This window comes from Planococcus sp. TJ-201, from assembly GCF_058268495.1.
Window position 1 is genome coordinate 288,149 of the sequence record NZ_JBZDOG010000005.1, and the last position, 55,123, is coordinate 343,271.

Here is a 55,123-nt window from a genome sequence, read left to right on the forward strand (position 1 = left end):
TGTCATCAAACCATTATTCGGCTTTATCGATTTGCACGATATTCCGCGCGATAAAGGCGGCATTATCCAGTTTTTCAACCACAGCGGCGAGTTGTTGTTTGTCGGAAAAGCCCGCAAACTTCGCCAACGCGTGAAAAAACATTTCGAAGATTCGGTATCACCGTTGAAAAACCATCGTGAAGAAGTATACCGCATCACCGTTTCTATTGTGGAAGATCCAATGGAGCGCGACATTTACGAAACCTACTTGATCAACACCCAAAAAGCTAAATACAATGTTGATAAAGTGTTTTACCAAGAACAGCAATAAAAAAACGGAAGCTCTCGGGCTTCTGTTTTTTTATTTGCTTATTTATAAAGGCCAACTTATGTAGTCAGCTTTTTTTGATAATAATGGTGGCTATGGCCTTCCGGAAAATCAGCGAGGACCCCGAATTCTGTGAAGCCCTGTTTTTTATAAAATTCCGGAGCTTGAAAACTGAGGGTGTCGACAACCATCAGGCGATGGCCTTTGCTGCGTGCGTAAACTTCTGCTTGAGCCATCAGCTTTTCCGCAATCCGCTGGCCTCTCCATGCTGGGTCGACCCACAAAAAATCGATATGCAAATGTCGCCAAAAACCCGTAGCCGTTAATCCACCGATAATTTCTCCTCCATCATTGCGAACGATAAAGCTCATTTGTTCCATTGGAGAATCCGCTTCTCGAGGCAAATTTGCATTATTGTATTCAATCACTTTTTTTCGGATAAAATCGCGATCTTCTGTCACTTCTTGTTGCGTAATTTTCATTGGCTCTATCCTCTTTTCAACGTTTTTGCTGCACGCTTCCATTTTCTCACTGTTCTTTTATTTTGTGAATCTTCTCTTAATCCAATGTTTTAACTTGCTGCCCAAAAGGAATACAGGGTTAATAACTACGTTTTATTGGAGGAACCCATATGTCGTCATTTATCAGAGAAAGCACTTCTGCCCGTTGCCAAAGTGAATACGATCCGCTCCGGCGCGTGCTGCTTTGCCCGCCACGTTATATGGAAATTAAAGATGTCATCAACGACGTACAGAAAAGATATAAAGATGAAAATATCGATGTGGCCAAAGCGCTTCATCAGCACAACGCATTTATCCAGGCTTTGATTGACCAAGGTGTCCAAACCGATTTAATCGAGCCATCTGAAGAGTACCCGGAACAAGTTTTTACGCGTGACATTGGGTTCACCATTGGAGAAACAGTCTTCATCAGCGAAATGGCATCGGAAATTCGCCAAGGCGAAGAACAGGAACTTCGCAAGTGGATGGAAGTACATGATGTTAATTTTAAGCAGTTAACAGGACACCGCATTGAAGGCGGCGACGTTATTATCGATCGCGATACGGTATTTGTCGGCGTCAGCAGCCGCACTTCCAAGAAAGCCATCCGTGATTTGCAGCTCCAATTGCCGGATTTCGAGGTTATTCCTGTTTCTTTCAATGAAAAATATCTTCATCTCGACTGTGTGTTCAATATCTTGTCGCCAACAGAAGCACTCATTTTCCCGGAAGCGCTCGACATGGCAACCGTCCAGATGCTCGCCGAACGCTACACACTCATTCGGGTGAATGAAAAAGAACAGTTTGCACTTGGCACCAACGTGCTGTCCATCGGCGACCGAAAAGTATTCAGCCAGCCGCAGAACCAGCAAGTCAACAAACAATTGACCGCCCGTGGCTTTCATGTAATCGAAGTTGATTATTCGGAAATCATCAAATCAGGCGGAGCTTTCCGCTGCTGTACCATGCCGTTGATCCGTGCATAAGCATTTGATCCAATGCGAACTGTTCAATTGTCTTTTCAACCCATAATTAAAATCCCAAGCCGCAATGGCTTGGGATTTTCTGTGTATTCTATAGATGACTCACAGCTTTCTGACCTTGCTGAACCTGCTCAATAAATTCTTTCATTAGCTCTACCCCGTCTGGTGTCCCAATTGACTCGGGGTGAAATTGGATGCCGTAAACGGGATAGTCCCGGTGTTTGACAGCCATGATCGTCCCATCATCGAGTGCCCGCGATTGGACAACTAAACAGTCAGCCAATGTTTCGGGCTCTAAAACGAGCGAATGATACCGCATAACCGGCAGCGGCTGCGGCATGTTTCGAAACAGCCCCTGATGCTCATGGGACACTTCAGAGACCTTGCCGTGGCGGATAAAAGGAGCTTCAACCACATTGCCTCCAAATGCCGCGCCAATCAGCTGCTGGCCGAGGCAAATGCCCAATATTGGAACGGATTGGTGCAGTTCCTGAATCACCTCAATTGATTCCGGCAATTCCAATGGATGACCGGGGCCAGGTGACAGGATGATAGCTTGCGGATTTTTCGCTTTGATTTCATCCAGCGTTAAAACACCCGAACGGACCACTTCAACTTCTACCCCCATAGCCGCAACTGCCTGATACACATTATAAGTAAACGAATCGTAATGATCGATTAACAAAATCATCCGAACACCTCCGTGAGAGAACGTGCTTTGTGCAACGTTTCCTCGTATTCTGCTTGCGGATCTGAATCAAAGACGATGCCTGCACCTGCTTGAACATGGACCATTTCATCTTTGACCACAAAAGTACGGATTGCCAATGCAACATCCAAATTCCCATTGAATCCCAAGTAGCCAATAGCCCCTCCGTAGACCCCTCTGCGCTCTTCTTCAAATTCCTGTATCAATTGCATCGCCCGCACTTTCGGAGCGCCTGAGACCGTTCCAGCCGGCAAACAAGAGACCAATGCATCTAATGGATGCATTTTGTTGTCGAGTTCGCCTGTTACTTCTGATACTAAGTGCATTACGTGCTGGTATTTTTCAATAACCATGTACTTTGGTACTTCGACCGTACCAATCTGCGCGACCCGTCCCACGTCATTGCGGCTGAGATCTACCAGCATTTTGTGTTCAGCTTGTTCTTTTTCATCTCCCGCCAGCTCTTCCGCCAGTTGGTCATCTTCCCCTGCTGTCCTGCCGCGTTTGCGGGTTCCGGCAATCGGGTTGGTCACCATATGGCTTCCGCGGATCGTCAACAAACTTTCCGGAGAAGCTCCTACGACGGCGTAACCGTCAAAATCAATGAAAAATTGATAGGGAGACGGATTTTGCTTACGCAATTTCCGGTACAGTGCAAACGCATCCCCTTTATAGCTCGCAGACAAGCGCTGCGACAACACCAGCTGAAACACGTCGCCTTTGCGGATATGGTCTTTTGCCTGTTCCACTTGTTCGCGGAAAAGGGCATCGGTGGTTTTGGAACTGAATTGCAGGGACTCTTGATCTACTGCTGTGGAAGGTTCTGGTACAGACAGTTGCTGTTCCACTTCATCCAGCTTGTCTTCAAACGACAAAATGGTTACATCATTTTTTACATGGTCAAAAACCACGATGGTCTCGTAAACCTGCAAGTGAATATCCGGCATCTGCAGGCTGTCTTCTTTTGGTGCTTTGATCGGTTCGTAAACTTGAATGGCGTCGTAGCCTATATAACCGAGGGCGCCGCCTGTAAACGGCAAGCCTTCGACTTCTGCTTCATAACGAGGCATTAATGTTTTAATCAGCTCTAAAGGTTTGCCGTCATGCACTTTTTCAATGCCTGTGCGGAAATCGATCTCCCGCAATTGCTGGCCGTGGCCAATATAACCGATCGACGGGTTTGCTGCGATAAAAGAATAGCGGCCTGTCACACTGGTCTTCAACGAACTTTCCAGCAGGCATTTCCGTGCTCCTGCCAAGCGGTTAAACACCGCAATAGGCGTTAAGGAATCTCCATCAATTTTTCTCGTCTTCATTTCGTTGCTCATCTCGACTCATCTCCATTTCTTAAAAGCAGAGGCAATCATCAGGACTCAACAGGCATAAAGCCGTCCGAGAAGCGGCATTTTTTTGCTGCACAGCCGGGAGCTTATGGTCCCGAGAGTCTGGTCGCCAAAACTGGATCGCACTTAAAATGCAATTATCCAATCTACGCTCTTAATGCTTTTGCCTGTCTAAAAATAAAAAAGCCCCCTGCAGGAACAGAACTGTTCCTTGCAGAGGACGGAATGACCGCGGTACCACCTCTTGTTAAAGCCGACAAAGCTTTCACTTGATCCCTGATAACGTGGGGAAACGGATTCTTCTACTGCTCATTCAAAGAATCACTCATAAGCCCATTCACCCAGACACCCCGCCAGTTTCCACCTGCCACTGGCTCTCTTTGAGAGGCTGATCTGTGCTACTCTTCTTACTCATCGATTTAGCTCTGCTATGCTCTGCTCAACTGGAATTCGGCGGTGTCGCTTCCGACCCCTTCAACCGCAATCCGTACATAAAAGGTTGTGCCAATCTTATTCAATTCCAGCCCATTTGTCAACTAAAAAACATGACTTATTTAGATAATTCTGTATTTACGTTAGAGATTAAGGTATAAATAAAGTAAGGGGATTCAACTTTTAAAATAGAGGGAGGACAAGACGATGAAAAATCATTCATTTTTAACACCAGGGATTTTAGCCCTAGGTTTGTTGCTTACCGGGTGCGCTGGTGAAAGTGCGAGCGACACAAGCACTGAAGGCGGAGAAGACAGTACTCAGATCAGCTTTATTCATTGGAGAGGCGAAGACAAAGCTGTATTGGATGATATCATTGCCCAGTTCGAAGATGAAAATCCCGATATTTCAGTGGAAATGACCATTTATCCATCCGAGCAATATCAGTCTACGGGCCAACGGTTGCTGCAGGACGGTTCAACAGGTGATGTCTTTACATCTTTCCCTGGTGCACAATTCGAAGCGATTGCCAGCGCCGGTTTGTTTGAAGATTTGAGTGGGGAAGATTTTGTTTCGAATTTTGACGAAGAATTAATTAGCGTCGGACAAAAAGACGGTGCACAGTTAGCGCTTCCTTATCAACTGGTTTTCAATATGCCGGTTTATAACAAAGGCATGTTCGAAGAACTCGGCTTGGAAGTACCAAAAAGCTGGACTGAATTTCAGGCAATGGCCGACACACTTCTTGAAAACGGCATTACACCTATCGCCTTTCCTGGAGCAGATATCGGCCCCAACCAATTTATGAACAGCATGATGATGAACAACGCACCCGATGAAGACATTTTTGAAAAACTTCAAAACGGGGAAGAAACATTAACCAATGAGTGGTGGGTTAAAACATTAGAGGACTTCCAGCTGCTTGAACAAAAAGGCTATATTCAAGATGATGCGTTAGGAACTTCTCAGGACTCCGCAATGGCGATGGTCGCCAACGAAGAAGCAGCAATGATTGCAACAGGATCTTATCATATGTCTGCTCTGCTTGGTCTGAATCCAGATCTTCAACTTGATTTGATGGCCCCAATCACCGTTGAAGAAAGTGAAGCGGTCTATGAAGGCATCAACACGGCCACTTTCATGCTGGCTGTCAACAGCCAGTCGGAAAAGAAAGAACAGGCAAAAGAGTTTATCACATTCCTAAGCCAGCCTGAAATCGCTTCCCAATACGCCAACGAAACCGGTCAGCATTTGACGGTTAATGATGTGGAATACGAATCAGAAGTATTGCAGAACACGGCTTATTGGATCGATGAAAGAACAACTCGTTTCCAGCCGCGATTCCTGATTACCAATGCACAAATTGAGGCAGCAGTGCTGGGTTCTATTGAAAACGTACTGGGTGGAACAGATCCAATGACAGCAGCTGAAGAAGCACAGCAGCTCGTAGACGAAAATAGGGAATAATGAGATGAAAATTTCTAAATCCATCTACTTATTCTTTTTACCAGGGCTTCTCCTGTATGCGCTTTTCTTTATTTACCCGACACTCAGTGCCTTGTTTTATTCGTTTACCGATTGGGACGGCCTCAGCCAAAGTTTCCAATTTGTCGGAATCAGCAACTACGAACGTGCCTTTACAGGCGATACAATTTTCCGGAAAAGCATCGGCAACAACTTGAAATTCATGCTTGTTGTGGTGGTCTTCCAAACACTTGTTGCTTTGGCTTTTGCCTTGATTGTCCTGAAAAATAACAAAACCACAATCTTTTTGCGTGCGCTTTATTTTTTCCCAACTATTTTGTCATCTGTTTCAGTCGCCTTTATCTGGTCGTTCATTTACGATCCGTCACTCGGCATTTTGAACCAGGCACTGGAATTGGTTGGACTTGGATTTTTGGCTCAAAACTGGCTTGGCAATGCTGATATTGCGATCTATTCTCTGGCAGTGACACAAATCTGGTTCCATGCCGGACAGATGCTCATCATTTTCGTAGCCGGCCTGCAAGCGATTCCAGACGAGCTGTACGAAGTGGCTAAAATTGAAGGTGCCAACAAATGGCAGACCTTCCGTACAGTGACGTGGCCATTGCTGGCACCTTCTGCCACCATCGTTATTGCCTATACCACCATCCAGTCGTTCAAAGCATTCGATCTGGTCTTTGCCATGACAGGTGGCGGCCCAAACAACTCAACCGACATTGTCGCCACTTATATTTTCGATATTGCCTTTAGAAACTACCAATTTGGCTATGCGAGTGCCATCTCAGTTATTTTCATGATGATCATTGCCATCATCACCTTCCTGCAGTTTAAAGCTTTACGTTCTGACCGAATCTCTTACTAAGCCTAGGAAGGCTACTTGGCAATACAACTTTTAAAAACGAACAATTATATGTTCTTAAGCTTTAAGAAAGGAGGGCAAAAGCTTGTTCTTCAGAAGGTTTTCTCTACTCATCTATGCATTGCTGATTTTAGTTCCTTTACTGATTGTCGTTCTGACTTCTATGAAAACGATTCAGGAAACGTTTATAAATCCACTCGGCTTGCCCGAAGCTGGAATTCAGTTTGAGAACTATACAGCCATCTTCCAAGAACAGACCATGGCCGGTTATTTTATGAACAGCACAATCGTCACCTTGTTTTCGGTTTCGTTAACACTATTCTTTGCTTCGCTGATTGCCTACGGCATAATTCGGCTCAATAATTGGATTGGCAATATCATCTTCATCCTGTTCACGCTTGGCATGATGGTGCCAGCACAGGTTAGTATGATTCCGCTCTACTCGCTGATGCTCGACCTTAACTTGACCAACAGCCTAGTTGGATTGATTCTTGTCAATATCTCCACCACCATGCCCATTGCTGTCTTCATCTTGACCGGATTTATGAAGACTTTGCCAAGGGAATTGTTTGAAGCTTCGACAATAGATGGTGCCGGAAATTGGAAAATTTACTCCAAGGTGGCGATTCCGTTATCGCTGCCATCCTTATCGGCTACCGCAATCTTCCTGTTTGTGATGCATTGGAACGATTTGCTGTATCCCTTGCTGTTTATTACGGACAATGCTTACAAAACTTTGCCACTCGCTTTACTGGAGTTCCAAGGCGAATACTCCACCAACTACCCAATGCTCTTTACAGGCGTCATCATTGCTTCAGCGCCCATGGTCATCGCGTACGTCTTCCTGCAACGCTATTTCGTTGCAGGCATGACGGCTGGTGCAGTTAAAGGCTAAAAAAAGGACGGCATCGCTCATCAAAGAGCAATGCCGTCCTTTTTTCTGTCTATCTATCCACTCAAAAAAATCACCCTGAAATGGTCAGGGTGACGCGCGAACTTATTTTGCAAACACGTGCTTACCAATTTTAGTAATCGTCGTGCGTGAGAAAATCCATGCATCCGTAACACCGCTTGGGTTATAATAATACGTTGCACCCTGAGATGGGTCGGATCCTTTAACAGCTGCTTTAACTGCCTGATATGCTGAAGCATTCGGCTTCAAGTTGTATTGGCCGTCGTTTATAGCAGTAAACGCATTGCTTTGGAAAATGACATTGTATGTACTGTTTGGAAACGAAGAAGAGTCTATGCGGTTCAAGATGACAGCGGCTACCGCTACTTGTCCTGTGTAACTTTCTCCACGTGCTTCTCCGTGTACGACACGTGCCATCATATCGATTTCCGTAAGTTTCGCGCGCGTCAGTGGCCCTGTAAAGCCTGTGTCCGAAACATTAAAATCACGCTGAAACTGAATAACTGCATTTTTCGTGATAGAACCATAGTAGCCGGTAGGTGTTGTATTGAAGTATCCCAATTTTTTAAGCGTTGACTGAAGTTCGGTTACATCTTGTCCCGAAACGCCTTCATGCAAGTCTGGAGAATGTGCTTCTGCAGAGGGCTGAGAAAAACCTATGAATAGAACTGTGAATAAGGTAAACACCAATACTTTTAATTTCTTCATGCTTTCTCTCCCTTCTATTCCAAGAATCAACAAAAGATTCTTATTAACAGTATATAATTGTAATAGTTTGGGTTCAATCCCTCGGACTACTTAAATTTTGATGATGAAATGACCAAAAGTAATAGTTTGTTGATTTTAAGCAAAAATATTGTGCTATTTCTTTACTGGAATTAGGCATTTTCGCTTACAGAATTGCAAGCACTACAAAAGGCTGCCGAGCAATACTTGGCAGCCTTTGTGAAAACGAGTTTATTTTCTTTCGTAATGCAATTGTGCAAATTGTCCATATGACTTTACTGACTTGAGTTTTAAAGGGATTTCAACATCGTTTTCTTGGAACAACGGGATCCCTTTTCCGATTAATGTGGGTGCAATGGAGATGATCCATTCGTCAATCAGATTTTCTTGTATAAAACCATGCAGCAGGTTGCTGCCGCCAATCACCCAAATGTTCTTTCCCGGTTGTGCCTTGAGATCTTTCGCAAAGCTCGAAATGTCTTGATTTGTAAATGTTACAAACGGATCCTCTTTACCAGACTCAGATGTAAAAACATAACTGGCCAAGCCCTCGTATGGGTACTCACCGCTTTCCGCTTCGATTACCCAATCATAAGTTCTCCGTCCCATAACTACCGTGTCGATGGTCTCCAAAAATTCAGCATAACCGGCATCGCCTTCTCCGTCGACTTTGAAGAGCCATTCAAGCGAGTCATCTTTTGTTGCGATATAGCCGTCGAGACTGGCTGCAATATAACAAATAATTTTCCGTTCACCTTCCATGATTTTTCCTCCTTTATAAGCGTTTACTGACATTCCATCAAAAAAGGCCTCAGTATATAACTGAGACCACATTGCTATTTGCTTTCTAATTCTGCCAATTCTTTATGTGTTTGCGGAAATCCATTTGCCTGCCATTCAGAACGATAAGCAGAGTCCAGTTGAGTCAACCCAACTTCCGCTTCGTCCGTGTCGGCATTGACGCTTTCTTCATGGTCCACTTCCCCACTATTTCGCATATCATTGTCTTCATAAACCCAGATTTTGTTAGCTTGGTTTTTTTTATAAGCAGTTAACAGCAGCATGCTACCTGCCATTGCAGCTCCCATGTACATAAATTTTTTCGATGTGTTCTTTTTCATTGGTATCCCTCCGGTTATCTTCATGTTTCGTCATCTTCTTCAATTCCCCTTTTTCTGAAATTTAATCATCCATATCCTTTAAGGGAATCATTTCGACGGGAAGGGATTTATTTGGTAAAGTGAAAAGTAAGAACTTGACTGGAGGCGTTCAGATGAAGAAGATTGTTATTGTTTCAGACACACATATTCCATTCCGCGCCAAGAAGTTGCCGAAGCAATTGCTGGAGGCGTGCCAAGAGGCTGATTTTATCGTTCATGCAGGCGATTGGCAGACGATGGATGTCTATCATGAGCTGGCAGCCTATGCAGAAATTGATGGCGTCACCGGAAATGTTGACCCATGGGACATTCTCGAAAAATTCGGCCGCAAAAAGATTTTCACATTTGGAGAATTAAAAGTTGGGGTAGTGCACGGCGATAGCCCACAGAAACCCACTGAACAGCAGGCTTATGACACATTCGCTAATGACGATGTCGACATCATCGTTTTCGGCCATTCCCATACACCTGTGATGCGGGAGGTGGATGGGGTGACTTTGTTCAACCCTGGTTCTCCTACTGATAAGCGCAGACAAGCCCAATTTTCTTTTGGCCTGCTGGAGATTGGCGATTCTTGGGAATTAAAGCATGTTTTTTTCGATAAAGAAAGTTAATCAAGAATCACCTATTGTTTTCCTTTGGGATCAAGTTAAAACCAGACCTTCTCAGCGAAGGTCTGGTTTTTCTTTGCATTCTTTTATTAGCACAAACCCAAGTTGCTTTAATGCCGATTCCAAATTGGATTCAATCAACACATCTTTCAGTGCCGAAGCAAAATGGGGAACTTTTAACGCCATGAAAGGTTGAATTCCAGTGATGACCGGTGTTACACCGATTACTTTCAGGATATTTACGAGCTTCAACAAGTATTCCCCAACGACAGAGTTTATTTGCAAAACGCCAGAAACATCAATAATCAAATAATCCATTGATTCTTCACTGCATTTTTTAAGCACATGGTCAATAATAATTTGTGCCCGCGGCGCTGTAATATTGCCAATGACCGGAACGATTGCTACACCTTTAGTTACCGGAACGATGGGTGCAGTCAATGTTTGAATTTGTTCATTTGCCTTTTCTAGCTCCAGTACATAAGTCAATAGGGTCGACATCATTTCGAAAGTAGTAAGCTGCTCTTCAGAAAGCTTGTGGTATCGATCATCCAATCCGCAAATAGTGCCGTAAACTGTGCCATCGTTGTAGTAAACGGGAACTCCAACGAATGTTCCGTTTCCGTAATTTGCAGTGATCTCCATAGAACGGGTCAACTCATTTTCCGAAACATCCTCTATGACTAATGCAGAAGGTCCATGGTTGATGCTTAAACTGCAAAAAGACTGAGGAAGGGGCATTGAACTGCCTTCTTCGACTAGCTCTTTACTCGAGTTGTAGACTTTAATGATGTTATTTGTATGGCCATCATTTTTAGCAATGAATATTGAATTGATGCCAATTTGTTTGCTCAGCAATTGCAGTATATATGCGGCTGCTTCGTCAAAGTTACTGAAATTTCGTTTCTTTTGCATCTTTTCCACTTTCAGTCCCCACTCTCTTAGAGTAACTTCTACGATATCTATATGAAGTAATTGAATATTAATCTCAAAATTAGGAAGCCAATAAATTGTATCACTTGAAGACAAATATAAGAAATCGAGCCAAGTACGTCTATATTCCTATATTAATTATACAGTGAAATCCACTATTATCACATTTAATTTGTGTAACAAATATTGTACGAAGCAAAGGGTTCGTCATTGTTTAGAATAGGGTATATGAAGAGTAACAGTATTTGGAGGTGGCAAAATGACAAACGAACTGGATATTCTTGTATTGGAACAATCTGATACAATGATTTACTTTAGATGGACAGACTCAGAAGATGTTTGCCGAGTAAAACGCGATGAACAGGTCATTTATACCGGCACTCAGAATTTGCTTAAGGACACAGGTTTAAAAAAAGGTGAGCTGTATACCTACACAATCGAACGGCTGGATGCTTCTGGCAAATGGACAGATAAAATCAAGCTTCATACCGGTACGGAAAATCCGAAAACGGACAGTATCAATCGCTTGGAAGAAATCGTACTGACCGCCATTGTTTCCAAGGGAAGAATTTCTTTGGCTTGGGGAGAGATCGACGGCATTTCAGAATTCGATATTTATCGAAATGGCCAACTGATTGATACAGTTAAAGGCAATCAATATACGGACCGCCAAGTTCCCATGAATCAAGAGTTTACCTTCTGGATTCGCGGTAAACGACCTGTGGCGCGTTCTGAAGAAGATTTTAGTGTAGAAAAATTCAAAATGGCCAAGATATTTGGTGCTTTAAATTGGAATTCTTCGCAGGAAAAAGCCGCAATGGAAAAGTTTTGGATGACCAAAAAAATTGCTTCGTTAGACTCTCTCTTATCTGATGAGGAAAAACCCAAAATATATCCACTCTGGCATTTCCGCTATCAAACTTTCTTGCCCGATTTGGTGCTGAAAAACCCGAATCTCTTATCGCCCTTTCCTTATTTCCAAGGCGATGGCAGAAAGTTTGATCCCGAATCGTTGCATTACCGGACACAAGTTAATTTCACTGTGGACTTGAAAGATGAAGAATCCTCTTTCGTTTATGATAAAGATGTGGGTCCCACAATCGGCTATAATTGGCGAAAGAAATTCAGCAAAGCAGATGTGGCTTCTGCTGAAGGAATCGAGCTCGAGAAACTTGAAGAAACCGGCCACAAAGTTTCCATTACGCTAAAACATGCCGTTGGAAATCCAATTATTACTTCACCTGATATTGATTATAATGTATCAGCTGCCTTTTACCGCGACGGCACTTATGACATTATAGGAATTCATGACCAATCGCCGAACCATGAAGTGTACTTAAAATTTGGCGATGACGGCGAATGGATGGATCTTCATCAGACTGAAAGCGAAGGACTGGCTTTTATGGCAGACCCTATTGCCAGCCATTATTGGCGAATCTCCAACTTTTACTGATTCAACTTGATTTTTCTCTATCTATAAATAAAGCCCGAACCGGAGATCCGGATTCGGGCTTTATTTAATGGAAAGCGGGATAATCTTCCGCTCCTCAGTCTATTAACATTGCAACGAGACTGCCGCTTTTCTTATTTACTTGTCTAAAAATCGTTTGCGAATGTGAGGCGGCGGCAGCATGCAGCTGTCCAGCTTGCCAAACACTTTGTAGCGATTTTTGGCTACAACATCATACGCTCCATCACGGAGTGCACGCGGGAATGGTTTCAGGTAATACGCCAATTTCCACAGGCCAGTCAAATGATTCGAAATCATTAAAGCACCTTCGGATTTCACATATGCCTGCCCATCCTTTATCAATACAAGGCTATCGACATCATCCGGTACCTTATGTTTTTCAGAAAGTTCCTGACCAATATCACTTTGCAACGAAGCAAATTGATAATAGCCGGCCGGATCATGGTTTATGATAAACTGAACGCTTGAATCGCAAAAATTACAATCTCCATCAAATAAAACGATGGCATGTTCCATATCGGTTTCCTCCTTTGAAAAAAATGGTTCTCTCATCTTAATAGCCTCTTTTGCCTTTATTGAAACACCTCTTCAGTTGAAAGTGTTCCTTGATGGAAAAACAGTTTCCATCCGTTCGGTCTTTTTTTCCAAATAGAACTGCGGTTTGTCAGCTTTTCGGTCTTATGGTTATAAAGCTGATAGGTAGTCAGGACAGCCGCCGGGCCCAATTCATGCAAAGCAAAATGCGTTATTTCCATTGGATCTGGAGTTAGTGGATGATTTTCATCATAATCAGAGCGTTTAATGATCCCACCAGAGCTGCCAAACTCAAAAAACTCATTGTCCAGTACTTCCGACAACTTGTCCATCGAAGTTCGGACTTCTGGCTTTAAATGACTGAACTCGAGGGCGTAGATTGCTTTGGTTAGTTCTTCCATCTTTATTCTCCTCCCCTGTATTTCCCGGGAAATAGATTTTTCAAAAATAGCCCTCCCTGCCATAAGGCAGGAAGGGCATTCCGATTTATTTGTCGTCTTTAAAGAACTTTTGTGGGTCTTCTCCTGGCTGGTCTTGCGGAGTATCTGATGATCCAAAATCCTCAACGTCCTCAAAGCTGTCTTGGTCATCACGGAGCGCACCATCTTCTTTTTCAACCGGCTGGGATGTAGAGGCACGCAGCACATCTTCTTCCGGTGGGCGGCTTTCCAGATCCAGCTGTTGATCTGCATGGTCAATGCAAGTTAACGCAGTCGGTAGAGCTTCCAATCGTTCAAACGGAATTTCTTTGCCGCATACAGCACATGTTCCGTATGTCCCATCTTCAATTGCTGCTAGAGCAATTTTGGTATCTTCTAGTTCTTCTTGTTTAAACTGAGTCAGCGCCATGCCGCGTTCCTGATCGTAAAGATCGGTGGCGTTGTCTGCAGGATGATTATCGTAATTTGAAAGCTCAGTCGACTCGAGCTCTTCTGTATGTTCAACACGTACTTCAAGTGATTCCACCTGATCCTCTAATTGTTTTTTCAATTGCTTTAGTTGTTCGTTCTTCATCCAATTTCCTCCTCAAAAAACTCACTTACCTTCTATATTGCCTTTATTAAGGAAATCAAACCTGGAAATCTGTCAGGCGTTGCTGTCCTGCCGCTTAAAAGTCGTCAAATCGATCCAATAAGCTTAATAGATAATCATCCAGCCGATGACGCATCAACTCGTTGGACAGTCCTGTCATTCCGAAGACTTTCCAGCCTGGGTAAACAATAGGTGAACCATCAAGAATATCCGTCAATGATACCAAATCCCAATACGGATCGTACGTAAATGAGCTGCCGGCATGGCGTTCATACGCAGCCAGAAAATCATTGGCGACTGAAATTCCGTACATTTGGGCCAGGTTGACACGGCAATGCCCTACATCAATTCCTGCGGGACCGCGGCAAGCATTCACCCAGTCCACAATGGCACTGATCTTTCCGTCTTCCCATAACACATTCGCCGGATGGAAATCGCGGTGAATAAAGCATTCAAGAGCTTCGGGACGGCTGCCGGCTACAATATAAAACGCACGCATCCAATCATTCTGCACTTTGGACCATGTCGGCTTTTCCAATAAAAACGCATTGTTATACGAAAAATAGTTGTATGGGAAATCTGCAGGCTCAGTTTGGTGAAGACGGGCTAACGATGCAGCCAAGCCTTCCAGCCAAGTTCCATCGTTAGAAGGTTGCAGTACGACAGTTCCGAACATTTTGGTCATCAACACTGCGGGCATGCCGCTCTTTTCACCGGTTTCGTCATATGATAGTAAATGAGGGACAAGAAGGCCAGCCTGCTCTGCAAACTGAAGGCTATCCGCTTCATGCTTGGCTAAATCCGGTTCTTTCTCTAACCAATCTGCTTTATGAAAAAGCCGCAGTACATATGAGAGGGACTTGCCACTCTCCTTTACATCCAACTCAAATAAAGTAGAGGAAGTCCCTCCTTTCAGCGGCTTAACATTCGTTAATTCTGCTGTATTTCCAAACTGCGCTTTTACCCATTCCAGTGATTGCGCGGGCAATCCATTCCATTCGTGTACAGCCATCCTTGCCGCTCCTTTCTGCCTATCTTTTAGTTTTAGTGTACCATGAAAAAATAAGGATTCCATAATATAGAAATGAAGCAAATGAACCGCAAAACAACCGTTTTCCTTTCGCGAAAAAGCACAGTTCCCTAAAAGCCGGCATTGCTCGACAACTGCCACCACAGGATTCACCTTCCCATATAGCGGCAGAGCAAGGTTTTGACCGGGTATAATTCGGCCACGTTACAATTAGATTCAGTCTCTCACTTTCTCATATTCCTTGTGCTCTTGTTACTGAAATTCACGGATTGACAACCAATAGCAAGTCTTATACGATAGTTAAGGAAAATCAAATAACCCGGCAACGGGAGAGGTTCATAGCATTTCACCCTCTATAAAAAACTATGGATTGTCGAAACTCAGCCAAATCCACATGCGATTTGGCTTTTTCTTTTGTCCGTTTTTTATAGCCCTCTTCCAAGCCGGCCATTTAAAGGAGGCCGTTTTTATGGCAGGAAGAAACGAAGATACACTCGATCATTTATCATTGCTCGGCAATCAGAACACCAAGTATAAATTTGAATACGATCCGGAGATTTTGGAGCCAATCGACAATTTGCACAGCCGCGACTATTTCGTGAAATTTAATTGTCCGGAATTCACATCACTTTGTCCGCAAACAGGTCAGCCTGATTTTGCAACCATTTACCTGAGCTTTATTCCCGACAAAAAGCTCGTCGAAAGCAAATCACTGAAGCTTTATTTGTTCAGCTTCCGTAATCACGGAGATTTTCATGAAGACGTCGTCAACATCATTATGAATGATTTGATCAAATTGATGGATCCCCGCTATATCGAAGTATGGGGGAAATTCACGCCGCGTGGCGGTTTGTCGATTGACCCTTACACCAACTACGGCAAACCAGGAACCAAATACGAAGAAATGGCATCGTACCGGATGATGAATCACGACTTGAATCCGGAAACGATTACCAACCGATAAGGGGCAGAGCGGATGTTACTTTATCTAAATGGCGCATTTGTCGGCTTGTTGATCTTATCAAACATTTTGGCCGTTAAATTGTTCAGCATCAATGAATGGGCCGTTTTGCCAGCTGCTGTCATTGTGTACGTTTTTACATTCCCGATTACCGATACGATTGCGGAAGTATACGGCAAAGAAGCCGCACGGCAAACCGTTACGGCAGGGTTTGTCACACAACTTTGTGCATTGGCATTTATTTTTTTCGCCATCCACTTGCCAGCCGCCCCCTTTTTCGCAGACCAAGAATCTTTTGAAACCATTTTTTCTGCAGGTTTCCGGGTAACCTTAGCCAGCCTTGTCTCTTATTTCATCAGCCAGAACTTGGATGTCACCATTTTTCATAGACTCAAACAACGGCACGGTGAATCGCGTTTATGGCTGCGCAATAACGCTTCAACGATGACAAGCCAATTCGTCGATACGAGCATTTTTATTACCATCGCTTTTTACGGCACGATGCCAACCGGTGCATTGCTTGGCATGATTGCAACCCAGTATGTCTTTAAACTGCTGGTAGCCGCAGCAGATACACCATTTGTATATTTGTTGGTCAGGCTATGCAGACGCGAGCAATTATCTGACAAGCAGACTTATGGACACAAAAAAACGGAAGCTCTCGAGTAGAGCCTCCGTTTTTTGTTATTCAAAAGATGAGTGCAACCGTTTAGACCTTTTCACGCGTTTTTTGGACGCGGTCTCTTACGCTTACTTTCGCATCAGCCAAGACCATATCTGCTACAATCGGCAAATGATCAGAAACCGATGTTTCAATAACTTCTACTTGAACAACTTCTACTTCGGTGTCAGATAAAATATAGTCGATTCGCGTCGCCGGCCAAAAAACTTCGGCCGTCTCATTGTTTACGTAAGGAGATGGATATGTGTATGCATCCCCTCTTTTCATTTTCAGGAATGCGTCCTGGAAATGCTTGTTCAGCTTTTGCATATGGACATTGGAAGAAGAGGCATTAAAATCGCCAGCAATGATTCGCGGAAAATGGCTTTTCCCTGTAATGTCCAGAATTTCATCTACACTGACAACCAATTCTTCATCTTTCAATGCTAAGTGGGTATTGAAGACACTCAAGTAAATGCCATCGACTTCAATAACAGTTTCCAAAATTCCACGCTGTTCATTGTTGCCAAATGGACAATGCACCTGCGTCAACAAATGATTCTCTACATACTTGATCGGATACTTGCTTAAAATCATATTGCCGTATTGGCGATTCGGCCGTTCCGAATCTTCAGGCGCAAAATTCATATTGGCTCCGTAAGCAGCATACATGCCAAGTCTTTCGCTCAGCCATTCTACTTGGTCGACAAACGAACTACGGTCAGAAAAATAACGGTCAACCTCCTGCAAGGCGATGATGGTAGCACAGGAATCCTCAATAACTACAGCGGTCTTTTCCAAATCAACTATTCCATCCATCCCTAAACCATGAGCAATATTAAACGACATGACTTTTACAATCGGTGCCTTCTTGTTCTTCCCGTGCATGCAAACCTCTCCTTTTCGATTAAAACGAATCGTTGGCAGCTGCTTTAATTGCTTTCAGTATATACCAAGCTCGCAGAAACATACCATAACAAGGGCGTAAACAATTGTTAACAATTTGTAAACATGGCAAAGTTGAGACGGCCGCACAACTGGAGTGGCTTATGACCCTGAGAATCTGGCTGCTGGAGGCTGGACACTAGGAAAAACAGAGGCAGACACGTAGATTCGACGGGCATAAGACGGGTCGTGTAATACGGTTTTTTGCACGTTCCGGAAATTTTATGCACGCTCAATTGAATTTATGCACGCTCAGCAAAATTTATGCACGCTTGCGAAAATTTGTGAACGTTCACAAGATTTTATGCACGTTCGGCCCCTTTTGCACTGCTTCTTTTAAAATCGATCAAAAAAATGCAGACCTCCCATTTCGGGTGTGTCTGCATTTTCTGTATCGTTACTCCTGCTGCGTATAAATGACAATTGCGTCCCGCAGAAATTGTGCTGCTCCTGGATATGCTTTGTCGTAATACGCAGCAAACCGCTCGTCAGCTACATACATCTCGGCAAGTCCACGATGTGCTTCCTTGCTGTAGGATGGCCACGTAAAGCTCAGCCACTGGCGATGCAACTCAGCCGTCCGCATTGCTTCTCTGCTTGATGGATCGCCTGATTTCATAGCATTTGCCAAACTATCCAATACCTGTTGTTCAAGGCGTGTGAATTCTAAATATTGCTCTTCACTCATCTTCAACATCTTGGCGTTGGACTGGTCAACCAATTCGTCCCCATATTGGCTGCGTACTTCACTGCCATACTGCCCTTCGTTGTCATCCACCAGTTTTTGTTTAAAGCCCTCGAACTTTTCTTTATCAGCCATGGTGCTCTCTCCTTTTTTTGTGGAAATGGTTTTTTCCACATTGGTAATCAGGAGGTCCAATTGCATCCGTTTGGCGAGAAGTCTTTCCCGGTGTACTTCTAAAGCCTGGGTATAATCAAAATTAGGGTCGTTGACGATCACTTTAATTTGTTCCAGCTCCAGCCCAAGTTCGCGGTAAAACAGGATTTGCTGCAGCTTGTCCACTTCCGGCTGGCCATAAATCCGGTAGCCTGATGAACTTTTTCGCGCCGGCTTCAATAAACCAATTTCATCGTAGTAACGTAAGGTCCGCGTGCTGACGCCAGCCAAGTTCCCCATTTTTTGAACAGTGTATTCCACATCTCCACCTCCTGATAAACCCACTTTACACCTTAACGTTGCGTCAAGGTCAAGCGGTTTTATCAAGTTAATTGCTGTTCTGCAAACTCTCTGTAAAGCGAATGGGAAACTATCAATTCCCGGTGCGTTCCAATTCCGGTCACATGCCCTTTTTCAATAAAGACAATTTTGTCCGCATCGACGATTGTCGATAGCCTATGAGCGATCACCAACGTCGTGCGCCCTTCCATCAACCGGCTTAATGCCTGCTGAACAATGCCTTCTGACTGGCTGTCGAGGCTTGCGGTCGCTTCATCCATCATTAAAATTTTGGGATCGCGCAAAAAGGCGCGGGCAATGGCGATGCGCTGACGCTGTCCGCCTGATAGTTTTACGCCGCGCTCTCCAACTTCTGTGTCTAGCCCGTCAGCAAATCCACGAATAAAATCTTCCGCATAAGCCATACGTGCCACCCGCCAAAGCTCTTCAGCAGAAATCGTTTCGGCATCCGGCAAGCCATAGGTTAAGTTTTCTCGGATGGTGCCGCCCATCATTGCACTTTCCTGTGAAACATAGCCGATTTGATCGCGCCAGGAAGCAATTGAAATTTCAGCAATTGGAATGTTGCCAATTGTTATTTGACCTGACAGCGGCTCATAAAATCGTTCGACCAAGCCAAAGACAGTGGTTTTTCCACCGCCGCTCGGTCCAGCGAACGCAATCATTTCTCCCGGCTGCGCTTCGAATGATACATCCACTAATACGGGTTCCCCTTGATCGTAGGCAAAACTCACCCCATCCAGCCGCAATGCGTTTCCGGCAATATCCATATCCGGCTTTTGCTGCTGTTCTTCCAATGGCAATTCGAGTATGCCAATGATCCGTTCTGTAGCACCTTTGGCTTTTTGAAGTTCTGTAAAAAAGCGGGCAAAGGTCGCCATCGGAACAATAATCTGAAATAAGTAAAGGAGAAAGGCAACGAGTGAACCTGTCGACATCTCACCATTTGCCACACGAATTCCGCCATAGCCAATAATCGACACAATCACCACCATGACTACCAAGTACATCAACGGGGCAATCAACGCATAAATCTTCGCTTCTTTCATGCCAAGCGTGAATAATTTGTGGATTCCTTGTGTCCCTCTAGCTTCTTCTGTTGTTTCTGCTGTTGATGATTTCATTAAACGGATCTCACCCAGCGTCTGCTGGACATGGCCCGTAAAATGGGCAGTCTCATCCTGCAAGTTCCGTGAAATCTTGGCCATCTGGCGTCCGAGTGGAATCATTACCGCAATCGTCAGCGGCACCGCCAACATCATCACTAGGGTCATTTTCCAATCCAAAATGACCAAAATGATGACAGCACCAACAATCGAAATGATGCCTGTGACGAACGATGGAAAGTGATCCGTGATTAAATTACGGACAATTCCGGTATCGTTAACGACCCGGCTTACCGTTTCCCCGCTTGAATGCTGGTCGAAATAACTGACACGCAGGCGAATCAACTTCGCCCACATCCGTTCTCTCAAGCCTGCGACTACCCGCTGCCCCACCATGCTCAGCAAATAAATCGAAATGCCGTTGATAATGGCTTGGACAATAAAAGCGGCGACGATTCCCGCAATTAATGGTGCACTTAAAGCATCGAGAGAAAATCCATCAACGAGATTTTTCGTCAATAGTGGGACTACCAGCCCAACCAAAGTCGTTACTAGACTGGCAAGCAGGCCAATCGCCAGCGCCAACTTCGGGATCTTCAGTGATAATAGCAGTGAAACAAACGGCTTCAAGCCCGTTTCATTGGTTTTCTTTTTCATCTTAAAGCTCCTGTTCTGTGCGTCGCACTAAGCGAATTTGGCATAAATGCACGTATCGGTCAAACGCTTGCCATCCACCGACCGCTCATCATTTTTCAGGATCCCTTCCAAAACAAACCCCAGCTTTTCAGGAATTGCCCGGCTCTTAAGGTTTTCTGCATCGCATTGAATTTCCAGGCGATGGCATTTTAGCGTCGCAAATGCCAAGTCGTTCAACGCCGAAACCGCCTCCACCATGTAGCCTTTTCCGGTCGCTCTGGAATCCAGCCAATAGCCGATTTCCATTTTCGGCACGTCCCATTCAATACTGTGAAATCCCGTAGTTCCGATAAAACGCCCTGTCTCTTTATCAAAAATCAAATAGCGCAAAACTTCCTTTTTCATAAAACTCAAATGCGATTCCAGCTGATTGATTTCTGTTTCTTGTGGCGAAGGTTCTTGCTGAGCAAATCCCAGCCAAGGCTTTAGCTCATCAAGTGAAGCATGGATAGCCTCATTTACAATTTTGCCATCTCCAGGCATTGGCATCCGCAGCAGCAAACGTGCTGTTTTTAGTTCAGTTGGCACTTCCGGCAAGTTGATCGTCATAAACACATTCCCCTTTACTTCTATAATAGGCTTGATATCTGTAATGTGTAATCTCATTGAAAACTATTGAGCTGCCACTATTTTACGGTCGCGCGGCAGCCACAAGCCAACCAAGGCAAGAATCGGCAAGAACGATACGACCACCATCGTCTCGTAGACACCAATGGAATCCATCAAAATCCCAATAACTACAGCTCCAATGGCACCCATGCCAAAAGCCAAACCCACCGTCAATCCGGCCATCGTACCGATTTTGCTCGGTACGAGCTCCTGTGCATAAACAACCGTAACGGAAAAACTGAGCATAATGAAAAATCCAATCAATGCCAGGAAAATCAAAACGGCGTACAGCGGCAAATACGGCAACAAAGCAGCTAGCGGAATCGGCACAATAATCGACAACAGAATGACATTCTTGCGGCCGATCCTGTCCGCCATCGGCCCCCCAAAGAAGGTGCCTGCTGCACCGACACCGAGAAACAAGAATACATACAGCTGCCCCTGCTGAATTGTCAGGCTATAAGATTCAATCAAATGAAAAATGTAAAAGCTAGTCATATTGGTGACATAAAAAGAGCGGGCAAAAATAATAATCATTAAAAGCGCCAAAGCAATGCCCACTTGTTTTTTCGTCATTTCAGGCAATGAAGACAACAAAACCTTCTTCACTTTCTGAAGCTTTTCCTGCTCCAGCTGCTGCTTGTACCAAATAGATATTCTCGACAAAATAAAAATACCGAGAGCGGCGACAAACAAGAACAACGCTGCCCCTATCTGTCCGAGTGGCACTAGAATAAAGGCACTGATTAGCGGCGCAAGCGCCTGTCCGGAATTTCCGCCCACCTGATAAATCGACTGGGACAAGCCACGCTTGGATCCAGCCGCCATATAGGACACACGCGAGCCTTCCGGATGAAATACAGCAGAACCAAGACCGAGAAAAATAACCGAAACGAGAATCATCCAATATTCCGGCGCAAATGCCAATCCGGCAATTCCGATAAATGAACTGGTCATGCCGAGCGGCAACGCAAAAGGCATCGGTTTTTTATCACTGATAAATCCCACAACCGGCTGCAGCACAGACGCTACGATGTTCAACACAAAAGCGATCAAGCCCAATTGCGTAAACGTTAAGCCAAGATCTGCTTCCAGTATCGGGAACATGGCTGGGATGACTGACTGCAAAGAATCATTCAGCAAATGGCAGCCGCCAATTGCGAACATCACCGGATAAACGGGATTTCCGGCCAGTGAAGAAGAATTTATTGCTTTCGCCATGAGGCTACCTCCAATACAGGTCTATAACTGACAATAATTTCATTATAGAGGAGTTGGCTGCTTTTCGTTAACAAAAATAAAACACCTGCGGGAACCCCACAGGTGACTGATTATACGGATATTATGCAGCTGAAGGTTTCAACTGCTGCCAATTTTCCAGACGTCTGTCTAAAATAAAATTACCGAACGGCACAAATGCCGAAATAACGGCTCCAACCGAGAAGCGGAAAGGCCATTTGTAAATAAATGTCATATAGATAGTAATTAAAATGTAAATACTGAACAAGGCTCCGTGTATAGGGCCAACAACGCTGACCGCTTCCGGAAATTCAAAGAAATATTTTAACGGCATCGCAATAAAGAGCAGGATCAATAATGAACCGCCTTCAAGCAAGCCCATAAACCGAAATGTTCCCAACGCATTCTTAAACATCGACTATCCCTCACAATCTGCTTTCATTATAAAAGCAGGACGGAACGCTGTACAGTGGGTTGCCAAAGAAATCAGCAAGGGTTTTGCATGGGCGCACAAAATTTCGACACAAACTCCTGTACGTCATGCTTTTTCATCCCAGTTTTACGAAAAGCACTTTTAAGTAATCGCCTTCTTTAAATTCTTTTTGCACGCGGAAGTCACTCGGCAAGGTAAATTCCTCCACAATACTGTATTTTCCGCCAAGTTCTTTAAAGGCCTTGTCGATAAATCCTTTGAACTTCTTCATTCCAAAAGAAGCACTGTTGGTCGAAGCCACGATCACACCGTTTTTCTCCGTGATGGCGATCGCTTCTTTCATTAAATTTGTGTAATCCTTTGATGTGCTGAACGTATATTTTTTTGAACGCGCAAAACTTGGCGGATCCAAGATGACTACGTCAAACTTCAATTCCTTACGCTTTGCGTACTTGAAGTAATTGAACACATCCATAACCAGGATGTCCTGAGTCTCGAAATCAATGCTGTTGACGCTAAATTGCTCAATCGTCTTGCTCGAGCTTCTTTTCGCCAAATCCACACTCGTCGTTTTAACCGCATCGCCAAGTACTGCAGCTACTGAAAAAGCGCCCGTATAGGAAAAAGTGTTGAGTACCGTTTTGCCTTTGGCGTATTTTTGCTTGATGGCATTTCGTACATCCCGCTGGTCCAGAAAAATTCCCGTCATGGCCCCGTCGTTCAAGTAAATCGCAAAGTTCACGCCATTTTCTTTGACGATCATTGGAAATTCACCGCGCTCGCCGGTCACAAAATCATCTTCTTCGATATACTGCCCCTTCGTGTCAAAACGTTTTTTCTGATAAATCCCTTTGCAGTCGGCCACGTTCTGCAATGCAGCAATTACTTGATCCTTGAATGTGTAAACTCCTTCACTATACCAGCTAATCAAATAAAACCCATCGTAATAATCAATGATTAAGCCGCCAAAACCGTCCCCTTCGCCGTTAACAACGCGGAAAGCAGTTGTGTCCGGATTGCTGAAAAAAGATTGTCTGCGGCCAATTGCTGTCGCCAGTTTGCGTTCAATAAAGGGCTGGTCAATGGCATCCTGTTCATCGCGCGTTAACACCCATCCATATCCCTTGTTTTGCAGTCCGTAGTAGCCTTTCGCCAAAAACTGTCCCTGTTTATCAACCAGTTTCAGTATGCTTCCTTCGCCTTGCAGAAGTTCTGAATTTTCCAAAGCTTCTTTAACAATCAACGGATAGCCTTTGGCATATTCCGCTTTAAATTTATCGTTTATTTTAATTGAAATTTCCGATTTCATCAGTTCTCATCCTATCTGTAAAACGCTGTTTTGCTTTATAATTAGTGTATACGATAGCTGATCTTCTGCCCACCCTCGCCGTGTGAATTTTTCCAAGACTCGCTTAGGAGGAATTGCCATGAAACCGAAGTTTCATATCTACAATATTCTATTGACGACCGGGGAACACTTGGAGAATATACGCATTGAAGGACCACTCGAAGATCATTTTTCCGGAGTGGCAGTCAGCCTTTTTGCTGTGAAGGACGTGACAGGCAAAACCATAGTCTTGAGCATCTTTCATATTGTCAAAGCTGATTTGATTGCAGTGGAAGAGCACTAACGCTCCTCTGCACCGAAAAATATTCATGCAATACAGCAAAAAAGCGCTTTGCAAAATGCTGCAAAGCGCTTCTCTTCTATTCTAAAATCCAGTCCCAGGCTTCATTCATTTCTTCCATATGGAAGTGCTTGATTTCAAGTTTGGGCAGCAGGTTTTCCACTTCTGTCATTTGCCCAGCAAAATGCGTGGAGCTGATTACAGCAAATTTATGAAACTGCTTCCAGGCCGCCATGTCTACTTTCATACTTTCTCCGAGGCCAGTAAAAGCCGAGCCCCCTGTATCATTTATGACTGCATAAATATTGAATTTGCCTTTGTCCGCAAATTTATCCTGGATAATTTTATTAATTTTTTCTGCATCTTCTTTTGTTGCAGTTCCTTCAAATTCCATTGCGATGGTTTCGGTATCTTTACTTGGCACAAATGTTAACATAATTCTCCTCCTCAGGTTTCATTGCTGAAACTGTTTATTCTTTCAACCAGTCCCAAGCTTGATCAATTTCTTCCATATGAAAATGGCGGGATTTGATGCCTGGCAAAAAGTCACCCAGCTCGGCCACTTTCTCTAAAATGTTTTTTTCACTGATCACCGCTAACTTGTTGTACTGGCCCCAATGCTTCAAATCGATTTTGACTTCTTCGACTATTGCAGCAACCGTTGGCAGCTTTGCCTGTTGAAGGATGGCCAAAGCATTAAATGACTGTTCACCAGGGAATTGCTCTTCAATAACGTTTTTTAACTTGAGCAAATCTTCTTTTGTCACCTGACCAATAATTTCAAAAGCAATTGTTTGTGAATCAAGGCTCGGAATAAATGACAGCATGCTATTCCTCCTCATTTTCTAAATTATGGTGGTATCTTTCTTATTCCCTATTCAGCTGTCGACAAACGGCTTAAAGGCAAGTGCACTATGGTGTTTACTGATATATTGCATGAAATATTTTATTGGCTATGTAAGTTGGTGTATAATAACACTACATGCAGTAAAAAAGGAGCGCTTGCAATGCCTATTCCCATAAATCATTCGAAGCCTGTACGTGTCTCAGCCAAAGAAAGTGCGTATCTTCAATTGCAGCAATGGATTATTGACGGCACATTACAGCCCGAAGAAAAACTAGTCGATACGGAACTGGCACAAGCTTTAAGCTTGAGCAGAACCCCCATTCGCGAAGCCCTTCAATTATTGGAAGTGCAAGGATTTGTCGAGATGTTTCCAGGAAAAGCTACGCGTGTCACAACAATCAAAAAAGACGATCTTAAAGACTTGTTGCCGCCTCTTGCTGTTTTACAGGCTCTTGCAGCGGAACTCGCTATCCCCAATCTCAATGACCATGTGTTTGGGTTGCTGGAGGAAACAAACCAGCGATTTATTGGAGCCATCAATAGCCAAGACGGATTTTCAGCTTTGAAAATTGATCAGGAATTTCATCAAATCATTGTCGATGCCGCACACAATCCATATATCCATTCCATACTCAACAGCCTTCAGTCTCATGTGAGAAGACAATTTTTCCATCATTCCCTCATGCTGACGAAAAGTTCTTACGACGAACATGTACAAATTATCCAAACCTTAAAAGAAAAAGATCCAGAAAAAGTAACAGAACTGATGAAATCCAATTGGGTCCGGACGATAGAAGAACTGTCAGCTGAAACCAGTCTGTAAAATCGTAAAAAGCTGCATCAAAAGCAAATTCGCTTTTGATGCAGCTTTTTTCATAATTGGTCAAGCGTTCCCGCAGCTTAGAACTAAACTTAAACGTTGTGCTGTGCTGCCTGAACTTTTACATTCTTTTTGCTGCGCGCAATAATCGTCGTGATGGCAATAACAATCAAAGCAGGCAAGAGCCACCCAAGGCCGTTGCTGTACAATGGCAGCACCGCTTCATAAAAGTCAACGACTGACTGCAGCCATGCCGGATTGTCCACACCTAGTGAAGAAGTGAGGGTTTTCAATCCATCTATGATGCTGATAAAGAAAGTAACGATAATTGTCGATACATATACCAGCTGTGCATGTCTGAATAATGGAGACAGAAATGCCAAAATGATTAAAACGATGGACAATGGATAAAGGAACATCAATACAGGAATCGAATACGTAATAATATTTGCAAGACCTGCATTAGTAACCACTAACGAAAAGACCGAGAAAATAACGACATATGTTTTGTAACTGATTTTGGGCGTCAGTTTATGGAAAAATTCAGAGGTGGCAACGGTTAGGCCAATGGCTGTCGTCAAACACGCAAGAATGATGATGACTGCCAACAGCGTCGCGCCAAACGTCCCGAAATAATACTCGGAAGCTCCGCTCAAGACAGGACCGCCTGTGTCCATAAGACCTAAAACACCTGTGCTCGTCGACCCAAGGTAAGCAATTCCTGTATAGACAATAGCCAACAAAGCAGCTGCGACAACACCACTTTTCAAAGTAGCGGTCAAAACCCCTTTAGGCGAATTTACACCCAGTTTGCGGACAGCTGAAATGACAATGATCCCGAACACCAGAGAAGCGAGGGCATCCATCGTGTTATAGCCTTCCGTAAATCCTGTGAAAAACGCGCCGCTAGAATAAACAGGTTGCGGTGCTTCTTGTCCGCTCATTGGCTTGACGAAAGCCGCAATCAATAAAACGCCTAAAGTTACCAAAATGGCCGGTGACAAAATTTTCCCAATGCTGTCGACCAGTTTTGTCGGATTTAATGAAACCAGCAATGAAATCCCAAAAAACACAAGCGAGAAGACAAGCAATCCACTTACTGCATTGCCCTCTCCAATAAACGGAGCGACACCTACTTCATAAGAAACTGCACCTGTTCTTGGCAAAGCAAAAAAGGGCCCGATTGTTAAATACAGCATCGCTGTGAAGACTAGGCCATAAACGGGGTGCACGCGGCTCGATAAATCCTGTAAGTCGTTGCTTTTCGAATAGCCAATCGCCAAGATTCCAAGCAAAGGCAACCCCACCCCTGTAATCAGGAAGCCAAATATTGCGATCCATACATTTGTTCCAGCATATTGCCCCAGCTGTGCGGGGAAGATTAAGTTTCCTGCTCCAAAGAACAGCGCAAACAACATCATCCCGACCACTGCATACGACTTGAATGACAACTTACTATCCATTACTATTTCCTCCTATAGAATAAGACTACCGATTTTTCTTTCTAATCTACAATTTTAATATAATACATTTCTTTTTCAGAAAATGTATGCGATATATTGCATAAAGTAATAATACAACATTTAGTCCAAAATGCAAGCTTTCTAAAACAAGATATTTTTAAATTCTGCTAATTTCATTAATTTCCATTTTAAGGTTGTTTTTCTGATATAGTATATATGCCATCAAGTGTATAAATAACCATTACGTGATAATTGCACCAGTCCTTCCTGCAAGGATCTCCTGCATGTAAAGTTGTATCAAAAGTTGGTGGCTTATCCAGCGAACATACACTTTACCGTTTTCTATTAATATTCTTTATCCGTCCGGGATTCTAAAAATCTGCTCTCGCTTTTCAAATGGAATGCTGTAAAATAGCTTATTATGGAAAGAACAGGTTCTCATCCTATACCTAACCGGAAGGCGGCGTTTTTTTGAAAGTTATCTATATCCTTCTTCAGCTTCTCGCCATCACCGGGTTTTACATACTGGGTGAAGCATTGCAAAATTTCTTCAATATTCCATTGCCCGGAAGCATTATTGGCTTTCTGTTGCTGTTTGCTGCACTTATGCTGAAAATTTATCCGCTCGAGTGGATTGATTCGGGGGCTCATTTTTTGTTGGCATTCTTATCTCTTTACTTTATTCCCGCTACGGTCGGTGTTGTTGAATACGGGGAGCTTTTCTCTGGAAAAGGCATTTTGCTGGTCCCAATTGTTATGGTCAGTACGTTCCTTGCCATGGCTTCTTCTGGCTGGGTCAGCCAATACAGTGCTGAACGAAAGGAGCGATCCTGAATATGGAATTCACTGGACTCGCTATGTTCTTTGCGGCTCTGACGGTTATCGTTTATTTGATCACTAACTACATCTATCTGAGATATCGAAAAACTTTATTGAATCCAGTACTGGCGTCTACAGCCATTCTTGTCCTTATTTTGGTGCTGGGCAATATCCCTTACGATACGTATATGACGGGCGGCAGCTGGATTGGCACCCTTCTCGGACCCGCAGTTGTTGCACTGGCTGTCCCCTTATACAAACAGAGAAATTTGCTGTTCAGTAACTTGTTGCCCATCGTAACCGGTATCGCGACAGGTGTGGTGGTCGGCATGGCCAGCGGCATTCTGTTTACCCAGCTTTTTCGTTTTTCTGAAGAACTGATCCTGACGGTATTGCCAAAATCATTAACGACTCCTGTAGCGATGCAAATTGCTGGAAACCTTGGCGGCATTCCTTCGCTGGCTGCAGTTTTTGTTATGGTTGCGGGCTTTACCGGTTATATTATTGGTCCTGTTCTGTTGAAATGGCTGCACATTGATTCGGCAATTGGCCGCGGCATTGGCCTTGGCACTTCCGCTCACGGCATGGGAACTGCCAAAGCTTTTGAATACGGCCAGCAGGAAGCTTCAATGAGTTCGGTTGCGATGACTTTAAGTGCCGTACTCGGCGCGTTATTAGGACCGGTAGCTGCTTGGCTGCTGTTGTTGTAAACCACAAAGAACCCGTTTCCATGTTTCGTGGAAACGGGTTCTTTGTATGCGTTGCTAGCTTCCAATGTCCCTGCGGTTAAACCCAATCATCCCAACCACGACCAGGACTGCCGCAACGACAATTAAGATGCCTGCGTTCAGAAAATTCATTTCTTCGATCGGAATTTCAGACACATAGCCATACGGTGTCAGTTTGCCTACCCATTCTGAAAACTGAAACAAGCCGCCAAGGTAAATGACAAAAAATGAAAAAGCTAAGTACAGCCATATGGCACTGGTTACTTTTGGCACAAAGCCAACCAGCACGGCTGCTAGACCAATCATAACCATCATCGCCGGCAGGTAAGCCATACCTGCTCCATAAAACATACCGATCGACAGCTGCTCTTCCATCATGGCATTTCCCACTAATCCAAGACCCAACGATGCCAAAGACAACATGGCAAACCCAGTCAACAAAGCTATGGCAAGGTAGCTGCCCATCAACCGGTTTCTGGAAACAGCGCGGCTTAAGATGTGCTCAAGCCGGTCATTTTTCTCCTCTGTTTTAAGCTTGAGAACAGCCAGCAAGACTGGGATGGTTCCCAAAATCGCCATTACTGACATCAGAATTGGAATAAATTGTTCTGTCAACGAAAATCCTTCTGCTTGGACAATCATTTGCTGCATCAGGTCAATGTCTTCAAAGAACAATTCCAGTTCCCCAAGTACGGATCCATAAGAAGCACCAATCAGCAATATTCCGGCTCCCCATGCAAGCAATCCTGTTCGCTGAAGTCTCAAAGCAAGCCCAAACGGACTAAGGAGTGATGTTGAAGCCTTGGCTTTTCCGGGACGCGATGGCAAAAAACCAGATCCCAAATCCCGGATCGAGTTCAGGTACAAGGCCAAAGCCATTAGCAGGAACGCTCCTGCAACTGTCATCAAAATCGGCCACCAGTAATTATTAACGTAAGCTTCAGAGCGCAAAATCCAGTTGAGTGGGGAAATCCAGGACAGCGTTTCATTTGTTACATCCCCGATGGCACGGATCATATAGGCAAACAGCAAAACCGCAATGGATAAACCGAGTGTGTTTCTTGAATTTGGTGAAAGTTGCGCACAGATAGCCGCAACACCAGCAAAAATCATGCCCGTCGCACCTAAAGCAGCTCCATAAACCAGTGACCCTTCCAGATCTACGCTTTCGATTCTCAAAGCGGTAAGTGAAAAAGCGACCAGCAGCGCCAAAACGACATTGGCACCGATCAATACTAGTAAAATCGAAGACAGATTCGACAGGCGTCCTACAGGCAAAGAACGGATCATTTCAATTCGCCCTTCTTCTTCATCTGTGCGTGTATGGCGCGTGACCAGCAAAATGCTCATCAACCCAACCACTACCGCCGTCATCAGCAGCATTTCGTGGGCTGTCATGGCTCCTACCGTATAATTATCCAACCCGTATCCCGGACCGACCATTGCTGTCATCGCAGGATTGCGCATTGTTTCAGCCATCGCCTGCCGCTCTGCCTCGTTCTGATACAACCCGACAAAAGCCAGTGTAATAATGGCGGAAATGGCCGCAAAAGACACCAGCCATAATGGCAAGCGCAAACGGTCGCGACGCAAGACAAAGCGCATCAACGTTCCTGTACCATCAAAAAGCTGTCTGGCCATTAGGATTCGCCTCCTGCTCCTGTTTCCACTGCTTGACCGGAGCCTTCATAATGGCGCATGAACAACTCTTCCAATGTTGGCGGTGAGCTTTCAAGCCGTGTCACACCGAACTGGCTAATATAGCGGACGACTTGATCCACTTCACCTGCATCTACTTGGAAAGACCATGCCTGCCCTTTCTGCCGGATGCCACTGACTCCTTTCATTCCTTCCAAAGCAGGAATCGGCTCTTTTGTTTCCACCAACAAAATAGTCCCCGTTAAATGGCGCAGCTCTTTCAAAGTTCCAGTTTCAATGATTTTTCCTTCGCGAATAATCGCCACTTTATCACATAGCTTTTCGACCTCAGACAAGATGTGGCTGGAAAGAAGGATGCTTTTGCCCTGTTTTTTTGCTTCGATGACATATTCCTGAAAAACCCGCTCCATCAGAGGATCGAGGCCGGAAGTTGGTTCGTCCAGCACATACAAGTCCACATCTGAACAGAAAGCAGCAATCAAAGCCACTTTCTGCCGGTTCCCTTTGGAATAGGTTCGGCATTTCTTAGTTGGATCCAGATCGAATTTCCGGATCAATTCCTGGCGCCGGTCCAAGTTGTTGCCGCCGCGAAGTTTGACGAACAAATCGATGACTTCCCCGCCTGTCAGGTTTGGCCATAAATTGACGTCTCCCGGAACATAAGCCACACGTTTGTGGATTTCTACTGCATCGTTCCAGGAATCTTTTCCAAAAATTTCAGCACGCCCATCCGTTGCCTTTAAAATGCCGAGAAGCACACGCAGCGTCGTAGACTTCCCTGACCCATTCGGTCCAATAAACCCATAGACTTCTCCTTCCCCCACTTCTATATTCACTCCATCCAATGCCGCAAAATCTCCGAATTTCTTCGTCAGGTTAATCGTTCGCAAAACTGTCATGGGTTTCCCTCCTAATTTGTATAGAAGCTTTTTTTGAGAATATCAAGATATTCGTAAAACTCATTCCAGTAAGGTTCAAAATCCAGTTCTGTCATCTTTTTTCCTTGAAGCCGTTGCAAAAGATCCTGTTGATAGCCATCAACTCCCCAGCGAATTAAATTGAATGCTTTATCGACGTCCACATCTTTTCTGAAAAACGTTTTATCGATGCCTTCGTACAGCAGGGCATACCCCTGCACCTGCAATTCCTCGTAGCGTTTTTGAAGACGCGGAGGCAGATCCAGATCTTTTGTCAGCATAACCGTCCCCATAAAGTTAAAAACGTGCGCATTCTCCAGCTGCGCTTTCATTTTTATTTGGGAGGCTCCTTTGAGCCGCTTGATAAAATCGGTTTCGGTCATGTCAACCAAGCTCAAATAACCATTAATGATAAAATTCAAGCTGTATTCAATCAAATATTCATACAGATCTTTTTTGTTTTTAAAATAATAAAACAGCATGCCTTTTCCAATGCCCGCTTGCTTAACGATGCGATTAGTTGAGGCTTGTTTAAAGCCATTTTCTGCGAACTCCATCAATGCAGAATCAAGGATTTTTTGTTGCTTTTCAGGGTCGAGGTTTTCAAATTTCTCCATGCCCATCCCCTCTTTCTAAACTTTAGACCATACTGGTCGACTTCAGAATACAACTTTCAACTGTAGAGGTCAATCGATTTTATTCAATTTTCCGTCATTTCAAATTTCAAGCCAAACCGTTGCCGATAACCCGCGATAATGCTATGTTTTAATTGCCATAATAGTTATAGGAGGAATAGCAATTGAAAACATCATTTTTTGGAAAAAAAGCATCTCTCATTGCCGGCCTTGCCATGTTGTCACTTTTAAGTGCTTGCGGTAACGAAGAAGATGCCGCGCCAGAAGAAACAACAACTGCCTGGGACGAAATCCAGGAAGCTGGCAGCTTGACTGTTGCAACATCAGGAACCTTATTTCCGACATCCTACCGCGAGGAAGGTTCAGACGAGTTGACTGGCTTTGAAGTTGAAGTCGTTCGCGAACTTGGAGAACGCCTTGAGCTGGATATCGAATTCACGGAGCTCGGCTTTGATGAAATGCTGACTTCGGTTCAAACAGGACAGGTCGACCTGGCAGCAAATGACATTGAAATCACAGAAGACCGCGCAGAGAATTTTATCTTCTCAACGCCATTCAAGTATTCTTACGGAACAGCAATTGTCCGTTCTGACGATTTATCAGGCATTGAGACATTGGAGGACTTGGAAGGCAAAAAAGCAGCAGGCGCTTCCACTTCTGTCTACATGGAAACTGCCCGAGAATATGGCGCAGAAGAAGTCGTATACGACAATGCCACAAACGAAACTTACCTGCGCGATGTTGCCATCGGACGGACGGACGTCATTTTAAATGACTACTACCTGCAGACCTTGGCAATTGCGGCATTTCCAGAATTGGACATCACGATTCATCCGAATTTGAAGTACAGCCCATCAGAAGTTGGTGTGGTCATGAATAAAGACAATGAGGAATTAGCTGAGAATGTGAACACAGCCATCGAAGAAATGCTGGAAGACGGCACAATCGCCGAAATCTCAGCTGAATTCTTTAACGGTGCTGACGCTACACAACAAGTTGATATTGAAGAATAAACGGGAAGAAGCCGCTCTTGATTGAGCGGCTTCTTTTTATTTGGGTTGTTTGAATAAAGATTTCCCAATTAATTGGAGATACTTTCCGTTTCTGTAGAAATACTTTCTATTGCACTCAAAATACTTTCGAAATGAGCGCAAATACTTTCCGACCTGGACTAAATACTTTCCAATGGTGTCAAAACAGCATTTGACAACCTGATATGGCTCTCCTTTCCCTAATTATCCAAAAGCTTTATACTAATTAGAATATGTACGAATAGTCTGTGTTTGGAGGAATTTGGATGAACATGTCTTTTTCGCCGCTCGGCGACTTAGCAATCGTCATTGAGCTTGGCACTGAAATCAATGAACAGACCGAGCAGCAGGTCAGAAAAGTTGTGGCTTTGCTGGAAAACAAAAAACCCGGATGGATGATTGAATTGGTTCCTGCTTTTGTGACGGTTGCGGTCTTTTATGACCCTCGCCTGGCGGTATACGATCAAGTAAAAATGGAACTTGGGGGTCTGTTGGCCAATCTCGTGGAGGACATTCCTGCTGAATCCCGAACAGTGGAAATCCCTGTTTGTTATGGCGGGGAGTTTGGTCCCGACTTGGAATTTGTAGCGCGGCACAACAAGTTGACGCCGCGTGAAGTAATTGACATCCACACTGCGGGGACGTATTCGGTTCACATGATTGGCTTTGCTCCTGGCTTTCCGTTTATCGGCGGCATGTCTGAGAAAATTGCAGCGCCGAGACGCGATTCCCCGCGGATTCGCATTCCGGAACGGACAGTTGGCATTGCGGGGATGCAGACCGGTGTTTATCCGATTGAGACTCCCGGCGGCTGGCAGTTGATCGGCAGAACCCCGCTTCGCTTGTTTCGGCCTGAAAACGACATCCCCAGCCTGCTGCGCGCAGGCGACAAAATAATTTTTACGGAAATTTCAGAGGGCGATTATTACGCATGGGAGGAGGATGCAGATGCTGAACATCCTTAAAGGCGGACTGCAGACCACAGTTCAGGATTTGGGCCGGACTGGCTTCCAAAAATACGGTGTTATTGCCAGCGGTGCTATGGACCCTTTTGCGCACCGCCTAGCCAATTTATTGGTCGGCAATAATGAACACGATGCAACTCTTGAAATCACACTCGTGGGGCCTGTTATTGAATTTACCGAAGATGCGCTCATTGCTTTATGCGGCGGGGACTTGAGCCCCCGGTTAGATGGCCAAGCCCTGCAAACATGGCGAACCCTTGCTGTCTCGAAAGGCAGTACTTTGACGTTTGGTGAGCCTCGCATTGGAGCTCGCTGCTATTTAGCCGTCGCCGGCGGCATCGACGTACCGGTTGTGATGGGCAGCCGCTCCACTTACTTGCGTGCCGGAATCGGAGGATTCCAAGGACGCGCGCTGGAAAAAGGTGACCAGCTTCCTATAGGTAACAGTACACAGCAGCAGAAATCGTTGCAGCAACAGAAATCGTTGCAGCAACAGAACGAAAGCGAGTTTGATTGGCTTGTGGCGCCTGCGCGTTACTATGAAGAACCGGTAATCCGAATGATGCCGGGCAGGCAATTCGATTTATTCGACGATGACAGCAAAAAGAAAGTTTTCACTGAACCGTTTGCCGTTTCTTTAAACTCAGACCGCATGGGCTACCGGTTGGAAGGTGCTTCTCTATCCTTGGAAACACCGGCAGAATTGATTTCGGAGGCAGTGGCTTTTGGCTCGGTACAGGTTCCTGCAGATGGCAACCCGATAGTCCTGATGGCAGACCGCCAAACAACCGGCGGCTATCCCAAAATCGGGCAAGCAGCCGCTGTCGACCTGCCGCTCATCGGCCAATTAAAACAAGGACAGCTGCTGCGCTTCAAACCAATTTCTGTGGCAGACGCCCAACAGCGCTGGATTGAGCAGGAACAATCAATTCGTCAAATAAAAGCCGCTATCCAATTAAAATGGGAGGAACGGACATGAAGCATCAAGTGGATTTGAACTGCGATATGGGGGAAAGCTTCGGTGCCTACAAAATGGGCAATGACGAAGAAATACTTGATTACGTAACATCAGCAAATATTGCCTGCGGCTTTCATGCCGGAGATCCCGCGACCATGCGCCGAACCGTCAAATTGGCGCTCGAAAAAAATGTCGGTATCGGGGCTCATCCAGGGTTACAGGATTTGGTCGGATTTGGACGCCGGAATATGGCCTTGTCGCCTCAAGAAGCCTATGATCTCACTATCTATCAAATTGGAGCCCTGGCTGGATTTGTGAAAGCTGAAGGCGGCCGCCTGCAGCATGTCAAAGCACATGGCGCCCTGTACAATATGGCGGTGAAAGATGCAGCCTTGGCCGAAGCCATTGCAGAAGCTGTTTATAAGATCGATCCGGAACTGGTGCTGTTCGGTTTGTCCGGCAGTGAACTGGTTAAAGCCGGCCAGAAAATTGGGCTGCGGACTGCCAATGAAGTGTTTTCAGACCGCAGCTATCAAGCAGACGGCTCCTTAACGCCGCGAACTGAAAGCAACGCATTGATTACAGACTCCCGTATAGCCATTGACCAGGTTATCCGAATGGTCAAAGAAAACAAAGTAGCCACTGTTGAAAACAAAGATGCCGAACTTCTGGCAGAGACCATCTGCATTCACGGGGACGGCGTTCATGCCCTAGATTTTGCTATCCAAATTGCCAAATCATTAAAAGAGGTTGATATCGAGATTCTAAAAGTGAGTGAATTTGTTTGACCCGAATAAACCAACTGCTGATCTGGAACTAAAAGAAATTATCAACCTAAAAAAGGCATTGTCCATCTCGGGACATTGCCTTTTTTATGCAGTAAAGCTTCACTTGTTTAACTCCTGCCCAATCAATTCAACAATCTTATCGAAATAAACGGCACTGTGCGGCACTAAATCTTCTAAGCCAATCACCTTTTTAAAACATCTCTTGCTTCCGCCCTTCAGGATTTCAAACCCTTCAATCACGGCACGTTCTTTTTTTCCTGACACTAAATCCGCAAATGCCTCAAAATCCAGTTTGCCAATGCCGGCCACTTCCTCCAACTGCAACTCAAACCTTAAGTCCATGTTTTCTAAGTTCGTATATAAAAAGCAATGGCAACGCTCATTATCCAGAAATCCAGGCAAAGCCAGTTGATCTTTAATCATTCCAATTGAAATCAACTCCGCAAAGTCCACCCTAATTCCAAGCTCTTCTCTTACTTCCCGGATCCCCTCTTCAACCGTTTCACCTGCCAATAAATGGCCCGCTGCTGCAATATCAAATAGCCCAGGAAAATCCTTCTTTTCGTTGCTTCGCAGCTGAAGATAAACAACATACCTGCCGCCTTGTTGTCCAGCTACCCAGCAGTGGAAAGTTTCATGCCAATAGCCTTTTTTGTGCACAGTCTGCCTGTCTGCAATGCTCTGAGGGGTTCCTTGTTCATCGTAAATCTGCAGTTTTTCTGTTTCCATATTCGCACTCCTTTTTTGAGCACAGCAAACAAGCCAGCTGATTGCTCGGCTGGCTCCTGTCCGCTGCTCTGCATTTTCTTGCTACGTATACTGGTTAAAGCGGGCATCTTCCGGAGTGACATGCTTGATGAACACAAGATCCTCTTCTGTAATGTCCGGAACAAAAAACTCAGTGCCCCAATTCTCTGAGGAGAAAACATGCTGTTCTTCCCTGCTCAGAAAAACAGAAAACCATTTAAGTTTTTTCTTTCTGCTGACATGATGGGTTATGAGAAATTCAGCAATGTCCAACGTCAAGAGGCCAGAAAAGATAGTCATGCCTTGTTTGACGCTAATATCGAATGGCCGGGGCAAGCTGGACGTGAGTTCTTCAATGGTTTCCGTTTCCTCGTCAAAGCAATGAATTTCAAAGAGATCGGATTTGGCCAGAAAATACTCCATCAACAGGAGCCAGTAGTCATAATTCCCGCTCGCCGGCACCCGCTCTGTTTCCCGGCCAGCGACAAATTCTGTAAGTTCGAATTGCAATTGTGTTTTTAATTCCATGCATCCCCACCTGCCCTTTTCCCTCTGTAACGCATGACTATACTGCGTTTAAGCGCTCAATCACTCCAACCACTTCGTTCAAGCCGTCCACTTCTCCATTTGCCCCGAGGCAGCTCCAATGTTCATCTTTTTTCCAGATGGTCTTTAAACCGGCTGCTTTTGCCGCTTGGATGTCGTTTTTCGGGTGGTCCCCGACATAGACTGCTTCCTCTGGTAAAACGCCTAAGCTTGTCAGCGCTTTATGGAAAATGGCAGGATCCGGCTTGGCCATGCCTTCCCATTCGGAGATCAGAATTTCGTCAAAATGCTCTTCGATTCCCAAAGCCTGAATATTGTTCAGCTGAAACTGCCCTCGTCCATTAGTAATCATGCCTAACCGCAGGGACTGCGAAGACAGGTCTTCAAGCATCCTGGCCAAATCTGCAAACGGTACACAATGATATTTAAAGTTCATCACATAGTCTTCCAGCAAGGTTTGCCAGTCTACCCCGGTAATCCTAAATTCTTCGATCAACTGCTGATAAACGCGGTCTTTCCATACATAGCCCTTGGCATCCAATGCGATAAACCGCTCAATGAAAAGATCTTTCGGTATATGTTGCATAGTTTCGGCTAATCGTTCGTATTGTGCCTCTACGAATGCGGCCAATGAACGATCCCGGTCCAATAAAGTGCCATCCAAATCAAAAATAACGGCTTTAATCATCTCATTCTCCTGTCCATCATTCATGGCTCCCCAAATTCAGCCGCTGATAAAAACTTAATGATTCTGCCAGAAACTCTTTATCGTATTGCGTCTTATCATGTATTCTTTCTACCCATTCCTCCAGCGTTTCAATCTCATTATCCGGGTAGAGTCCAGTACGCGTACTCAAAAAACTTTTCCAATTATCAAATTCCCAGTGAACAATTTCGCCAGCTTCCAACAACCGCACTTCAAGCAAAGGCTCCGGATGAATATGCTGTTGGGAGTATTCGGCAGCCGCTAAAAATTCCGTGCGGTCAACCGGCTCCAATGCATAAATCTGATTCGACTGTTTGCCATTTGGCCGGTGATAAATGACTTCTATTCCATTCTCTGCAGCCTTTACCTGAACTTCCGCTCCTGGGAAAAAACCTGAAAGCCTGCCTTCTTTAAACTCCGGACAGGCTGCATCCACCAGGATGGGCTGAATCCATTGGTCACCTAAATCGCATAGAAATCTGCGCGCACGCTGATCCTCAGCTACAACGGCTGCATGAACCCGTTCGGTACCAAGCCCGCTGCCTACTGGATAAGCTTTAACACCTGCCCGATCAAACGCCTCCAACAGCCAAATTGCCAAATCAAAACAATTTCCAGTAATGCCGTAGCGGTTGTGATGTTGCACCATCTGCTCCACGCTGCGCTGTTTTTGTTCACCTGAGCGCTGATAATGCCAGGCCTTCGTCAAAGTCTCCATTGGAAAACCATCAAACTGCTGCCAAACGGAACGTATTTCTTCCGGCGCTTCCATGTTTCCACCTTCCCTTTTTTCGTATGGCTACTACTTCTCTTTCCCGTACCGAAATTCCTTCTGCATGCAAAAAGAGCAAACCCGAAAGTCTGCTCTTTTTGTATCGAATGAAATTGTGTCTTACTCTGCAGGATTCCCTTTTCGCTGGCGAATCTGGTAGTAATTCAACTGCTTGAATAATTCGGAAGAAGTTCCTTGGTCTACTGCAAAGGCCACACCGTATTCCACCAAATCTTTTCCGGTTATTTTACGAACAATTTTTCCATCTAATAAAAAAGCACTATCCAACACTTCAAAGCTGCAGCTTACATGCTCTTTCAATGGAATGTTTAAAGCGGAAGTAAACACAAGCCCGCCGGCACTAATATTATAAATTTCAATAGGCACAAATCCGCTGCCATAAACTGATACTTTGCCATTCATGGCTTCGTTGAACCTGACCCTAAAAAACTCCCGACGATTGTCTGACATTTCGTCCTCTCCATCCTTCATCACATATATAAATTGACAAGCAGTCCTTTGATTTCTCCGACTAGATCCAAAGTACCAATTCCCTCTTCTTCATTATTCAATAGTTGGTCTTGAATTTCAATCAATTTTTTATCTATTATTTTAACGATTTGTTGGGACTTCATGCCGCCGGCTGGGTGCTGGCTTTGCTCGTCGGATAATTGAAGGCCGTAACGGATAGATTCGCTGACAAACTGCTTGACGGTGTTTTTATAGTTCAAGACATTTTCAAGTGTCCGCTGATTGGCCAGTTTCTGTCCTTGCGCATCGACCCGCCCCATCAGCTGGCTCAAAGAATCATTGTGCAGCTTGGAATGAGATTTTTTCATGGCATTCGAAAAAAGTTCACCGGTCTTTGTTTCCGTAACTTGTTTCGAAAGCCGCTCATTCGAAATATTGCTTTGGCTTTCAATGCGCAAATAAAGGACCTCCTCTTAGTTGTAATTGCTTTGCCGTTTGTTTTTCATGTTTACAATTAGCTCTACTTTTCCATAATCCATTTGGAGCACTTTAGCGATTTGTTTTGAAGAAAATCCTTGTTTGGAAAGCTGAATTACTTTTTCTGTTTCCACTGGATCCTTTTCAGCAATTTCTGCTTCTTCAAGTACTGTAGGCTCTTTGTTCTCTAAATGGTCTACGCGCTTCATCAGCTTTTGTTCGCTTTCTTTTATATACGCAATTAATTTATCGTAAAGTTCATCATTTTCTTTTTCAAGTTGGATCACAAATGCTTCCATGCTTTCGTGAATTCCAGCCGGGTCTTCCTCGGGCTGCTGTTGCTTTTTAAGAGACAGCAGCAGTTTTACATTCATCAGCAGCAATAAGATTATTGTTGCAATCAATAGCCACTCCATGATCATCACCTTGGCCTTCTGTTCCTTATTTCACTGTTAGTAATTATCGTGTACGGATAAAATCGAAGCGTGCAAGCGCAGCATTGCTTTTGAATGCAGCTGCGAAACTCTTGATACACTGACACTCAAAATTTCAGCGATTTCGGTTAATTTCATGTCTTCAAAATAGCATAAGGAAACCGTCAGTTTTTCTTTTTCCGGCAACCGGTCAATCGCTCTCACCAACGATTCTTTGGTCATTTGCTCAGACATGTGGCGTTCGGGCGAGTTGGCGTAGTATTTCCCCAACGCACCGCGTTCTTCAAAGTTTTCATCATCCATTGAAATCATGGTGGATAAAGCGGCTTCCGAGACAGCTTTATTGAGCTCCGCTTTAGTAATGCCGAGATAAGAACTGACTTGTTCATCCGAGACGGAAGCATTATTTTGCTGCTCCAGCAGGAGATAGGCTTTTTCAATTTTCTTCACTTTGTCTCTGACGGACCGCGGAAGCCAGTCACTGTTTCGCAAACCGTCAATAATGGCACCTTTGATGCGCCAAGATGCGTATGTTTCAAACTTTAAATCCCGCTCTATATTGAATTTGCTTAAGGCATCCAGCAGACCTTCGTAAGCATAGCTGCGGACGTCATCTTTTTCCACAGTTTTAGGCAAACTGATCATGAATCGTTGAATCACGTAATCGACCAAAGGAAGATACTGTTCAACCAAGTATTCGCCAGCTTCCGGGTCTTTGTGTTGTTGCCAATCGCTCCAGCAAGTAAGTTCTTCTTTGGATAATTTAGGATTCAGCATGATTTTCACCACCATTTCCAAGCGGCAAGCCGCTCTTATTTAAACAGGATTTTCATAATGAACCCTTTCAGGCCCAGTTTATAAGGAACGGGCAACTGCAGAAATTCGCGTGCCACTTTGCGGATGGCGGTCGCTGACGGACTATCCGGGTATGCAAGCAGAAGCGGCTTTTGTCTTTTCACTGCTTCTGGAATGCGCGGATCACTTGGAATGGAACCTAAGGTGCCGATTTCTTTGCTCAGAAACTGTTCCGTTACGTGTTTAAAGTTATCGGCTGTCTGCTGTCCTTCACGTGCACTGGTCGATTGATTGATTACCAGCTTCATGTGGACATTGGGATCTTTTCCATGAACCATCTTAACGACAGAGTAAGCATCGGTGATGGATGTCGGTTCGGGTGTTGTCACCAGGATGACGTCATCAGCTGCCAGAATAAAACGCAGGTTTTCGTAAGACAATCCTGCTCCCGTATCCAGAATGATGTAGTCCACTTGTCCTTGCAGCGTGCTCAGTTCTCTAAAAAACTTCTCCAGTTTAAGGTCGTCCATACGAAACAAATCATTAAATCCGTTGCCCCCTGAAATAAACAGCAAGCCATTGGGGCCTTCTTCAATAATATCCTGTGCGGCCAGATCTTTTTCGATCATTGTTGCAATCGTTTCACGTGGTGTGCGGCCAAGCAGCACATCGATGTTTGCAAAGCCGAGATCGACATCGAATATGAGCACTTTTTTGTTTTGTTCTACCAGGCTTAGCGCAAAATTCAACGCAAAATTGGATTTCCCCACTCCGCCTTTGCCGCTTGTAATGGCCAGAACACGCGTTTTTCTCGTGGGTTTTCGATCATTTTTCTTAAAGTGCTTTGCCATCATTTTTTCTCTTAATTCATTCGCCTGGTCAAGCATGATTTTCTTCCCCCATTATAAAATCTGCAACCAACTCAGAAGTGACTGTTAAAATATCGTCTGGAACGTTTTGGCCATTGGCGATGTAGCGGATGGGGATATCGTAATGAGAGATCAAGTTCAAAATGGCGCCGGAAGAACTCGTTTCGTCTTTTTTGGTCAACAACAATTCATCCATAGCAATCGATTGAAAATTATCAATGATTTTTTTCATGTCTTCGTATTTAGCAGTCAGGCTGAGCACCAAGTTTATTTGGACTTTGCTGTTATCCGGCAATAATCGTTCAAGCTCTTCAATATACTGCTGTTGCTGATAATTGCGGCCAGCGGTATCCATTAAAATAATGTCGCATGCTGCAAAGTCCTCAATTGCATTTTTCAGTTCTGCTGCTGAATCCACTACTTTCACTGGCAAATTCAAAATGCTGCCGTATGTCTTCAACTGCTCCACTGCAGCAATCCGGTAAGTATCGGCAGTGATCAAGCCCACTTTTTTGTCTCTTGTCAGCATGTAATCCGCTGCAATTTTGGCGATTGTTGTAGTCTTTCCGACACCTGTCGGGCCAATAAAACAAATAATTTCAGGATCTTGAACGGCGAGCGCCGGCTGCTGTTGATCAATCGAGGCAAGAATTTCTTCACGCGCGGCTGACCATACTGTTTCTAACGCAGGGTCAGCCTTGTCGTCCAAGTTCGAAATGATCTTTGCGATCAATTCGGTTTGAATGTCTTCTGCTACTTCCTGTGCAGTCAGATGCTTTTTCAATAACTGAAATGCGGCGGGCAGTCGGTCTTCTGTCATTTGCTGCATCATGAATTGTTTGATGTTTTTCAATTCGCTGATCAATTCGGTTGCGGTTTCCCTTTGAACAGCTGGCTGCTTAGCTGGCTGTTCTTTTGGAAATTCTGCCGGCACGCGTGCTTGTTCACTTTCTTGCTTTGCTATTGGATCAATTGCTGCAGTAACTTCCAATTTTTCCTGCTGGAAAAACCCTAAAAAACCGCCTGTTTTTACTTTTTTCGTATTCAAAATCATGGCGTCTGCGCCTAAATCCCGCTTGATCAACGGAATTGCTTCCGTCATCGTAGCTACTATATACGTTTTTAGCCTCATGAGATGTTAACCACTCCAACACTTTGAATTTCAATTTCAGGTTCCAGCTCGTTGTACGATAGCACCGGCAGGTCAGGCGCAAAGCGCTCGACAAACTGCCTCATGTAAATACGAATGGCAGGAGACGTCAGCAGGATCGGCTGTACACCGGTTTGCTGAAGCTGTGCAGCCTGTTCCGTAATCTTCTGGAAAATGGTTTGGGAAGATTCCGGGTCGATCGACAAGTAATTGCCTTGCTCTGTCCGGTGCACAGAGTCGGCAAATTTTTTCTCGAGGCTCGCCCCAGCTGTAATGACTTGAAGCGGCTCTCTTTGTGTCGTGTATTGCAGCGTGATTTGCCGCGATAAAGATTGGCGGACATATTCTGTCAACAGGTCGGTATCCTTTGTTTGCGAAGCATAGTCGGCCAAGGTTTCCAAAATGACCAGCAAGTTGCGGATCGATACTTTTTCTTTCAACAGCTTCATTAACACTTTTTGAACTTCTCCAATGGTCATCAGTTGCGGAACCAATTCTTCCACAACGGCCGGTGAGGTTTCCCTTACGTTTTCAATCAGTGATTTGACTTCCTGTCTGCCAATCAATTCATGGGCATGGCGCTTGATCACTTCCGTCAAGTGAGTCGAAACAACAGACGGCGGATCCACAATGGCATAACCGGCCATTTCAGCTTCTTCTTTCATTTCTTCATTGACCCACAGCGCTGGCATGCCAAAAGCAGGTTCAACCGTTTCGATGCCTTCTACTGCTTCGTCATCAATTCCCGGGCTCATGGCCAAGTAATGGTCGAGCATGATTTCTCCGGATGCGACCCGGTTGCCTTTGATCTTAATAATGTATTCGCTTGGCTGCAGCTGAATGTTATCGCGAATCCGGATAACCGGAACCACAATGCCAAGCTCCATTGCACATTGCCGGCGAATCATAATGACACGATCCAACAAGTCGCCGCCCTGGTTTTTATCGGCAATCGGGATTAAGCCATAGCCAAATTCAAATTCAATGGCATCAACGTGAAGCAAATCGATGACGCTTTCTGGGCTTTTCATTCCTTCGATCTCTTTTTCGTCTTTGCCTATTTCCACTTCCTGCTTTTCCTCGGATTTCAAGGTCTTCTGCATCTGGAAAGCACCGTAAGCAATCACTCCGGCAATCGGCACAACCAGCATCGGGCTGATTGGCGTAAACACCGCAAACATTACAAGGGTGGCGGCGACAATATACAGCATTTTCGGATAAGCGAAAAGCTGCCTCGTAATATCTGAACCTAAGTTGCCGTCCGATACTGCACGCGTTACAACGATACCCATCGCAGTCGAGATCAACAAGGCTGGAATCTGCGAAACCAAACCATCACCGATTGATAGCAAAGTGAACAGCTGCGCGGCTTCTCCAAATGGCAGTCCGTGGACCATCACACCGATCAGCAAGCCGCCGATAATGTTGATGATGGTAATGATGATGCCGGCAATCGCGTCTCCTTTAACGAACTTGCTGGCACCATCCATTGCTCCATAGAAATCGGCTTCCGAGCTGACCTTCTCACGTCGGCTCTTGGCTTCTTGATCCGAGATCATTCCGGCGCCAAGATCGGCATCGATGCTCATCTGTTTACCTGGCATCGAATCAAGCGTAAATCGTGCAGCAACTTCAGCTACTCGCTCTGATCCTTTGGTGATGACCAGGAACTGGATGATGACCAGAATCAGGAACACCAAAATCCCGATAATGGCACTGCCGCCAACTACGAACGAACCGAAAGTTTCAATCACCTGTCCACCCGTTTGGTTGGTCAGGATCGAGCGTGTTGTCGAGACGTTCAAGCCAAGACGGAATAAAGTAGTTAGTAGTAATAATGTAGGAAATATAGAAAATTGCAGCGGTTCTTTCGTATTCATTGCCACTAACAGGATCGTTAAGGCGAGGCTGATATTAATCATGATTAATACATCTAGCAAGAGCGGCGGAAGAGGGATAACCATCATTACAACAATCATGATGACGGCTACCATAATGGCATAATCTCTTAATTTCACGCGGTTCCCTCCTCTTTCTCGTTCATCGGATTTTTCCTTTTAAGCGGTAAATATATGCTAATACCTCTGCCACGGCTAGAAACAATTCTTCCGGCACGGTATCCCCAATTTCAACTTGGGCATACAATGCACGCGCGAGAGGCTTATTTTCCATCGTCACAATTCCAAGTTCTTTTGCTTTTTCTTTAATTTTCAAGGCCAAATGATCTTTGCCCATCGCGATGATGACCGGAGCCGCCATCGTTTCGGCATCGTACTTGATGGCGATTGCATAATGCGTCGGATTGGTGATCAGCACATCCGCGCCCGGCAAATCCTGAATCATGCGATTCATGCTCATTTGCCGCTGCTTGTCTTTTATTTTTGACTTGATGAGCGGATCGCCTTCCGCTTTTTTGTATTCGTCTTTAATGTCCTGCTTGGACATCCGTATACCTTTTTCAAATTCGTATTTCTGGTAGATGTAATCAAGAACGGATAAACACAGCAGGATAATCCCTGCAACAAGGCCCATTTGGAACACGAGCGAGCCGATAAAAGATAAAGAATAACTAATGCTTTTCTGTGACAGGGAAAACAACTCTTCTTTGCCGAGCCACAATACACCAAATGCTGCGCCTCCGATAATGGCAATCTTCAGCATGGATTTCCCCAATTCGACTAAGGCGCGAGCAGAGAATATCCGTTTTGCGCCTTTGATGGGATCCATTCGTTCGAGCTTTGCCATGATTGGATCGGTTGAAAAGATTGCGCCAACTTGGATAAAGTTTCCGAGAAAACCGAAAACCATGCCAATCAGCATAATCGGCAGCATGAGCCAGAATGCGTTCATGGCCATTTGTTCAAATAAAGTCCGAATGGTCGCCGGCGTTATTTCCCAGGAAATATATTGCGTGAAATGAATCCGGTAAATAGCTAAGATTCGGTCCAGCATCCAGCCGCCCAAGGAATTCAGCAGCAGGATGCCACCCAGAATAATCATGGCGGCGGCGACTTCCGGACTTTTGGCTACCTGCCCCTTCCGCTTGGATTCATCGCGTTTTTGCGGTGTCGCTTTTTCAGTTTTCTCACCGGCAAAAAACTGCAGGTCCAAGCGATACCTTTTTACCACTTACGTTCCTCCTAATAAACTGATTAACTGAGACATACTCACCAAAATTTTCTCAAAGAGAATCTGCAGGATGAAGAAGAACACCGGCATGGTTAGAAACAGCATGATAAAACCAACAAAAATCTTCAATGGCAAACCGACAGCAAAAATATTCAGCTGCGGAACCGTTTTTGCTAAGATGCCAAGTGCGACATCGACCAGAAATAAGGCACCAACAATCGGCAGCGCAATCTGGAGGGCAATTAAGAACATATCTGTGAACAAACCAGTCATAAATTGAGCGATGTCTTCTGCTTTCACCGTGATTGCCAAACGCTCTACCGGAAACACGCGCAGGCTATGCATGACGCCGTCTAGCATTAAATGGTGCCCGTTAGCTGTCAACAGGAACAAGAGCGCCATCATGTACTTAAAATGGCCAATGATTGGCACTTGCGCACCTGTTTGTGGATCCAGCACATTGGCCATGGAAAATCCCATCTGAAAATCGATGAACGCTCCAGCAATCTGAACGGCGTATAGCAGCAACGCCGCTGTGAATCCAAGCGCCAATCCAGTGCCAAGTTCTTTGAGAATCAATAAAATATAAGAAGAGTCTATTGGGATTGTTTCGCCCATCGGCAATGTTGAAACAGCAACAAATGCCAGAAAAGCAGCAATGCCAATTTTAAATTGCGCCGGTACGCCCCGCATGGAAAAAATGGGAGCAATTAAGAAAAAGCTGCTCAGCCGGATGAGCATCAATAAAAAATAAGGAAGTATGTTAAAAATCATTTCCATGCCCGCTTACCCGATGATTCTTGGCAGCTGCTGAAACAGGTCTCTAGTATAATCCAGCAGCAATGTCAGCATCCACGGCCCGAAGACCACGAGCGAAATGAAGACCGCCAGTATTTTGGGTATGAACGCCAGCGTCTGTTCCTGGATTTGCGTCATCGCCTGGAAGACGCTGACCAATAATCCAACCGCCAACGCTATCAGCAGCATGGGCGCTGAGATGAGGATAATGGTAAAAATCGATTGTTCGGCTAGTTTGATCACCATATCTGGAGTCATCGTTTTCTTCCCTTCGTCAAAAGCTGACAAGCAGCGATTCGATTATTAAGTACCAGCCATCCACCAGAACAAACAGCAAAATTTTAAACGGCAGTGAAATCATGACCGGCGGCAGCATCATCATCCCCATTGCCATCAACGTACTGGCGACCACCATATCGATGATCAGAAAAGGAATAAAGATGACAAACCCGATTTGGAACGCAGTTTTCAACTCACTGATGGCAAATGCCGGAATCAGTGAAGTCAACGGAATTTCTTCAATGGTGTCGGGTTTTTCCAGCTCTGCGTATTTAAAGAACAAAGCCAAATCTTTTTCCCGTGTGTTTTGCGCCATAAATTCCTTTAACGGGAGAATGGCGGTATCTAACGCTTCCTGCTGTTCCATCTCGCCGTCTAAATACGGCTGCAAGGCAGTTTCATTCATTTCCAAGGCAATCGGCGACATGATGAAGAATGTCAGAAACAGCGCTAAACCAACCAATACTTGGTTTGGCGGCATGGATTGCGTACCGAGTCCGGTCCGGACAAATGACAGCACGATGATGATTCGTGTAAAGCTGGTCATCATAATGAGAATCCCGGGGGCCAGCGATAACACCGTCAACAGGAAGAACAGCTGAAGGGTTGTCGAGACATCCTCAGGCGATTCTCCGCCAAAATCAATGCCCGGAATATTAATAGTTGATAAAATTTCCGGAATCATAGCGGACGTCCTTCCTTGTCTTTCTGTTCTTCCCCAAGCTCATTTTGGAGCGCTTGCTGCTTGGCTTTTTGCTTGTTCAGGCTTTGATTGAACAGCTGGTCAAAACCCTTTCTTTGCGGGTTTTTCGAAAAGTTGCCGATTTTCTTTTTCGTAAAGTCAACCAGATTTTTGGAAAGTGCTGGCTGCTGGTTTTCAAAATCCTTTTCGATGCTGGAGATTTCCGCTTCATCTGAAAACTCTTTGATCAAGCTCACTTCATCCCCGACACCAATCAAGTACATTTGGCCGCCAACTTTCACCAGTTGAAGCGATTTATTGTTGCCAAGCGGTGTGCCGCCCATCAGTTTAACTGCCTGATTTGGCATGAGATTTTTTTGGCGTGCCGCTAAAAACTTAATCAGGCCGTAAATCATCGCCACAACCAACAGCGTATAAAGCACCAACTGAACAAGAATACCAGCCAGGCTTTTTTCTTCCACCGGCGCCGCCTCTACAGGGTCTGCCGGCGTTTCTTCTGCAGGCTCGTCGTTGTTCAGCCATTCCACCACGTTTGGGTTGGCCTGAGCAGCTGCAGGAGACGACAGTGAGACAACTAATAAGACAGTCATAAGCATTGTGATGTATACAAAAATAGATTTGTTCAATCTCGACAAACTCCTTCTATCCGGCATTAACGCAGTTTCGAGATACGCTCTGCTGTGCTTAGTACGTCTGTTACGCGGACACCAAAGTTTTCATCAATGACGACGACTTCTCCGACTGCGATTAGCTTGTTGTTGATCAGGATATCAACAGGTTCTCCAGCTAATTTATCCAGTTCGATGATGGACCCCTGTGAAATTTCCAAAATATCTTTGACCATGCGCTTTGTACGGCCAAGCTCAACGGTTACTTGAAGCGGGATATCCAAAAGCATGTTCAAGTTATTCGGTTCTGACTGAGTTGTTTCCGTATTGTCAAAACTGGAAAACTGAACATTTTGTACGGTTGGTGTTGATGCTGTAGATTCTGTTGGCTGGTTATCTGAGTGCTTTGGCATTTCGCGTATCTCCTCTATTTCTTCTTCGTCCACCGACTCGGTTAGGATACCCGCCAGTTGTTTTGCCAGCGGTACAGGAATGCACAGCTGAAAATGGACTTTTTGCTTACCGCCAACGTTCAGCTGAAACTCTGCTGCTGCAAACCATTGTTCTTTTGTAAAGTTGCCTAATGGAAAAACGCTGTCCTTTTCAACAATGTCCATACCGGACAACGAGTGGGAAATGTCCAGCTCCAAAAGTGCTGACATGCATTGCGCCACGGAATCGAACATTTTGCCGATCATATCCTGAACAGCTTGAAATTCCTTTTCTTCTGCTGCCTCGTCCAATACGGCCGATAGCGCTGCGTCGATTTCTTTTTTGGATACGCCCAAAACTTGTATTCCAGTAGCTGCTCCTGCGTATTCACTCAATGCTACGTAAAAAGGTGCAGTTGTAGAGGCGAACACGCTCTCTCTGTCTATGATCATGACAGTTGGAGCCGTTACGAAAACCTGTTCTGAAAGTTGTGCAGTCAACACAGCTGCAGATCCGCCTAATGAAGCGTTCAACAGTTCTGTGACTGCCTCTGTTTCCATTTGGGATAATGAACTTTCAGGCATCGCCTTCCCCCCTGTCTTGTTGAGATTCAGTAACCCTGCGCGTTCTTCCGGAGATGGTTGATTAGTTGTCATCGTTACCCGCTCCTTGTGCTGCTACTTCTGTTACTTGTACAGCCATTCGGCCTTTTGAAATGCCGGGCTGTGCATAAAACTTCAGCTTGTCATCTACCTGGAGCATAACAGGTGCATCATACGACTCATTCATGCGAATGACGTCTCCATTTTTCAGGTTTAAAAAATCCCCAAGCTGGATCATTGACTTGCCAAGCACTGCTTTAATTTCCATCTTGGTACCTTGCAGTTTTTCTTCCAATGCTTCCAGTTCATGTGTTTCAATGGATTTTTTTTGATTGGCTAGCCAATGCTTCGCTGACAGCTTCGGCAAAATCTGCTCCAGTACGACGTGGGGCAGGCAAATGTTGATAATGCCTTCCACCATGCCGACCTTTGTGTGCAGCTTAACGAGAATGACCGTTTCGTTAGGTGGTGACATGGTCAAAAATTGCGGATTTACTTCAATTTCTTTAAGTTCCGGATATAGCTTTAATACGGATGCCCAAGCTTCTTGAAAGCAATCCAGTGACTTTGCAAATACACGCTCAATGACACTGATTTCGATTTCAGTCAAATCGTTGTCTTTATCCAAAATATTGCCTTGTCCGCCGAGAAGACGGTCGAACATCACATAGGCAACCTCCGGGGAGAAGTCAATAACCATGCTGCCCTGCAACGGGTGGGCTTCAAAAATTCCCAAAATCGATTTTTTCTCAACGTTTTGAATAAATTCCTGGTAGGAAACTTGTTCAACGGATGTTACTTGAATCTGCACAAACGTTCGAAGCTGCGCGGAAAAATAAGAAGTCAGCAAGCGAGCAAAGTTTTCATGAATCCGAGTCAGTGTACGTATTTGGTCTTGCGAAAAACGCAAGGCTTTCTTAAAATCATAAGTTTGGACACCCTTTTTCTTTTCAATAGCTTTAGGCGCTTGCTGGCCCATTGCCGAAAGGATGGTTTCGATATTTTCTTCTGATAACACATCTGTCAACTTGGTTGCCCCCTCATTCGTCCAGGTTCGGCTCATGCAAACGAGGTAAAATGTTCAGTTTCCGATAATACACGGTCACTTTGTCCATAACTTCCTCTATCGTTTCCAGTACATGGACTTTCTTGCCAGTTGTTAACGTCACCACAGTGTCCGGTGTCGATTCCAACCGTTCAATATATATGGCGTTTAAGACGATCGGTGATCGGTTTAACCGGGTTAATTGAATCATATGGATTTCTGAGTGAAGCCTATGCCCCACTCAGCCTAAGCCCCCTCTATTAACGTTTCAGGTTCACAACTTCCTGCAGAATTTCATCAGAAGTTGTAATCGTTCGTGAGTTTGCCTGGAATCCACGCTGTGCGATGATCATTTCAGTAAACTCTTCCGTTAAGTCAACGTTGGACATTTCAAGTTGTCCAGATCCGATTTCTGTGTTTTTTGCTGTTGCTGTTTGAATATTAATACCGTTCGCGCTGGCCATTTCTGTCATCTGGTACAATGAACCACCAAATTTACGAAGGCCTGCTGGATTTTCAGGTGACGATACGCCTACAGATGAAAGAGTTGTTTCAGTGCCATCTGCTTCTTTGCCGATTACTTCACCCAAACGATTAATACTAAACGAATCATAAAGATCCGCATCAATTTCGATTGGTTGTCCAGTACTGTCTAACACGTTATAACCTTGTGCTGTTACCAAGTTGCCTTCAGCTGTTACCGTAAAATTACCTGCACGCGTTAAATACTGCCCTTCGACTCCTGGAGCTTCCGGGTCTTGCACAACGAAAAATCCATCACCCATTATCGATAGGTCTGTACCAACTCCTGTAGACATTGTTGAGCCAGCATTGTGGTTGACATTTACAGCAGCCATCGACGATCCCAAGCCGATCTGCATTGGATTGGCACCACTATTCGACATGTTTTGGCTTAACAAATCTTGAAAATTGATTGTGCTTTTTTTGTAGCCGATTGTATTGACGTTGGAAATATTATTCCCGATGACATCGAGCTTCGTTTGAAACCCTTTCATACCTGAAATTCCTGAGTACATTGAACGCAACATTTAATTTTCCCCTTTCAAGAATCTTCTGCTATCCAGAATGGATCAGACGATTTCTTGTTGATTTGTGGTAGCTGTTTGTTTTTCAATCCGTTGAATGGACTCAATTGGCACTTTTACATCCGATCCTTCAAGTTCTGCAAGCAATTCGCCGTTCTTGCTGGACAATGCTTTAACAATTCCTTCGCCTGAGCCTGTTTCTGACTCCCATTTAACTGAAGTGCCGATTAAGTGTGCGTAATCTGCTAGTGAAGAGCTGCCTTGATTGCTGACAAATTGCGTCATGGTCTTGTTTAAGTTGGTCAATTGCTCCAAGCTCGTAAACTGAGCCATCTGGCCAATAAATTCGGTATCTTTTAATGGCTCCATTGGATCTTGGTGCTTCATTTGAGTGACCAAAATTTTCAAGAAAGCATCTTGTCCAAGTGCATTTGTTGCTTCCTTGGCAGCTGGGGCTGGTGCAGCAGCTGCTGCGGTTGTTGCGGTCGAGATGTTCATCAAAACACCCTCTCTTCTATACTGTGTAATCCACTTTCATCAACTGGCCAACCGAAGGCTGCCTGTCAGCGGCCTTTTCTTCTTCAGGCAGGAAATAGCCATTTTTTTCTTGTTTGCCGGCTCCATTTCTGGATTGCTGGGAAAATCGTTGTTCGGTAGGGGAATGTTGCTGACTGAAAGGCTGCTGCGAACTTTGCTGCAGCACTTCGATTTTTTCAACGGCTACGCCTTGCTGTACTAACGAAGCTCTGAGTTGATTGAGCTGAAGTTCAAGTGCTTCTTTTGCCATCGGTGTGCTCGCCATAATTTGAGCAGCCAGCTTGCCATTCACTGATGTCAGAAGAATTTCCAGATGGCCGAGATGTTCCGGGAAAATATTGACGCGCATTTTCATGCCTTCTGCAGTCTCTGCCATGCGCATCGAGTTTTTCAACATACCACCCAAGTCTTCAAGCAGATTGGATAGCCGGACTACTGGTGCAGGAGGTAGGTTGGCTTCTATCCGCACTTGGTTGCCGGCAGCCTTTGCCGCTTCAGCCGTCATACTGGTGGCTGGCTGGACAGTTGTTTCTTGAGCTGGTTTGCTGTCAGTTGTTACTTTTTGTGACTGAAGTTCTTCAGCACTTTGAAGTTTTACGGATGGCTGAGGTGCAACTTCTTCTGTTTGTTGAGGCGTTTCTTGTGTTTCAACAGGGACTTTTGGAAGTTCTTTGACTGGTTTTAGGATTTCATTTAAAAACCTTGGAATATCATTTACCGATTTGACTCCTTCAACCGGCATTTCCTGGCTAATTAGCTTTGCTTGTTGAGCTGTTAAAGCCTCTTTTTCAAGAACGCCAATCAGCTTGTCGAGCTGTTTGGAAATTTCGGGCATATCGGCAAGGTTGAGGTTGTTTGCTTGTGTTGCTGCTTCTTTAGCCGTCGAACTTCCTGTGGACTGTGCAGATGCTACGCTCGAGAGAACTTGCAGCTTTTGCTGGATGTTTTCGAGCAACTCAAGCAGTTTGGCAGAAGCATCTGCAGCGTCTGTTGGACTGCCAGTCGTCTGGACGGATGTTACAGAAACTTGTGCATTTGCAGCTTGCAGCTCCTGCAATTGGAGAATTGCGTATTGAAGCTCTTGCTGTTCAACTGTCTGCTCTTCGACCGGGATTTCTTGCAGGAGCGTTAGCAACGATTCCAAGCTTTCCATCACTTGGTCTGCCGGAAGCTGTTCTTCACTTGGCAGCTCTGCTTCGGTACTCAATGAAGTTAACAAAGAAGCAAACACGTCCTGGTCTTGTTGAGCCGGTACAGCGGTTTTTTTGGCTGCCGTCGAGATGCTTTGTGGAAATGATAGTTTTAAAGCTTCCATTTGCTTAACTTCCTTCCGCTAAGCTGTTCGCTTTAGCCATGCGATAAAATCGGGTACTTGCCATTTCGTCAAAAAAGCTCTGCTCCGCTGCTTTGCTTTCTTCTTTGAAATGATTTAACTTCTGCTGTTTTAAGTTTTCCCAAGTTTTTTCTTCCTGCGCTTTTTTCTGCAGCAAGCCTTGAGACGTTGAAACATTTTTCTGCAAATACTCCAACTCTCTCTTAGAAGACAGCGATTGATCCTGGAGCTGATGGATATATCCCTCCAGCATTCTCAATTCTGAAATATTAACGCCGCTTTGCTGCTTGGTGTTTTTCAATTGTTCGATATCGCTGATTTGGCTTTGAATGGCTTTGTTGCGCCGGTGTCCCACTTCGTGCTGTTTAATGGCTTCAGCCATTTGGATCTGCGCAAAGCCCTTTTCATTTTCTTTTAAATCCAATATTTTTTGAAACCGAAAGTTGAATTGTGTCAGTTTAATCGCCCCCAAATTGTGCTGATAGCCGCTCTATGCTTTCTTCTAGCTTGGCTTTTTCGTAGATATCTTGCTGCAAGTACTCTTTGATCAGTGGATGCGATCGAATCGCATCATCAATCTCTTTATTGGCGCCGCTCTTGTAAGCACCGATGTTAATCAGGTCTTCTGAAGTTTCATAAGCTGCCAACAAGCGTTTGAATTCCCGTGCTGCCAACTGATGTTCTTCCGACACGACTTCATGCATGACCCGGCTGACGCTGGCCATGACGTTGATCGCTGGAAACTGGCCTTTTTGGGCAATTTTTCGATCCAGCACGATGTGGCCATCCAAAATCCCACGCACTGCATCAGCAATTGGTTCATTCATGTCGTCGCCATCCACCAAAACGGTGTAGAAAGCCGTAATGGAACCTTTGCTTGAAGTACCGGAGCGCTCCAGCAACTTTGGCAACAAGGCAAAGACGCTTGGTGTGTAGCCTTTACTGGTCGGCGGTTCACCTACCGCCAGTCCGACTTCCCGCTGTGCCATGGCAAAACGGGTAACCGAGTCCATCATCAACATGACATTTTTTCCTTGATCTCGAAAATATTCGGCAATTGCGGTCGCTGTCAGTGCTGCTTTAATGCGCTGCATCGGTGTCTGGTCCGAAGTTGCTGCCACTACCACAGATTTTTTCAATCCTTCAGGACCGAGGTCACGCTCAATAAAATCACGCACCTCGCGCCCTCGTTCGCCAACTAAGGCGATGACGTTGATATCGGCTTCGGTATTGCGGGCAATCATGCCCATCAATGTACTTTTTCCGACGCCGCTTCCGGCAAATACCCCAACACGCTGGCCTTGCCCAACGGTCAGCAACCCATCAATCGCACGGACACCGACTTCGAGCGGTTTATCAATGCGTGGACGCTTTAGCGGATTGGGTGGTGCATTGTTCGTGGAATACTTTTTCAATCCACGCGGCAATAAACTTTCATCCAGCGGCATTCCCGTTCCATCCAGGATTTTCCCCAAAATGGAGGGACCAACTTTGATTTGAAGCGGGCCTC

65 protein-coding genes, 1 riboswitch and 1 other annotated feature (2 of these 67 cut by a window edge) are annotated in these 55,123 nt (G+C 44.9%); of the genes, 17 read left to right on the forward strand and 48 right to left on the reverse strand.

What is annotated here, in order from left to right:
- Positions 1-310, forward strand: partial view of a nucleotide excision repair endonuclease gene (locus tag AC4EG4_RS14110; protein ID WP_490979471.1) — the 3' portion only. It extends 74 nt beyond the left edge of the window; the window shows 310 of its 384 coding nt (coding positions 75-384); the start codon falls outside the window, past its left edge; the stop codon is at positions 308-310.
- Positions 311-366: 56 nt separating this feature from the next.
- Here the strand turns inward: AC4EG4_RS14110 and AC4EG4_RS14115 are convergent, their stop codons facing one another.
- Positions 367-789, reverse strand: a complete 423-nt coding sequence (locus tag AC4EG4_RS14115; protein ID WP_490979470.1) for a GNAT family N-acetyltransferase — start codon at positions 787-789, stop codon at positions 367-369.
- A gap of 149 nt (positions 790-938) precedes the next feature.
- On the opposite strand from AC4EG4_RS14115, the gene AC4EG4_RS14120 reads away from it, so the two are divergent.
- Entirely contained in the window at positions 939-1,793 is an 855-nt protein-coding gene (locus AC4EG4_RS14120; protein ID WP_490988175.1) for a dimethylarginine dimethylaminohydrolase family protein, read from the forward strand.
- 88 nt (positions 1,794-1,881) lie between these two features.
- Here the strand turns inward: AC4EG4_RS14120 and AC4EG4_RS14125 are convergent, their stop codons facing one another.
- The gene (locus tag AC4EG4_RS14125; protein WP_490988176.1) at positions 1,882-2,481 is read right to left on the reverse strand and encodes an anthranilate synthase component II; all 600 of its coding nucleotides are present in this window, start codon (positions 2,479-2,481) and stop codon (positions 1,882-1,884) included.
- Positions 2,478-3,827: an anthranilate synthase component I gene (gene trpE, locus AC4EG4_RS14130; protein WP_490979467.1), complete on the reverse strand. Its 1,350-nt coding sequence runs from the start codon at positions 3,825-3,827 to the stop codon at positions 2,478-2,480. The genes AC4EG4_RS14125 and trpE overlap by 4 nt, the downstream gene beginning before the upstream one ends.
- 228 nt (positions 3,828-4,055) lie before the next feature.
- Positions 4,056-4,266, reverse strand: a binding site (T-box leader).
- 215 nt (positions 4,267-4,481) lie between these two features.
- On the opposite strand from trpE, the gene AC4EG4_RS14135 reads away from it, so the two are divergent.
- From AC4EG4_RS14135 to AC4EG4_RS14145, 3 genes are all read left to right on the forward strand, one after another.
- Positions 4,482-5,741: an ABC transporter substrate-binding protein gene (locus AC4EG4_RS14135; protein ID WP_490988177.1), complete on the forward strand. Its 1,260-nt coding sequence runs from the start codon at positions 4,482-4,484 to the stop codon at positions 5,739-5,741.
- Between the two features lie 4 nt (positions 5,742-5,745).
- A complete protein-coding gene (locus tag AC4EG4_RS14140; RefSeq protein WP_490979465.1) occupies positions 5,746-6,621 on the forward strand; it encodes a carbohydrate ABC transporter permease in 876 nt (291 codons plus the stop codon).
- An 82-nt stretch (positions 6,622-6,703) separates the two neighbouring features.
- A complete protein-coding gene (locus AC4EG4_RS14145) occupies positions 6,704-7,513 on the forward strand; it encodes a carbohydrate ABC transporter permease (protein ID WP_490979464.1) in 810 nt (269 codons plus the stop codon).
- Between the two features lie 102 nt (positions 7,514-7,615).
- Here AC4EG4_RS14145 and AC4EG4_RS14150 read toward each other — a convergent pair whose 3' ends face one another.
- From AC4EG4_RS14150 to AC4EG4_RS14160, 3 genes are all read right to left on the reverse strand, one after another.
- On the reverse strand, positions 7,616-8,239 hold the full coding sequence (locus AC4EG4_RS14150) for a cell wall hydrolase (protein WP_490988178.1): 624 nt from the start codon (positions 8,237-8,239) through the stop codon (positions 7,616-7,618).
- Positions 8,240-8,488: 249 nt separating this feature from the next.
- A complete protein-coding gene (locus AC4EG4_RS14155; RefSeq protein ID WP_490988179.1) occupies positions 8,489-9,019 on the reverse strand; it encodes a dihydrofolate reductase family protein in 531 nt (176 codons plus the stop codon).
- A 74-nt stretch (positions 9,020-9,093) separates the two neighbouring features.
- Complete coding sequence (locus AC4EG4_RS14160; RefSeq protein WP_490979461.1) at positions 9,094-9,378, reverse strand: hypothetical protein; 285 nt, start codon at positions 9,376-9,378, stop codon at positions 9,094-9,096.
- Between the two features lie 152 nt (positions 9,379-9,530).
- On the opposite strand from AC4EG4_RS14160, the gene AC4EG4_RS14165 reads away from it, so the two are divergent.
- Positions 9,531-10,031: a metallophosphoesterase family protein gene (locus AC4EG4_RS14165; RefSeq protein WP_490988180.1), complete on the forward strand. Its 501-nt coding sequence runs from the start codon at positions 9,531-9,533 to the stop codon at positions 10,029-10,031.
- A 51-nt stretch (positions 10,032-10,082) separates the two neighbouring features.
- Here AC4EG4_RS14165 and AC4EG4_RS14170 read toward each other — a convergent pair whose 3' ends face one another.
- A complete protein-coding gene (locus AC4EG4_RS14170; RefSeq protein ID WP_490979763.1) occupies positions 10,083-10,943 on the reverse strand; it encodes an STAS domain-containing protein in 861 nt (286 codons plus the stop codon).
- A gap of 277 nt (positions 10,944-11,220) precedes the next feature.
- Here AC4EG4_RS14170 and AC4EG4_RS14175 point away from each other — a divergent pair, with 277 nt between their 5' ends.
- Positions 11,221-12,414: a DUF3238 domain-containing protein gene (locus tag AC4EG4_RS14175; protein ID WP_490979459.1), complete on the forward strand. Its 1,194-nt coding sequence runs from the start codon at positions 11,221-11,223 to the stop codon at positions 12,412-12,414.
- A gap of 135 nt (positions 12,415-12,549) precedes the next feature.
- On the opposite strand, the gene AC4EG4_RS14180 is transcribed toward AC4EG4_RS14175, so the two are convergent.
- From AC4EG4_RS14180 to AC4EG4_RS14195, 4 genes are all read right to left on the reverse strand, one after another.
- The gene (locus AC4EG4_RS14180; RefSeq protein ID WP_490979458.1) at positions 12,550-12,948 is read right to left on the reverse strand and encodes a thiol-disulfide oxidoreductase DCC family protein; all 399 of its coding nucleotides are present in this window, start codon (positions 12,946-12,948) and stop codon (positions 12,550-12,552) included.
- A 56-nt stretch (positions 12,949-13,004) separates the two neighbouring features.
- Complete coding sequence (locus AC4EG4_RS14185) at positions 13,005-13,367, reverse strand: nuclear transport factor 2 family protein (protein ID WP_490988181.1); 363 nt, start codon at positions 13,365-13,367, stop codon at positions 13,005-13,007.
- A gap of 85 nt (positions 13,368-13,452) precedes the next feature.
- Complete coding sequence (locus AC4EG4_RS14190) at positions 13,453-13,980, reverse strand: TraR/DksA C4-type zinc finger protein (protein ID WP_490979456.1); 528 nt, start codon at positions 13,978-13,980, stop codon at positions 13,453-13,455.
- Between the two features lie 94 nt (positions 13,981-14,074).
- Entirely contained in the window at positions 14,075-15,010 is a 936-nt protein-coding gene (locus tag AC4EG4_RS14195; protein ID WP_490988182.1) for a phosphotransferase family protein, read from the reverse strand.
- A 343-nt stretch (positions 15,011-15,353) separates the two neighbouring features.
- A riboswitch (PreQ1 riboswitch) is annotated at positions 15,354-15,401 on the forward strand.
- A gap of 96 nt (positions 15,402-15,497) precedes the next feature.
- On the opposite strand from AC4EG4_RS14195, the gene queF reads away from it, so the two are divergent.
- Both queF and AC4EG4_RS14205 read left to right on the forward strand, forming a co-directional pair.
- Positions 15,498-15,992, forward strand: coding sequence for a preQ(1) synthase (gene queF, locus AC4EG4_RS14200; RefSeq protein WP_490979454.1), 495 nt, complete (start codon positions 15,498-15,500; stop codon positions 15,990-15,992).
- 12 nt (positions 15,993-16,004) lie between these two features.
- Positions 16,005-16,658 carry a queuosine precursor transporter gene (locus AC4EG4_RS14205; RefSeq protein ID WP_490988183.1) on the forward strand — a complete coding sequence of 218 codons (654 nt, stop codon included), beginning with the start codon at positions 16,005-16,007 and terminating at the stop codon, positions 16,656-16,658.
- A 40-nt stretch (positions 16,659-16,698) separates the two neighbouring features.
- On the opposite strand, the gene AC4EG4_RS14210 is transcribed toward AC4EG4_RS14205, so the two are convergent.
- From AC4EG4_RS14210 to AC4EG4_RS14240, 7 genes are all read right to left on the reverse strand, one after another.
- Positions 16,699-17,538, reverse strand: coding sequence for an endonuclease/exonuclease/phosphatase family protein (locus AC4EG4_RS14210; RefSeq protein ID WP_490988184.1), 840 nt, complete (start codon positions 17,536-17,538; stop codon positions 16,699-16,701).
- Between the two features lie 454 nt (positions 17,539-17,992).
- Positions 17,993-18,754 (reverse strand): MerR family transcriptional regulator, encoded by a 762-nt coding sequence (locus tag AC4EG4_RS14215; protein WP_490988185.1) that lies wholly within the window; start codon positions 18,752-18,754, stop codon positions 17,993-17,995.
- A 62-nt stretch (positions 18,755-18,816) separates the two neighbouring features.
- The gene (locus AC4EG4_RS14220) at positions 18,817-20,556 is read right to left on the reverse strand and encodes an ABC transporter ATP-binding protein (protein WP_490988186.1); all 1,740 of its coding nucleotides are present in this window, start codon (positions 20,554-20,556) and stop codon (positions 18,817-18,819) included.
- 27 nt (positions 20,557-20,583) lie between these two features.
- Complete coding sequence (locus AC4EG4_RS14225) at positions 20,584-21,144, reverse strand: GNAT family N-acetyltransferase (RefSeq protein WP_490988187.1); 561 nt, start codon at positions 21,142-21,144, stop codon at positions 20,584-20,586.
- A 63-nt stretch (positions 21,145-21,207) separates the two neighbouring features.
- On the reverse strand, positions 21,208-22,425 hold the full coding sequence (locus AC4EG4_RS14230) for an MFS transporter (protein ID WP_490979448.1): 1,218 nt from the start codon (positions 22,423-22,425) through the stop codon (positions 21,208-21,210).
- Positions 22,426-22,546: 121 nt separating this feature from the next.
- Complete coding sequence (locus tag AC4EG4_RS14235; protein ID WP_490988188.1) at positions 22,547-22,858, reverse strand: DUF3817 domain-containing protein; 312 nt, start codon at positions 22,856-22,858, stop codon at positions 22,547-22,549.
- A 133-nt stretch (positions 22,859-22,991) separates the two neighbouring features.
- Positions 22,992-24,185, reverse strand: coding sequence for a class I SAM-dependent rRNA methyltransferase (locus AC4EG4_RS14240; protein WP_490988189.1), 1,194 nt, complete (start codon positions 24,183-24,185; stop codon positions 22,992-22,994).
- Positions 24,186-24,303: 118 nt separating this feature from the next.
- On the opposite strand from AC4EG4_RS14240, the gene AC4EG4_RS14245 reads away from it, so the two are divergent.
- Positions 24,304-24,507, forward strand: a complete 204-nt coding sequence (locus AC4EG4_RS14245; RefSeq protein WP_490979445.1) for a hypothetical protein — start codon at positions 24,304-24,306, stop codon at positions 24,505-24,507.
- A gap of 76 nt (positions 24,508-24,583) precedes the next feature.
- On the opposite strand, the gene AC4EG4_RS14250 is transcribed toward AC4EG4_RS14245, so the two are convergent.
- Together AC4EG4_RS14250 and AC4EG4_RS14255 are read right to left on the reverse strand one after the other, a co-directional pair.
- The gene (locus AC4EG4_RS14250) at positions 24,584-24,940 is read right to left on the reverse strand and encodes a SpoIIAA family protein (RefSeq protein ID WP_490979444.1); all 357 of its coding nucleotides are present in this window, start codon (positions 24,938-24,940) and stop codon (positions 24,584-24,586) included.
- Positions 24,941-24,974: 34 nt separating this feature from the next.
- Positions 24,975-25,331 carry a SpoIIAA family protein gene (locus AC4EG4_RS14255; protein ID WP_490979443.1) on the reverse strand — a complete coding sequence of 119 codons (357 nt, stop codon included), beginning with the start codon at positions 25,329-25,331 and terminating at the stop codon, positions 24,975-24,977.
- 180 nt (positions 25,332-25,511) lie between these two features.
- Between AC4EG4_RS14255 and AC4EG4_RS14260 the strand changes: the two genes are divergently transcribed.
- Positions 25,512-26,174, forward strand: coding sequence for a GntR family transcriptional regulator (locus tag AC4EG4_RS14260; RefSeq protein ID WP_490979442.1), 663 nt, complete (start codon positions 25,512-25,514; stop codon positions 26,172-26,174).
- An 89-nt stretch (positions 26,175-26,263) separates the two neighbouring features.
- On the opposite strand, the gene brnQ is transcribed toward AC4EG4_RS14260, so the two are convergent.
- Complete coding sequence (brnQ, locus tag AC4EG4_RS14265) at positions 26,264-27,634, reverse strand: branched-chain amino acid transport system II carrier protein (RefSeq protein ID WP_490988190.1); 1,371 nt, start codon at positions 27,632-27,634, stop codon at positions 26,264-26,266.
- Between the two features lie 471 nt (positions 27,635-28,105).
- Here brnQ and AC4EG4_RS14270 point away from each other — a divergent pair, with 471 nt between their 5' ends.
- Together AC4EG4_RS14270 and AC4EG4_RS14275 are read left to right on the forward strand one after the other, a co-directional pair.
- Positions 28,106-28,468 (forward strand): CidA/LrgA family protein, encoded by a 363-nt coding sequence (locus tag AC4EG4_RS14270; RefSeq protein WP_490988191.1) that lies wholly within the window; start codon positions 28,106-28,108, stop codon positions 28,466-28,468.
- Positions 28,469-28,470: 2 nt separating this feature from the next.
- A complete protein-coding gene (locus tag AC4EG4_RS14275) occupies positions 28,471-29,163 on the forward strand; it encodes an LrgB family protein (protein WP_490988192.1) in 693 nt (230 codons plus the stop codon).
- A gap of 54 nt (positions 29,164-29,217) precedes the next feature.
- On the opposite strand, the gene AC4EG4_RS14280 is transcribed toward AC4EG4_RS14275, so the two are convergent.
- From AC4EG4_RS14280 to AC4EG4_RS14290, 3 genes are read right to left on the reverse strand one after another with little or no spacing between them, the layout of a single operon-like run.
- Complete coding sequence (locus AC4EG4_RS14280; RefSeq protein ID WP_490988193.1) at positions 29,218-30,822, reverse strand: ABC transporter permease; 1,605 nt, start codon at positions 30,820-30,822, stop codon at positions 29,218-29,220.
- Positions 30,822-31,739: an ABC transporter ATP-binding protein gene (locus AC4EG4_RS14285; protein WP_490979437.1), complete on the reverse strand. Its 918-nt coding sequence runs from the start codon at positions 31,737-31,739 to the stop codon at positions 30,822-30,824. Before AC4EG4_RS14285 ends, AC4EG4_RS14280 begins: the two co-directional genes overlap by 1 nt.
- 11 nt (positions 31,740-31,750) lie before the next feature.
- Positions 31,751-32,374 carry a TetR/AcrR family transcriptional regulator gene (locus AC4EG4_RS14290; RefSeq protein WP_490979436.1) on the reverse strand — a complete coding sequence of 208 codons (624 nt, stop codon included), beginning with the start codon at positions 32,372-32,374 and terminating at the stop codon, positions 31,751-31,753.
- 182 nt (positions 32,375-32,556) lie between these two features.
- Here AC4EG4_RS14290 and AC4EG4_RS14295 point away from each other — a divergent pair, with 182 nt between their 5' ends.
- The 4 genes from AC4EG4_RS14295 (at position 32,557) to AC4EG4_RS14310 (ending at position 36,134) form a co-directional block, all read left to right on the forward strand.
- A complete protein-coding gene (locus AC4EG4_RS14295; protein WP_490988194.1) occupies positions 32,557-33,405 on the forward strand; it encodes a transporter substrate-binding domain-containing protein in 849 nt (282 codons plus the stop codon).
- Between the two features lie 284 nt (positions 33,406-33,689).
- A complete protein-coding gene (gene pxpB, locus AC4EG4_RS14300) occupies positions 33,690-34,388 on the forward strand; it encodes a 5-oxoprolinase subunit PxpB (RefSeq protein WP_490988195.1) in 699 nt (232 codons plus the stop codon).
- Positions 34,372-35,367 (forward strand): 5-oxoprolinase subunit C family protein, encoded by a 996-nt coding sequence (locus AC4EG4_RS14305; RefSeq protein WP_490988196.1) that lies wholly within the window; start codon positions 34,372-34,374, stop codon positions 35,365-35,367. The genes pxpB and AC4EG4_RS14305 overlap by 17 nt, the downstream gene beginning before the upstream one ends.
- Positions 35,364-36,134, forward strand: a complete 771-nt coding sequence (locus tag AC4EG4_RS14310; RefSeq protein ID WP_490979432.1) for a LamB/YcsF family protein — start codon at positions 35,364-35,366, stop codon at positions 36,132-36,134. The genes AC4EG4_RS14305 and AC4EG4_RS14310 overlap by 4 nt, the downstream gene beginning before the upstream one ends.
- A gap of 99 nt (positions 36,135-36,233) precedes the next feature.
- Here AC4EG4_RS14310 and AC4EG4_RS14315 read toward each other — a convergent pair whose 3' ends face one another.
- The 24 genes from AC4EG4_RS14315 to fliI all read right to left on the reverse strand — a co-directional run.
- Positions 36,234-36,863, reverse strand: a complete 630-nt coding sequence (locus AC4EG4_RS14315; RefSeq protein WP_490988197.1) for an NUDIX hydrolase — start codon at positions 36,861-36,863, stop codon at positions 36,234-36,236.
- A gap of 81 nt (positions 36,864-36,944) precedes the next feature.
- A complete protein-coding gene (locus AC4EG4_RS14320) occupies positions 36,945-37,409 on the reverse strand; it encodes a hypothetical protein (protein ID WP_490979430.1) in 465 nt (154 codons plus the stop codon).
- Between the two features lie 37 nt (positions 37,410-37,446).
- A complete protein-coding gene (locus AC4EG4_RS14325) occupies positions 37,447-38,115 on the reverse strand; it encodes an HAD family hydrolase (RefSeq protein WP_490988198.1) in 669 nt (222 codons plus the stop codon).
- Positions 38,116-38,131: 16 nt separating this feature from the next.
- Entirely contained in the window at positions 38,132-38,905 is a 774-nt protein-coding gene (locus AC4EG4_RS14330) for a hypothetical protein (protein ID WP_490979428.1), read from the reverse strand.
- Positions 38,906-39,025: 120 nt separating this feature from the next.
- Positions 39,026-39,376: a PilZ domain-containing protein gene (locus AC4EG4_RS14335; RefSeq protein ID WP_490979427.1), complete on the reverse strand. Its 351-nt coding sequence runs from the start codon at positions 39,374-39,376 to the stop codon at positions 39,026-39,028.
- A 20-nt stretch (positions 39,377-39,396) separates the two neighbouring features.
- The gene (locus AC4EG4_RS14340) at positions 39,397-39,834 is read right to left on the reverse strand and encodes a YaaR family protein (RefSeq protein WP_490988199.1); all 438 of its coding nucleotides are present in this window, start codon (positions 39,832-39,834) and stop codon (positions 39,397-39,399) included.
- Between the two features lie 15 nt (positions 39,835-39,849).
- Complete coding sequence (locus AC4EG4_RS14345) at positions 39,850-40,275, reverse strand: DUF6115 domain-containing protein (protein WP_490988200.1); 426 nt, start codon at positions 40,273-40,275, stop codon at positions 39,850-39,852.
- A gap of 30 nt (positions 40,276-40,305) precedes the next feature.
- Positions 40,306-41,064 (reverse strand): FliA/WhiG family RNA polymerase sigma factor, encoded by a 759-nt coding sequence (locus AC4EG4_RS14350; protein ID WP_490979424.1) that lies wholly within the window; start codon positions 41,062-41,064, stop codon positions 40,306-40,308.
- A gap of 35 nt (positions 41,065-41,099) precedes the next feature.
- Positions 41,100-41,969, reverse strand: a complete 870-nt coding sequence (locus AC4EG4_RS14355) for a MinD/ParA family protein (protein WP_490979423.1) — start codon at positions 41,967-41,969, stop codon at positions 41,100-41,102.
- Positions 41,962-43,083 carry a flagellar biosynthesis GTPase FlhF gene (gene flhF / locus AC4EG4_RS14360; RefSeq protein WP_490988201.1) on the reverse strand — a complete coding sequence of 374 codons (1,122 nt, stop codon included), beginning with the start codon at positions 43,081-43,083 and terminating at the stop codon, positions 41,962-41,964. The genes AC4EG4_RS14355 and flhF overlap by 8 nt, the downstream gene beginning before the upstream one ends.
- Complete coding sequence (flhA, locus tag AC4EG4_RS14365) at positions 43,080-45,119, reverse strand: flagellar biosynthesis protein FlhA (RefSeq protein ID WP_490988202.1); 2,040 nt, start codon at positions 45,117-45,119, stop codon at positions 43,080-43,082. Before flhA ends, flhF begins: the two co-directional genes overlap by 4 nt.
- Before the next feature lie 22 nt (positions 45,120-45,141).
- A complete protein-coding gene (gene flhB / locus AC4EG4_RS14370; RefSeq protein WP_490988203.1) occupies positions 45,142-46,230 on the reverse strand; it encodes a flagellar biosynthesis protein FlhB in 1,089 nt (362 codons plus the stop codon).
- Entirely contained in the window at positions 46,231-47,010 is a 780-nt protein-coding gene (gene fliR / locus AC4EG4_RS14375; RefSeq protein WP_490988204.1) for a flagellar biosynthetic protein FliR, read from the reverse strand.
- Positions 47,011-47,016: 6 nt separating this feature from the next.
- On the reverse strand, positions 47,017-47,286 hold the full coding sequence (fliQ, locus tag AC4EG4_RS14380; protein WP_142827577.1) for a flagellar biosynthesis protein FliQ: 270 nt from the start codon (positions 47,284-47,286) through the stop codon (positions 47,017-47,019).
- Between the two features lie 16 nt (positions 47,287-47,302).
- Positions 47,303-47,992 (reverse strand): flagellar type III secretion system pore protein FliP, encoded by a 690-nt coding sequence (gene fliP, locus AC4EG4_RS14385; protein ID WP_490988205.1) that lies wholly within the window; start codon positions 47,990-47,992, stop codon positions 47,303-47,305.
- Positions 47,989-48,636, reverse strand: a complete 648-nt coding sequence (locus tag AC4EG4_RS14390) for a flagellar biosynthetic protein FliO (RefSeq protein ID WP_490988206.1) — start codon at positions 48,634-48,636, stop codon at positions 47,989-47,991. Before AC4EG4_RS14390 ends, fliP begins: the two co-directional genes overlap by 4 nt.
- 26 nt (positions 48,637-48,662) lie before the next feature.
- A complete protein-coding gene (fliN, locus tag AC4EG4_RS14395) occupies positions 48,663-49,706 on the reverse strand; it encodes a flagellar motor switch protein FliN (RefSeq protein ID WP_490988207.1) in 1,044 nt (347 codons plus the stop codon).
- Positions 49,696-50,679: a flagellar motor switch protein FliM gene (fliM, locus tag AC4EG4_RS14400; protein ID WP_490988208.1), complete on the reverse strand. Its 984-nt coding sequence runs from the start codon at positions 50,677-50,679 to the stop codon at positions 49,696-49,698. Before fliM ends, fliN begins: the two co-directional genes overlap by 11 nt.
- A gap of 13 nt (positions 50,680-50,692) precedes the next feature.
- Positions 50,693-50,938 (reverse strand): flagellar FlbD family protein, encoded by a 246-nt coding sequence (locus AC4EG4_RS14405; protein ID WP_490979414.1) that lies wholly within the window; start codon positions 50,936-50,938, stop codon positions 50,693-50,695.
- Between the two features lie 19 nt (positions 50,939-50,957).
- Positions 50,958-51,746, reverse strand: coding sequence for a flagellar hook-basal body complex protein (locus AC4EG4_RS14410; RefSeq protein WP_490988209.1), 789 nt, complete (start codon positions 51,744-51,746; stop codon positions 50,958-50,960).
- A 42-nt stretch (positions 51,747-51,788) separates the two neighbouring features.
- Positions 51,789-52,241, reverse strand: a complete 453-nt coding sequence (gene flgD, locus AC4EG4_RS14415) for a flagellar hook assembly protein FlgD (protein ID WP_490988210.1) — start codon at positions 52,239-52,241, stop codon at positions 51,789-51,791.
- Between the two features lie 16 nt (positions 52,242-52,257).
- Positions 52,258-53,595, reverse strand: a complete 1,338-nt coding sequence (locus AC4EG4_RS14420; RefSeq protein WP_490988211.1) for a flagellar hook-length control protein FliK — start codon at positions 53,593-53,595, stop codon at positions 52,258-52,260.
- Positions 53,596-53,599: 4 nt separating this feature from the next.
- Positions 53,600-54,085 (reverse strand): flagellar export protein FliJ, encoded by a 486-nt coding sequence (fliJ, locus tag AC4EG4_RS14425; protein WP_490979410.1) that lies wholly within the window; start codon positions 54,083-54,085, stop codon positions 53,600-53,602.
- Positions 54,072-55,123 carry the 3' portion of a flagellar protein export ATPase FliI gene (fliI, locus tag AC4EG4_RS14430; RefSeq protein WP_490979409.1) on the reverse strand. The gene runs 265 nt beyond the window's last position, so only the last 1,052 of its 1,317 coding nucleotides appear in the window; its start codon lies off the right edge, out of view; the stop codon is at positions 54,072-54,074. Before fliI ends, fliJ begins: the two co-directional genes overlap by 14 nt.

Excerpts from the sequence above, each read along its gene's own strand:
- AC4EG4_RS14135 (WP_490988177.1), top strand. The coding sequence starts at position 4,482 with ATGAAAAATCATTCATTTTTAACACCAGGGATTTTAGCCCTAGGTTTG.
- AC4EG4_RS14315 (WP_490988197.1), bottom strand. The coding sequence starts at position 36,863 with ATGGAAACAGAAAAACTGCAGATTTACGATGAACAAGGAACCCCTCAG.
- AC4EG4_RS14310 (WP_490979432.1), top strand. The coding sequence starts at position 35,364 with ATGAAGCATCAAGTGGATTTGAACTGCGATATGGGGGAAAGCTTCGGT.
- AC4EG4_RS14140 (WP_490979465.1), top strand. The coding sequence starts at position 5,746 with ATGAAAATTTCTAAATCCATCTACTTATTCTTTTTACCAGGGCTTCTC.
- AC4EG4_RS14420 (WP_490988211.1), bottom strand. The coding sequence starts at position 53,595 with ATGGAAGCTTTAAAACTATCATTTCCACAAAGCATCTCGACGGCAGCC.
- AC4EG4_RS14195 (WP_490988182.1), bottom strand. The coding sequence starts at position 15,010 with ATGGCTGTACACGAATGGAATGGATTGCCCGCGCAATCACTGGAATGG.
- AC4EG4_RS14220 (WP_490988186.1), bottom strand. The coding sequence starts at position 20,556 with ATGAAAAAGAAAACCAATGAAACGGGCTTGAAGCCGTTTGTTTCACTG.
- brnQ (WP_490988190.1), bottom strand. The coding sequence starts at position 27,634 with ATGGATAGTAAGTTGTCATTCAAGTCGTATGCAGTGGTCGGGATGATG.
- AC4EG4_RS14255 (WP_490979443.1), bottom strand. The coding sequence starts at position 25,331 with ATGCTGTCATTTATTCCGAGCCTTGATTCACAAACAATTGCTTTTGAA.
- AC4EG4_RS14230 (WP_490979448.1), bottom strand. The coding sequence starts at position 22,425 with ATGGCGAAAGCAATAAATTCTTCTTCACTGGCCGGAAATCCCGTTTAT.
- AC4EG4_RS14305 (WP_490988196.1), top strand. The coding sequence starts at position 34,372 with ATGCTGAACATCCTTAAAGGCGGACTGCAGACCACAGTTCAGGATTTG.
- AC4EG4_RS14245 (WP_490979445.1), top strand. The coding sequence starts at position 24,304 with ATGAAACCGAAGTTTCATATCTACAATATTCTATTGACGACCGGGGAA.
- AC4EG4_RS14325 (WP_490988198.1), bottom strand. The coding sequence starts at position 38,115 with ATGATTAAAGCCGTTATTTTTGATTTGGATGGCACTTTATTGGACCGG.
- fliP (WP_490988205.1), bottom strand. The coding sequence starts at position 47,992 with ATGATTCCGGAAATTTTATCAACTATTAATATTCCGGGCATTGATTTT.
- AC4EG4_RS14345 (WP_490988200.1), bottom strand. The coding sequence starts at position 40,275 with ATGATCATGGAGTGGCTATTGATTGCAACAATAATCTTATTGCTGCTG.
- AC4EG4_RS14355 (WP_490979423.1), bottom strand. The coding sequence starts at position 41,969 with ATGCTTGACCAGGCGAATGAATTAAGAGAAAAAATGATGGCAAAGCAC.
- trpE (WP_490979467.1), bottom strand. The coding sequence starts at position 3,827 with ATGAGCAACGAAATGAAGACGAGAAAAATTGATGGAGATTCCTTAACG.
- AC4EG4_RS14235 (WP_490988188.1), bottom strand. The coding sequence starts at position 22,858 with ATGTTTAAGAATGCGTTGGGAACATTTCGGTTTATGGGCTTGCTTGAA.
- AC4EG4_RS14120 (WP_490988175.1), top strand. The coding sequence starts at position 939 with ATGTCGTCATTTATCAGAGAAAGCACTTCTGCCCGTTGCCAAAGTGAA.
- flhF (WP_490988201.1), bottom strand. The coding sequence starts at position 43,083 with ATGAGGCTAAAAACGTATATAGTAGCTACGATGACGGAAGCAATTCCG.
- flgD (WP_490988210.1), bottom strand. The coding sequence starts at position 52,241 with ATGAACATCTCGACCGCAACAACCGCAGCAGCTGCTGCACCAGCCCCA.
- AC4EG4_RS14205 (WP_490988183.1), top strand. The coding sequence starts at position 16,005 with ATGTTACTTTATCTAAATGGCGCATTTGTCGGCTTGTTGATCTTATCA.
- AC4EG4_RS14190 (WP_490979456.1), bottom strand. The coding sequence starts at position 13,980 with ATGAAGAACGAACAACTAAAGCAATTGAAAAAACAATTAGAGGATCAG.
- AC4EG4_RS14330 (WP_490979428.1), bottom strand. The coding sequence starts at position 38,905 with ATGGAAGCGCCGGAAGAAATACGTTCCGTTTGGCAGCAGTTTGATGGT.
- AC4EG4_RS14280 (WP_490988193.1), bottom strand. The coding sequence starts at position 30,822 with ATGGCCAGACAGCTTTTTGATGGTACAGGAACGTTGATGCGCTTTGTC.
- AC4EG4_RS14115 (WP_490979470.1), bottom strand. The coding sequence starts at position 789 with ATGAAAATTACGCAACAAGAAGTGACAGAAGATCGCGATTTTATCCGA.
- AC4EG4_RS14320 (WP_490979430.1), bottom strand. The coding sequence starts at position 37,409 with ATGGAATTAAAAACACAATTGCAATTCGAACTTACAGAATTTGTCGCT.
- fliR (WP_490988204.1), bottom strand. The coding sequence starts at position 47,010 with ATGGAAATGATTTTTAACATACTTCCTTATTTTTTATTGATGCTCATC.
- AC4EG4_RS14225 (WP_490988187.1), bottom strand. The coding sequence starts at position 21,144 with ATGACGATCAACTTGCCGGAAGTGCCAACTGAACTAAAAACAGCACGT.
- AC4EG4_RS14260 (WP_490979442.1), top strand. The coding sequence starts at position 25,512 with ATGCCTATTCCCATAAATCATTCGAAGCCTGTACGTGTCTCAGCCAAA.
- fliN (WP_490988207.1), bottom strand. The coding sequence starts at position 49,706 with ATGACAACTAATCAACCATCTCCGGAAGAACGCGCAGGGTTACTGAAT.
- AC4EG4_RS14170 (WP_490979763.1), bottom strand. The coding sequence starts at position 10,943 with ATGCAAAAGAAACGAAATTTCAGTAACTTTGACGAAGCAGCCGCATAT.
- AC4EG4_RS14150 (WP_490988178.1), bottom strand. The coding sequence starts at position 8,239 with ATGAAGAAATTAAAAGTATTGGTGTTTACCTTATTCACAGTTCTATTC.
- AC4EG4_RS14285 (WP_490979437.1), bottom strand. The coding sequence starts at position 31,739 with ATGACAGTTTTGCGAACGATTAACCTGACGAAGAAATTCGGAGATTTT.
- AC4EG4_RS14275 (WP_490988192.1), top strand. The coding sequence starts at position 28,471 with ATGGAATTCACTGGACTCGCTATGTTCTTTGCGGCTCTGACGGTTATC.
- AC4EG4_RS14160 (WP_490979461.1), bottom strand. The coding sequence starts at position 9,378 with ATGAAAAAGAACACATCGAAAAAATTTATGTACATGGGAGCTGCAATG.
- AC4EG4_RS14410 (WP_490988209.1), bottom strand. The coding sequence starts at position 51,746 with ATGTTGCGTTCAATGTACTCAGGAATTTCAGGTATGAAAGGGTTTCAA.
- AC4EG4_RS14125 (WP_490988176.1), bottom strand. The coding sequence starts at position 2,481 with ATGATTTTGTTAATCGATCATTACGATTCGTTTACTTATAATGTGTAT.
- AC4EG4_RS14210 (WP_490988184.1), bottom strand. The coding sequence starts at position 17,538 with ATGCACGGGAAGAACAAGAAGGCACCGATTGTAAAAGTCATGTCGTTT.
- AC4EG4_RS14175 (WP_490979459.1), top strand. The coding sequence starts at position 11,221 with ATGACAAACGAACTGGATATTCTTGTATTGGAACAATCTGATACAATG.
- AC4EG4_RS14290 (WP_490979436.1), bottom strand. The coding sequence starts at position 32,374 with ATGGAGAAATTTGAAAACCTCGACCCTGAAAAGCAACAAAAAATCCTT.
- AC4EG4_RS14240 (WP_490988189.1), bottom strand. The coding sequence starts at position 24,185 with ATGAAATCGGAAATTTCAATTAAAATAAACGATAAATTTAAAGCGGAA.
- fliQ (WP_142827577.1), bottom strand. The coding sequence starts at position 47,286 with ATGACTCCAGATATGGTGATCAAACTAGCCGAACAATCGATTTTTACC.
- AC4EG4_RS14335 (WP_490979427.1), bottom strand. The coding sequence starts at position 39,376 with ATGTCAGACAATCGTCGGGAGTTTTTTAGGGTCAGGTTCAACGAAGCC.
- AC4EG4_RS14155 (WP_490988179.1), bottom strand. The coding sequence starts at position 9,019 with ATGGAAGGTGAACGGAAAATTATTTGTTATATTGCAGCCAGTCTCGAC.
- AC4EG4_RS14165 (WP_490988180.1), top strand. The coding sequence starts at position 9,531 with ATGAAGAAGATTGTTATTGTTTCAGACACACATATTCCATTCCGCGCC.
- AC4EG4_RS14185 (WP_490988181.1), bottom strand. The coding sequence starts at position 13,367 with ATGGAAGAACTAACCAAAGCAATCTACGCCCTCGAGTTCAGTCATTTA.
- AC4EG4_RS14180 (WP_490979458.1), bottom strand. The coding sequence starts at position 12,948 with ATGGAACATGCCATCGTTTTATTTGATGGAGATTGTAATTTTTGCGAT.
- queF (WP_490979454.1), top strand. The coding sequence starts at position 15,498 with ATGGCAGGAAGAAACGAAGATACACTCGATCATTTATCATTGCTCGGC.
- AC4EG4_RS14350 (WP_490979424.1), bottom strand. The coding sequence starts at position 41,064 with ATGCTGAATCCTAAATTATCCAAAGAAGAACTTACTTGCTGGAGCGAT.
- AC4EG4_RS14250 (WP_490979444.1), bottom strand. The coding sequence starts at position 24,940 with ATGTTAACATTTGTGCCAAGTAAAGATACCGAAACCATCGCAATGGAA.
- pxpB (WP_490988195.1), top strand. The coding sequence starts at position 33,690 with ATGAACATGTCTTTTTCGCCGCTCGGCGACTTAGCAATCGTCATTGAG.